A 57,056-nucleotide genomic window follows, 5' to 3' on the forward strand; every position below is an offset into this window, starting at 1 on the left:
ACACCCCCGCCCCGGGCCGCACGGTGAACCCCACCGCGCGGCCCGCGGCCGTTCCGGGCGACCATTGACGCAGGTCGAGCGGCCTTATAACTTCACTATACGGATTGTTGATTCCGGGAAGCGGAAACAGCGAGAGCGTGGAGGGTATGGTCATGGGTCAGCAGGAGAAGGTGGCAACGAGCCTCGCCGGTGCGGTCAGCGAGGAGATCAGTGCCTCCCTCACGGCGGTCGACGCGGAACTCGCCCGCCGCTACCCGGGCGATCCCGGCACCCGCCAGCCCGTGCACACCGTCTACGTACCGGGTGACGTCTTCGAGCCCGGCACCCTGCGCTCCTGGGGCGACCAGGCGCTGGCCGCCCTCGACGAACACGCCCCCGACGCCGCGTCGTTCGCCGCGGTCCTCGGCATCCCCGAGGAGTTGGCGGGCCCGGTCCACGACCGCGTACGCGCCAAGCTGGAGCGCGAGCCCGTCGAGGATCTGCGCATCGACTTCGAGGACGGCTACGGCCCCCGCCCGGGCGCCGAGGAGGACGAGGCCGCCGCCCGCGCCGCCCGGCTGGTCTCGGAGGCGTACGCGAACGGCACCGCGGCCCCCTACATGGGCATCCGGATGAAGTGCATGGAGGCCGGCGTCCGTGACCGGGGCATCCGCACCACGGACGTCTTCCTCAGCGGGCTGATGGCGGCCGGCGGTCTGCCCGAAGGGCTCGTGCTGACCCTCCCGAAGGTCACGTACCCTGAGCAGGTCACCGCCTTCGTCCAGCTCCTGGAGGCCTTCGAGAAGGCGCACGGCCTCGACGCCGGACGCATCGGCTTCGAGATCCAGATCGAGACCAGCCAGTCGATCCTCGCCGCCGACGGGACCGCTGCCGTGGCCCGCATGATCGACGCCGCGCGGGGCCGGGCGACCGGACTGCACTACGGCACCTTCGACTACAGCGCCTGCGTCGGGGTCAGCGCCGCCTACCAGGCCAGCGACCACCCGGCCGCCGACCACGCCAAGGCCGTCATGCAGGTCGCCGCCGCCGGCACCGGCGTACGCGTCTCCGACGGCTCGACCAACGTCCTGCCCGTCGGCCCGACCGACCAGGTCCACGAAGCCTGGCGGCTCCACTACGGCCTCACCCGCCGCGCTCTCGCCCGTGCGTACTACCAGGGCTGGGACATGCACCCCGGCCACCTGCCGACGCGCTACGCGGCCGTCTACGCCTTCTACCGGGAGGGCCTGGAGCCGGCCGCCGCCCGGCTCGCCGCCTATGTGGCCAAGGCCGGCGGCGACGTCATGGACGAGCCCGCCACCGCCAAGGCCCTCAGCGGCTACCTGCTGCGCGGCATCGACTGCGGCGCGCTGGACACCGCCGAGGTGGCCCGGCTGACCGGTCTGACCCGCGAAGACCTGGAGGCCTTCGCCTCGCCGCGCCGGGGCGACCTGACGGTCACGGCTCCGTAAGGGGGCGTCAGTAGCCCTCGCGCCCCGGCGGAACGGCCAGTCCCGCCGGGGTGTGCAGACCGGTGACGGGCACCGTCCGCTGGCCGCCGCGCACCGGCACCTCCACCACCCGGTCGTTGTTGAAGTCCGCGATGTACAGCGCGCCCGCCGGGCCGAAGGCCAGGCCGTACGGGGAGTTGAGCCCGGTCGCCGGGACGACCCGCTGCGGCCCGCCGTCCGCAGGCAGCCGCAGCACCCGGTCGTTGCCGCTGTCGGAGACGAACAGGTCCCCCCGTCGGTCGAAGGCGAGTCCGGTCGGCTGGGAGAGCCCGGTGAAGGGCACGGTCGTCTGCGGGCCGCCGTCCGCCGGGACCTTCACCACCCGGTCGTTGACGAAGTCGGCCACGTAGAGGTCGCCCGCGCCGTCCAGGGCGAGCCCGTTGGGGTGGAGCAGCCCGTCGGCGGGGACGGTGACCTGACCGCTGCCGTCGGCGGGGATCTTCACCACCCGGTCGTTGAAGCTGTCGGCGATGTAGAGGTCGCCGTCCGCGTTCAGTGCCAGCCCGATGGGGCGGGAGAGGCCGGTGGCCGGGACGACGGTCTGCGGGCCTCCGTCGCCGGGCACCACGACGACCCGGTTGTTGCCGGTGTCGGCGATGTACAGGTCGCCCGAGGGGTCGAGCGCCATTCCGGTCGGGCGGGCCAGACCGCTCGCCGCCACCGTGGCCGGGGCACCGCCGGGCGGCAGCCGCAGCACGACGTTGTCGGCGTAGTCGGAGATGTACAGGGGTGCTCCGCCGTGCGCCGGCGGGCGCCCCTCCGCCGTGCCGGGTGCGGCGGCGGCGATCGGGGCCGCGCACAACAGCAGCGCCGCCGCCATCGCCGCGGGCCGCCAACGGGGCCTCCTGCGGACCGGCTTCGGGGCATCCGCCCCCGGCCCGTCGGAATCCACGGACACCGACGGGGCTGTTACGGGATGGCTCATGAGGTACGCACCTGTTCTGGACGCCCTGCCCGCTGCCGTACCGGCCCGGGAAGGGAGAGGGAGGGGGAGGGGAGGTGGTTCCCCGCGGTGCCGAGGGCGGGCTGAACGGGGGGCGCCACGGAGGCGACGGCCCGGAGCCCGGGATCGTTCGCCCGGCCCCCAGGAGCGTGCCGTACGCGCCCGGGGCCGTCAGCGGCCGACGTTAGGAACCGTCCCCTCCGATCCTGTGGCACCACGCCCCCGACGGGCAGGGCGGCCACCCCAACGGCCCCTGGAGGCGCCGCCGGGGTTCGGTCGGCGCCGGCTCCGCCGGAGCCCCGGAGCCCTCACGGGGAGGGCTCAGGCGTCCCGGCGTGCGGCCGCCCCGCCGCGGGCGCGGTAGGCGCGCATCTTGTGCCGGGCGCCGCACACGTCCATGTCGCACCAGAGGCCGTTCGACGACGGCGCCCGGTCGTAGAAGACCCAGCGGCATTCCGGTGCCGCGCACGCCTTGAGGCGTGCGGCGTGACGCCCGGTCAGGCCGTGGACCAGGAGGGCTTCGAGCACCGGGCGCACCACCTCACCCACCGCACCGTCGGAGGCGGGCCGCAGCGTGAGCGTGCCGTCGGGGCGCACGGCCGGAGCGCCCGCGACCGAGGCGATGAGCCGATTCAGAGCGTCGACCGCCTCCGGTGAGGTCCGCTCGACCAGAAAGGCCCGCACGGTCTCCCGCGCCTCCGCGAGCGAGGCCAGCCCTCCCGGATCGACCGACGCCGGGAAGCCGTGCGCACCGAGCCATCGGGCCGCCGTCTCCGGCCGGGCGAGGTCGTCCTCGTCGTGGAGGTGGGTGGCCGTGTTGCAGAAGTCCTCGACCAGTTCGAGCTCCGCGGGCGCAGGGTTCCGTCGCATGATCACCACTTTATCAAGGTTACCGACAATGCGCCTTAGCTGGTAACGTCGATGGTCCGGCGGGTTCCGCCCCGCCCAACCGCGCATCAGGAGGCACACCATGAACGGGAAGCTGACCAGGACCTTCGAGACTCCGGACGGGGCGGTGCGCTGGGACGTGCTGGGGGAGGGGGAGCCGGTGGTCCTGCTGCACGGCACCCCGTTCTCCTCGCTCATCTGGCGCGACATCGCCCCGGCGCTCGCCCGCGATCACCGCGTCCACCTCTGGGACCTGCTCGGGTTCGGACAGTCGGAGCAGCGCGACGGGCAGGACGTCGGCCCGGCGGCGCAGGCGAAGGTGTTCACCCGGCTCCTGGAACACTGGGGGCTGGAGCGCCCGCGCGTGATCGCCCACGACATCGGCGGGGCCGTGGCCCTGCGGGCACTGCTCCTGCACGGTGCGCGGTACGCGGACCTCACCCTGGTGGACGCGGTGGCCTGCGGGGAGTGGGGCACCGGGTTCTTCCGGCTCGTCAGGGAGAACGCGCACCTCTTCGAGCAACTCCCCGACTACGCCCACGAGGCGCTGGTCGAGAGTCATCTGCGCCATGCCACGTACACCGGCTACCGCCCGGACGTCCTGTCCGCCCATGTCGATCCGTGGCGCGGCGAGCGCGGCCGGGCCGCGTACTACCGCCAGTACCGGCAGGCCGAACAGGCCGCGACCGATGAGTTCCAGCACCTGCTGGGGGACGTCCAGGTGCCGACCCGGATCATCTGGGGGCGCGAGGACCGCTTCCTGCCGGCGCCCTTCGCCGAGCGGTTGCACGCGCTGATCCCGCACTCCGAACTGCACTGGATCGAGGGCGCGGGCCACACGGTGCAGGAGGACGCCCCGGCGCAACTGCTGGCCCTGCTGACCCGGGACTTCCGCCCGGCCGACGCCGGGGTCGGAGCCTGACCGCACTCCGACGGGCGGCGCCCGGCGCACGGCCCCACGGTCTCGTGGCGCACGGCCCCACGGCCTCGTGCGGCGGCGGCCCCGGTCACCGGGGCCTGCCGCCCCGTGCCCTCGTGCGGGCCGCGCCCGACAGGCCTCAGGCGGGGGGCAGTTCGCCCGAGCCGCGGGGGATCAGCGTCGTCGGCAGTTCCACCCGTGCCGTGGCGTGGTCCGCCCCGTCGAGGCGGCGGAAGAGGTGTTCGGCGGCGGTCCTGCCGACCGCCGCCGCGTCCTGCGAGATCACGGTGATGCCGAGCAGGTCGGCCAGCTCGATGTCGTCGAACCCGACCAGCGCCACCGGCCGCTCCCGCTCCGCGATCACCCGGACCGCCGTCACCGTCACCCGGTTGTTGCCCGCGAACAGGGCGGTGACCGGCTCGGGTCCGGAGAGCATCTCCTCGGCGGCGGCCCGCACCCGCTCCGGCTCGGTGGAGCCGAGGGAGACCCAGCCGTCCTCGACGGTGATGCCCGCCTCCCGCAGGGCGGTGTGGTAGCCGCGCAGCCGCTCGGTGGCCGTGTGGATCCGCGGCTGGTCGCCGATGAACCCGATCCTGCGGTGACCGTGCGCGATGAGGTGCGCCACTCCCTCCCTGGCCCCGCCGAAGCTGTCGGAGAGCACCATGTCGACGTCCACGTGGCCCGCCGGGCGGTCCACGAAGACCGTGGCGATGCCCGCCTTGATCTCCGGCTCCAGATAGCGGTGGTCGTCGCCCGCCGGGATCACGATCAGACCGTCCACCCGGCGGGCGCACAGCGCCAGCACCAACTCCTGCTCCCGCTCCGGATCCTCGGCACTGGAACCGTTGATCAGCAGCGCGCCGTGCGCGCGGGCGACCTCCTCCACCGCGCGGCTCAGCGGACCGTAGAACGGGTCCGCCAGATCCTCCAGGACCAGTCCGATGGATGCCGTACGCCCCTTGCGCAGCACACGGGCGCTGTCGTTGCGGCGGAAACCGAGCGCGTCGATCGCCTCCTGCACGCGGCGCTCGGTGTCGGGCGTGACGCCGGGCTCGCTGTTCACCACCCGGGAGACCGTCTTCAGGCCGACTCCGGCGCGGGCCGCCACGTCCTTCATGGTCGGCCGGTTGCCGTAGCGGGTCTCGGAATGACGGGCGGTCCGGTCCACGTGCGCTGTCCTGTCGTCGGATTACGGGCGGGGCTGCGGTGCTCCGGCGCTGCCGAGCGAGGCCGGGCGGGGCGTCGCGGGGGTGATCGGAGGCTGTGGCGTCGAGCATAGGCCCTGGACAACGTTGTCAACAGAATGGAGACTGTGCAGACTGTGGACGGAACCCGCAGGTCCCGCCCCTTCACCGATCCGGAGAGCCCACACCGATGCATACCGACCTCGTCGCCGCGCTCGACATCGGCGGCACCAAGATCGCCGGAGCGCTGGTGGACGGCGACGGATCGCTGTCCGTACGGGCGCAGCGGCCGACGCCCGCCCGGGAGGGCGCCGAGGCGGTCATGGGCGCCGTGGACGAGGTGCTGGGCGAGCTGATGGCCTCGCCGCTGTGGGGTCGCGCCGGTTCCGTGGGCATCGGCAGCGCCGGTCCGGTGGATGCCGCCGCCGGTACGGTCAGCCCGGTCAACGTCCCCGGCTGGCGGGACTTCCCGCTGGTCGAGCGGGTGCACAAGACGGTGGGCGGGCTGTCGGTCGCGCTGGTCGGCGACGGGGTCGCGATGACGGCGGCCGAGCACTGGCTCGGTGCGGCCCGGGGCTACGACAACGCGCTGTGCCTCGTCGTGTCGACGGGCGTCGGTGGCGGCCTGGTCCTCGGCGGCACCCTGCGGCCCGGCCCCTCGGGCAACGCCGGCCACATCGGCCACATCAGCGTCGACCTGGACGGCGACCCGTGCCCCTGCGGTGCGCGCGGCTGCGTCGAAGGCATCGCCAGCGGTCCCAACATCGCCCGCCGCGCGCTGGAGAACGGCTGGCGGCCCGGCCCGGACGGCGACGCGACGGCCGCCGCGGTGGCCGTCGCCGCCCGCGCCGGGGACCCGGTCGCCATCGCCTCCTACGAGCGTGCCGCCCAGGCGCTGGCAGCGGGTATCGCCGCCACCGCCACCCTGGCGGACCTCGACATCGCGGTGGTGGGCGGAGGAGTGGCCGGGGCCGGCGACGTGCTCTTCGTGCCGCTGCGCCGCAGCCTGCGCGACTACGCCACGCTCTCCTACCTCCGGCGGCTGACCGTGGCGCCCGCCGTGATGGGCACCGACGCGGGTCTGGTCGGGGCAGCGGCGGCGGCCATCGCGCTCCGCTAGGACGGGTTTCGCAACACCCTCTCGACCCTGTCGTCGACAGCTTCCAGGGAGCGCCCGGTTCGTCAGGCCGGGCGCCCCCTGGGCCACGCTTCGCGCACCGGACGGCCGCATCCGGTCAACGCCGTCGCCGCCGCGGGGTTTCCGCGGCAGGGTGTTGCGGGCAAGCCACAGGGGGCTACGGAAGAGGGGGAACCGTGATCGTCTGGATCAACGGTGCGTTCAGTGCGGGCAAGACCAGCGCCGCGGGCGAACTGATCGATCTGATCCCGAACAGCACGCTGTACGACCCGGAGATCACCGGAGCGGGGCTGCGCAGTCTGCTGCCGCAGAAGAGGCTCGCCGAGGTCACCGACTTCCAGGACCTGCCGATCTGGCGGCGGCTCGTGGTGGACACCGCGGCGGCGCTGCTCGCCGAGACGCCCGGGGTGCTGGTGGTGCCGATGACTCTGCTGCGGCAGGAGTACCGCGACGAGATCTTCGGAGGGCTCGCCTCCCGGCGCATTCCCGTACGGCATGTGGCGCTCTCACCTGAGGAAACGATCCTGCGCAGCCGGATCGCGGGCCGCGAGGAGTTTCCCGGCGACGAGGAGCAGAGCGAGCGGGTGCGCCGGTGGGCGTACGAGCACATCGCGCCGTACCGCGACGCCCTCGGCTGGATCATCGAGGACGCGCATGTGATCGACAACAGCGCCCTCACACCCCGTGGGACCGCCGAGCGGATCGCGGACGCCGTGCGCACCGGGAACGCCGCGCCGTGCCCGATCGTCCAGAGCCCCGAGCCGACCGCCGAGACGGTGGCCGCCGGGGTGCTGCTCTTCGACGAGCTGGACCGGGTGCTGCTCGTCGACCCCACGTACAAACCGGGGTGGGAGTTCCCCGGCGGGGTCGTGGAGGCGGGCGAGGCTCCCGCGCAGGCCGGGATCCGTGAGGTCGCCGAGGAGATAGGCCTCCGCCTCGACCGGGTTCCCACCCTGCTGCTCGTCGACTGGGAGTCGCCCCGCCCGCCCGGCTACGGCGGGCTGCGCTTCCTCTTCGACGGCGGCCTGTTGCGTTCCGAGGACGCCGGCCGGCTGCTGCTGCCCGGATCCGAGCTGCGCGGGTGGCGCTTCGTCACCGAGGAGGAGGCGGCGGCAATGCTGCCGCCCACCCGGTACGAGCGGCTGCGCTGGGCCCTGCGGGCGCGCGAGCGGTCGACGGTGCTCAACCTGGAGGCGGGGGTGCCGGTGGGCTGAGCGGCGCCCTCACACCGCGTTCGCCGCCGCCTCCATCGCCGCCGCCGCGTTCTCGGTGAGCGGGTCGCCGTGACCGACGCAGACGGTACGGGGCGCGAGCGCGGCCAGCCGCCGGAACGTGGCCGCCGCCTCGGCGCGGTCCACGTTGAACACGCCGAGCATCACCCGCTCCACGGAGGCGACGGCGTCCCCGGTGAACAGCACGCCGTGGAGCGGCAGATGGATGGCGATGGAGCCCGCTGTGTGACCGGGGGCGTGGACCACCCGAGCGCCGTCCCCGAACGGCAGCACCTCGCCGCCGGTCACCTCGCGGTCGACCCGAGTGGGCGGGGCCTCGGGGACCGTCAGCCCGTGCTCCCACAGCGGCAGTTCCCAGTCCAGCAGGTCCGGCTCCGGTACGGGGCGCTCGCCCCGTACCAGCGGGGCGTCCCGTGCGTGGGCGATGATCTCGGCGCCGTACCGGTCCGCCAGCTCCTGCGCGGCCCCGTAGTGGTCGCGGTGGCCGTGGGTGATGACGATGCGCCGGATCCCGGCCGGGTCGGGGCCGAGCGTGCGGATCGCGTCCTCGATCGCGGCGGCCGAATCGATGTCACCCGCGTCGATCAGGGTCAGATCCGACCCGTCGCGCCAGAGATAGGCCTGACCGATCCGGAAGCGGAACATGTGCAGCCGGGGGAGTACTTCGACGAGATCCATGCGGCGAACGTACGCAGCGGCGGACGTCCGCCGCACGGATCTACGCTTCGGGCGACTTCGCCGAGGGCGTAGCGGGGCGCCCCGGGCCTCCCCGAAGGGCGGTCGCGGAAGGTCAGACCTTCTTCGACTCCGCGTAGTTCCGCAGGAACAGCGCCTCGGCGACCGACATTCGCTCCAGCTCCTCGGGCGACACGCTCTCGTTCACCGCGTGGATCTGGGCCTCGGGCTCGCTCAGCCCGATGAGCAGGATCTCCGCCTCCGGGTAGAGGCCCGCCAGCGTGTTGCACAGCGGGATGGAGCCGCCCATCCCGGAGGACTGCATCTCCTGGCCCGGGTAGGCGTCGCGCATCGCGTCCGCCATCGCCGTGTACGCCGGGCTGGTCATGTCCGCGCGGAACGGCTGGCCCTGGCCCACCTGTTCCACCCGCACCCGCGCGCCCCACGGGGCGCGGGACTCCAGGTGGGCGGTGAGCAGCTTCGTCGCCTCGGCGGCGTCCTGGCCCGGCGGCACCCGCAGGCTGATCTGCGCCCGCGCGCTCGCCTGCACGGACGGTGTCGCGCCGACGACCGGCGGGCAGTCGATGCCGATGACGGTGACGGCGGGACGGGCCCAGATCCGGTCCGCGACCGTGCCCGTGCCGATCAGCTCCACCCCGTCCAGCACCTTGGCGTCCTGCCGGAACTCCGCCTCCGGGTACTGGATCCCGTCCCAGTCGGCGTCGCCCGTCAGACCGTCGACCGTGGTCGTCCCGTCCTCGGCGCGCAGCGAGGCCAGCAGCTGGATCATCGCGGCCAGCGCGTCCGGGGCCGCGCCGCCGAACTGCCCCGAGTGGAGGTTCCCTTCGAGGGTGTCCAACTGCACGCGCAGCATCGTCATCCCGCGCAGCGTCGCCGTGACCGTCGGCAGCCCGACCCGGAAGTTCCCGGTGTCGCCGATGACGATGGTGTCGGCCGCGAGCAGCTCCGGGTGCGCCTCCGCGTACCGCTCCAGACCGCCGGTGCCCTGCTCCTCGGAGCCCTCGGCGATCACCTTCACCGAGACCGGTACGCCGCCGTTCGCCTTGAGGGCGCGCAGCGCGAGCAGGTGCATGATGAACCCGCCCTTGCAGTCGGCCGCGCCCCGGCCGAACCAGCGGCCGTCGCGCTCGGTGAGCTCGAACGGCGGGGAGATCCACGCCGACTCGTCCAGCGGCGGCTGCACGTCGTAGTGCGCGTAGAGCAGTACGGTCGGCGCGTCGGCCGGACCGGGCAGGAACCCGTAGACGGACTGCGTCCCGTCGGGGGTGTCCAGCAGGGCGACGTCCGTGAACTCCTCGGCGCGCAGCGCGTCGGCGACCCAGTTCGCCGCGCCCTCGCACTCGCTCCTCGGGAACACCGCCGGGTCCGCCACCGACTGGAACGCCACCAGCTCGGCCAGTTCCTCCCGGGCGCGGGGCAACAGCGAGGCGACGGTCTCGGGAATCGGACGGGCGGTCATGGGCACGCTCCTCATGGGTGCGACGTTATGGGTAGGGCGCGGTATGTACGCGTCCGTGTGCGACGCCGTCGGTGAGGCGACGCATGTACGACGAAATCATGGCCGATCCTCCCACAGGAGGGCTTGGCCGGAACGCGCCGTAGGATGCCGTGAGCAGCTTGGGGCCACTGGTCGGATCAGGAGCAGAAGCACATCGTGAGCAGCGAGAACGCAGACGCCGGACGTGAGCCGGAAGAGTCGTCCGTGTGGGATGTCGTCGTGGTCGGCGCCGGACCGGCCGGCGCATCGGCGGCGTACGCGGCAGCCGTGGCGGGCCGGAGAGTCCTGCTGCTGGAGAAAGCGGAACTGCCGCGCTACAAGACCTGCGGCGGGGGAATCATCGGATTCTCGCGGGACTCCCTGCCGCCGGGGTTCGAACTGCCCCTGAAGGACCGCATCCACGCGGTCACCTTCTCGCTCAACGGCAAGCTGTCGCGCACCCGTCGCTCCCGTCGCATGCTCTTCGGGCTCATCAACCGCCCGGAGTTCGACGCCGGTCTGGTCGAGGAGGCGCAGAAGGCCGGGGCCGACCTGCGCACCGGGGCATCGGTGGTGCGGGTCGAGCAGCACGGTCCCGCCGTGCCCGACCGGCGGACGGTCGCCGTGGTGCTGGCCGGTGGCGAGACGGTGCTCGCGCGGGCGGTCGTCGGCGCGGACGGCAGCGCGGGCCGGATAGGAGCCCATGTCGGGGTGAAGCTCGATCAGGTCGACCTCGGCCTGGAGGCGGAGATCCCGGTCCCGGCCACCGTCGCGGAGGACTGGGCGGGCCGGGTGCTCATCGACTGGGGCCCGATGCCGGGCAGTTACGGCTGGGTGTTCCCCAAGGGCGACACCCTCACCGTGGGCGTCATCTCGGCGCGCGGCGACGGCGCGGGCACCAAGCGGTATCTGGAGGACTTCATCGCCCGCCTCGGCCTCGCCGGGTTCGAGCCGGCCGTCTCCTCGGGCCACCTCACCCGCTGCCGCAGCGACGACTCGCCGCTCTCCCGCGGCCGGGTCGTGGTCTGCGGGGACGCGGCCGGGCTGCTGGAGCCGTGGACCCGCGAGGGCATCTCCTTCGCGCTGCGCTCGGGCCGGCTCGCGGGGGAGTGGGCGGTCAGGATCGCCGAGTCCCACGACGCGGTGGACGCCCGTCGTCAGGCCCTCAACTACGCCTTCGCCATCAAGGCCGGTCTCGGCGTGGAGATGGGTGTCGGCCGGCGCATGCTCAAGCTGTTCGAACGCCGCCCGGGGGTGCTGCACGCGGTGCTGACCGGCTTCCGCCCGGCATGGAAGGCGTTCGCCGGGATCACCCGGGGGACGACGTCGCTGGCCGAGCTGGTCCGTACGCATCCGCTGGCGCAGCGGGCGCTGTCCGCGATGGACCGCTGAGGACCCCTCACGACCGTGCCTTTCGGGGTGCCGTTCCGCCCGGCCGGGGCGGCGGCGCCCCGACGTCGTACGCGGGTCAGCCCTCGACCGTGATGCGGAAGACCGGGTGGTCCGGGCAGGCCGCCAGCAGTTCGGCGTCGGTGGACTTCGCCGTGATCCCCTGGAAGTACTGGTTGACCTCCCAGCCCCACCGCTCCAGGTAGGCCCGGATGATCCGGGCCTTCTGCGCGTCGTCGGCGATCTCCACGGCGGTGAAGCGGCTGACCTTGCGCCCCAGCCTCAGCTCTCCGCCGCCCGCGACGCGCATGTTGCGCACCCACTGCGAGTGGCCCCGGGCCGAGACGATGTACCGCTCGCCCTCGAAGGCGTGCGTGTTGACCGGGATGCGCTGGAGCTGCCCGCTCCTGCGCCCGCGCACCGACAGCTCGGCGGAGCCCATCAGGCTGATTCCGTGCCGGGCCAGCCATCCGACGATCTTGTTGAGGCGGGCGGCGGAGGCGCTCGCCCGGAGGTAGTACGACTGCTGCGACATGGTGACTCCCGCACTATTGAGAGAGCGGTGCTCTCGCTTGAGATCAGTGTGCACGGACCGAGGCGTCAAAGCAAGAGCACTGCTCTCGTTATTGGTCGGTGCTCCCCATGCGTGGCAGACTGATCGCATGAGCACCATCCGAGGGGCCAGGGAACGCGCCCGCATCGAAGTGACCGCGGCCATCAAGGACGAGGCCAGGAAGCAGCTCGCGGAGGAGGGCGCTGCGAAGCTCTCGCTGCGGGCCGTGGCCCGGGAGCTGGGCATGGTCTCCTCCGCGCTCTACCGCTACTTCCCCAGTCGCGACGACCTGCTCACCGCGCTGATCGTCGACGCGTTCGACGCGATCGGCGCGGTCGCGGAACGGGCGGCGGGGGAGCGGGCGGGGGTGCTCCCGCCCGCCGAACGCTGGATCGCGGTGGCCTGTGCCGTACGGGAGTGGGGGCTCGCCCACCCCCATGAGTACGCCCTCATCTACGGTTCGCCCGTACCCGGCTACATCGCCCCGATGGACACGGTGGGGCCCGCGTCCCGGGTGGGCCTGGTCTTCATCGACATCGTCCGTGCCGCGTTCCGGGCCGAGGACCTCGCCGTGCCCGCCCTCGCCCCGGAGCTGGTTTCCGACGCGGAGCGGATGGCCGCCGAGTTCGCCCCGGGCGTGCCTCCGGCCGCCGTGGCGGCCCTGGTCGCCGCCTGGGCCCAGCTGTTCGGCCTGATCTCCTTCGAGCTGTTCGGCCAGTTCAACCGGGTCGTCGAGGCGCGCGAGCCGCTGTTCCGGCAGGCCGCCGGTGAGCTGGCCCGCTCGGTGGGCCTGCGCGCGGTCGAGCCGTAGGGCCGCCCTTCCCCGGCGCCGTACTCCCCACGGAGTACGGGTGATCACCACGCACGGCGGACGCCTCCGTGCCCGTCCGCCGTCTAGCGTGGCCGCCATGGACGAACAGCAACCGCCGCTCCGGGGCGGCGGTCACCCCTGCGGTTTCCCGGGCCCCCGACATCCCGGACGGCCGGGCCGGCGGGGTGGCCCGCCGGCGTGGCTGTCCGGCGCGCGTTCGCGGACCGCCGCCGGGCTGCCCTGGGTGTCGACGGCCGTCCTCCTGGTGTTCGTCATGGTCGGCTCGGGATTCGCCGAGCACGGGCAGGACCGCCGGCCCCTGGACCCGGCCGCGCGGCTGCTGCTGTTCGTCGCGGTCGGCGTGCTGCTCTTCCGTCATCGCCGCCCCGTGATCGCCGTGGCCACCACCTGCGCGGTGACCCTGGTCTATCTCGCGGCGGGCTATCCGTACGGCCCGGTGTTCGTCGCCGTCGCCGTCGGCTGCTTCAGCGCGATCGTCGCCGGGCACCGGAAGGCCGCCTGGTGGTCGCTGGGCGGGCTGTGGGCCGGGCATGTCCTGGTCTCCCACTGGCTGTACCGATGGCTGCCGCCGGACGGCGACCGGGCCGCGCCCTGGACGCAGGAGGGCTTCATCACCGCGTGGGTCGTGGCCGTCGTGGCCGCCGCCGAACTGCTGCGGGTGCGCCGCGAGCAGTGGGCGGCCGCCCGTGCGGAGCGCGAGGCGGCGGAGCGGCGACGGGCCGATGAGGAACGGCTGCGCATGGCCCGCGAACTCCACGACGTGCTGGCCCACAGCATCTCCGTCATCAACGTGCAGGCCGGGGTCGGACTCGCGCTGCTCGACTCCGACCCGGAACAGGCCCGGTCCGCCCTCACCACGATCAAGGGGGCCAGCAAGGAGGCGCTCGACGAGGTACGTCAGGTGCTCGCCAACCTCCGTACACCGGGCGACGCCCCCACGTCCCCGGCCCCCGGCCTCGACCGGCTGCCCGAACTGGTCGAACAGGCGGGGTCCGCCGGGCTCACCGTCACCGTGGAGAGCGAGGGCGATCCGGCCGCCGTCCCGCCCGGCGCCGGTCTCGCCGCCTTCCGCATCGTCCAGGAGGCCCTGACCAACGTCGTCCGGCACTCCGGCTCCCGTACCGCCGAGGTGCGCATCGGCTACGGCTCCGGGCGGGTCCGGCTCCGTATCGACGACGCGGGACCGGCCACCGGCGGCGACGCGGGCGGCGGCGGCAACGGACTGGTCGGCATGCGGGAGCGGGCCGCCGCCCTCGGTGGCACGATCGAGGCGGGACCCCGCCCGGACGGCGGCTTCCGGGTCCTGGCGGAACTGCCGTTCACCGCACCGGACCGCGACCGACCCCGCCGGAACCCGCCGGAGCCCCCCGAGGAGACACCGTGATCCGCGTGACGCTCGCCGACGACCAACTGCTGGTACGGGCGGGCTTCCGCGCCCTGCTGGACGCGCAGCCGGACATCGAGGTCGCCGGGGAGGCCGCCGACGGCGAGGAGGCGGTCCGCCTGGTGCGCGAACTGCGCCCCGACATCGTGCTGATGGACATCCGCATGCCCCGCCTGGACGGACTGGCCGCCACCCGGCGGATCACCGGCGACCCGGACCTGGACGAGGTGAAGGTGGTCATGCTCACCACTTTCGAACTCGACGAGTACGTCTTCGAGGCCCTCCGCAACGGAGCCTCGGGCTTCCTGGTCAAGGACACCGAGCCGGAGGAACTGCTGCGCGCGGTACGGGCGGTGGTCGGCGGGGACGCGCTGCTCTCACCGGGCGTGACGCGCCGGCTGATCGCGGAGTTCGCGGCCCGCTCCAAGGAACCGACGGCCGCCGCCTCGCTCGCCCGGCTCACCGAACGGGAGCGGGAGGTGATGGCACTGGTCGGCATCGGTCTGTCGAACGAGGAGATCGCCCGCAGACTGGTCGTCAGCCCGCTCACCGCGAAGACCCACGTCAGCCGCACGATGGTCAAGCTCGGGGCCCGCGACCGGGCCCAGCTCGTCGTCCTCGCCTATGAATCGGGGCTGGTGCGCCCCGGCTGGCTCGGCTGAGCCGGGGCGCACCGGACCGCCAGGGGCCGTCGGTGCTCACCCGGTGACGGCGGAGTTGTCCGTCCAGATCCGGGCCACCGAGCGGTCGCCGCGCAGGGTGACGGCCGTGAGCGGCAGCCGGTTCCAGAGGGTGAGATAGAGACCCTCGGCCGTACCGCTCAGCTCGCAGTCGACGTCGTCGCCCGGCTCGGTCCCGGCCTCCGACCGCACGGTCCGGGGCGGATCCTGGGAGATCCGGACCGTCCAGGTCGCCTCCGTGTCCAGGGCCCGTACCCGCAGCACCCGGGGCTTCTTCGAGCGCACCTTGCTCTTGGGCCGGGCGTGGAACCCGATGAGGAGTTCGTCGATGCCGTCGACCGCCCGGTCCGCGGACACCGGGGTCGGCGGAGTGCCGAGCGCGGACTCGGCGTCCACGCGGTGCACGGTCGTCTCGTGGAGCTGGCGGCGGGACCAGAACGCCAGGGGCGAGGGGGCCGGCATGAAGGTCCAGCAGTCCAGGTCGGCGGGGGCTTCCTCCAGGGTCCCCACCAGATGGCGGTGTCCCTCGCTGAACCAGTCGAGGAGTTCGGCGCCGTCCAGGGCGGGTTCGGTACCGGCCGGCTGGTAGGTGGTGTGACCCTCGGCGACGAGCGCCGCCGCCCATCGGTGCACCATGCCGGTGTGGCGCAGCAGATGGCGTATCTGCCAGCCGGGGCAGGTCGGGACCGACGCCCCCGTTCCGGCCCGCTCGGCGGCGGCCGCGAGCAGCCGCCCTTCCTCGGACAACGACGCGATGTGCTCGGCGATCTGCATGGCGGCGATTGTGCCAGGCGCGCGCGACCCGCCCCGGGCGTCAGACGCCCTGCGGATGCGTGGATCCGGCCGATCCGACCCGGCGCACCAGGCGGACGAACCAGCCCAGGGCCAGCGACTGGACGAGGACCGAGACCACCAGACCGAGCACCAGGAACCATGCGGGCCCGCCCGCCTCGGCGCCCGCCAGGGAACCGCCGACGAAGAACAGGAAGATGGTCGGGGCCGCGAGGAGGAACAGCCAGACGCCGGAGAACGAGGCGTCCTCGTGGGCGACGAACAGGGTGTCCACGGCGACGAAGAGCGTCGCCGCGAGCACCAGCCCGAGGTAGATCAGGGAAGCGGGGTTGCGGAAGGTCAGCCGGACCAGGGTGTTCAGGTGCGGATGGCCGGTCAGGCGCTTCATGGTGGGCTCCCCTGCTTCTTGCTCGGATTCGTGCTCGGTCGAGGCTTCCATCGTGCGCCGGGGGAGCGGGACCCGCCTGAGTACGGCTACTCAATCGACCAGGTGTGCGGGTGATCAGGTGTGCGCATCCGATGTGGCGTTGCGGGCCCCGTAGCCCAGGGCGGCCGCCGCGGCGGCCAGCAGGGCGACCGTCGTCAGGGCCAGCGGCAGGGAGAACCAGTCGGCCAGGAAGCCGATCGCGGGCGGGCCGAGCAGCATCCCGCCGTAGCCGAGCGTCGACGCCGCGGCGACCCCGCTCGGTCCCGCGAGTTCGCCCGCGCGCCCCACCGCGACCGGGAAGATGTTGGCGAGCCCCAGGCCGGTGACCGCGAACCCGGCCAGCGCCAGCCAGGTGGTCGGCGCCAGCGAGCCCAGCAGCATCCCGGCCGAGGCCGTCACGCCGCCGAGGACGAGGGTGCGGGTCTGGCCGAGCCGCTCCAGGAGCATGGTCCCGGTCAGCCGCCCCGCCGTCATCGTCAGGGCGAACAGCGCGTATCCGGCGGCGGCGAGCCCGGGGTGTGCGCCCAGGTCCTGTTCCAGGTGCAGTGCGCCCCAGTCGGCGAGGGCCCCTTCCCCGTACGCCGTGCACAGGGCGATCACGCCGAAGAGCACGACGACACGGCGGGCCCGGGGCGACATCCGCTGCTTCGGCGCTCGCCGGTCGACGGCGCGCGGAGCGGCGGGGGCCGGGCGGTGCCGCAGCAGGGAGGGCCCGGCGAAGGCGGTGACGAGCAGTCCGGTCCCGGCCAGCAGGAAGAGGTGGGTGGACGCGGAGAGGCCCCCCGCGACCAGCCCGCCGAGCCCGGCGCCGACCATGCCGCCCAGGCTGAACGCCGCGTGGAAGCTCGGCATCACGGGTCGGCGCAGTTCGGCGACCAGGTCGACGGCGGCGCTGTTCATCGCCACGTTCATCCCGCCGTACGCCGCTCCGAACACCAGCAGCACGAGGCCGAGGGAGAGCGCCGAGTGGGTCTGGGCGGGCAGGGCGATGCTCAGGGGGAGCAGGACGCCGCAGACCGCGGTGACGGCATGGCTGCCGTAACGGCGGCAGAGCCGGCCGGTGAGCATCATGGTGATGACCGCACCGGCGGAGACGCCGAGCAGGGCGAGGCCGAGGGTGGAGGCAGAGGCTCCGGTCTGCTGCTTGATGGCCGGGATACGGACCACCCAGCCGGCGAAGAGGAACCCGTCGAGGGCGAAGAACACGGTCAGCGCGGTACGGAGGCGGGCCGACGAGGGTGGGGCGGTGTCTCCGCCAGGTCCCCCCGGTAGGGCCGTCCGCAGTTTGTTTAGTTGCGGCACAAACTCAGCATAGGGGCGCTCCGGCGACGGACGCAACATCGCTGCACGCCGTACGTTCCGGGGGCTCGGCCGTGGCCGGAACGGGATCCCCGGACAGGCCCTGGGCGTCCGGGACGTCTCCGGATCATGGGAGACTCGCCCCCATGAACGGCAAGGCGACCACCACCCGGACGAAGTTGGAGAGGGGCCGCAGTGCGCTCGGGCCCGCACTGGAACTGGTCCACACCGGACGCGCCCCCACCCGGGCCGTGCTCACCTCCGAACTCGGCGTCACCCGCGCCACCGCCGGGGCGGTCGCCGCGGAACTGGAGGCGCTCGGGCTGATCCGGGTCGACTCCAGCCCCGGGTCGGCGGCCGGATCCCAGGGCCGCCCCTCGCACCGGCTGTCCGTCCTGGAGACCGGCCCCGTCGTTCTCGCCGCCCAGGTGCACGCCGACGGCTTCCGGGCCGCGCTCGTCGGGCTCGGCGGCCGGATCGTCGCCACCTCGCCGGGCTGCGTCGCGGTGATGGCCGACCCCGCGCAGGTGCTCGGCGAGGTGGTGGAGGCCGGGGCGGGACTGCTGCGCGAGAGCGGACTGCGCTGCGTCGGGGCCGGGCTCGCGGTGCCCTCCGCGGTCGCCGAGCCGGAGGGCACGGCCCTCAATCCGCTGCACATCGCCTGGCCCGCGGGCTCCCCGGTCCGGGACATCTTCGCCGCCTGCGTACGGGAAGCGGGCATCACCGGACCCGCGTTCACCGGCAACGACGTCAACCTCACCGCGCTGGCCGAGCACCGGCACGGCGCGGGCCGCGGCGCCCAGCACCTCCTCTGCGTGGCCACCGGCCACCGGGGCGTCGGTGGGGCGCTGGTGCTCGACGGCCGCCTGCACAGCGGGAGTTCGGGACTCGCACTGGAGGTGGGCCATCTCACCGTGGCCCCCGAGGGGCGGCCCTGCCACTGCGGCGGGCGCGGCTGCCTCGACGTGGAGACCGACCCGCTGGCCTTCCTCACCACCGCCCGACGCGAACCGGGTCCCGAGGAGTCCCTCCTCAAGCAGGCCGGAAATCTGCTCCGTACGGAGTACGGCGACCCCGCCGTGCGTCACGCCGCCGAGGCGCTGATCGACCGCCTGGGCCTGGGGCTCGCCGGGCTGGTCAACATCCTCAACCCGGACCGGATCATTCTCGGCGGGCTCCACCGCGACCTGCTGGAGGCGGACCCGGAGCGGCTGCGCGCCGTCGTCGCCGACCGGAGCCTGTGGGGGCGCAGCGGCAGCGTGCCGATCCTGCCGTGCACCCTGGCCCACAACAGCCTGGTGGGCGCCGCCGAACTGGCCTGGCAGCCGGTCCTCGACGACCCCCTCGCCGCCCTGGCCTGAGCACCGCGCGGGCTCGCCCGCCGCACCCGCGGATCGGAAGAAGTGGCGGAGGACTCCCGCTGCTCCCACCGGAGTACGCGCACGGCCGCCGGGTGTACGACGCCCGGAGCGCCTCGTCCGGGCAGGCTCGGAAGCGACCGGAACGGCACCCGCCATCCGTGAACGAGGGAGCTGACCGAGATGAACACCCTGGCGCACTCCGGCGGACCCGGCCCCTGGGTCCTGCTCTTCCCGCTCGTCTGGGCGGCGGTCGTCATCGGGATCGTCACCCTGCTGCGCCGCACCGTGTGGCGCGGGCGCCGAGGCCCGTGGGGAGCGGCCCGCACTCCGGGGGCCGTTCCCGCCGAGTCCTCACCGATCGCGCTGCTCGGCCGTCGCTTCGCCGCGGGGGAGATCGACGAGGAGGAGTACTGGCGCCGACTGTCCGTGCTGGACGAGCAGTTCGGCCGGGCCGCGGGCAGCGGCAAGGCGTGACCCCGGGGCGGAACGCGGTGGCGGCCGGGCGGCGCGAAGCCGCTCCGCCGCACTCCGTTCCGGCCCGGCCCCCGCCCGCCCGGTCAGCCGACGACGGCCGACCGGGCGGGCACGGCCACGATGTCGTCGGGGGTGATGGTCACGGCCCCGAACGGCCCGTCGGTCATCGACCCGTAGACCGCGAGCGGTGGCAGGGTCGAGGCGCCGGTGGCCGCCGGCAGCGTGAACCAGACGGCCTTCCCGTCCGAGCCGATGGGCCGCACGCCCCAGCTCTCGCTGACGGCCGCGATCAGGGCCAGGCCCCGGCCCGACGTGGCGAACGAGTCCGCCTCGTTGACCGTGGGCAGGCGCGGGTCGTGGTCGTGGACCGAGACTGTCAGCCGGTCGAGCAGCAGCTCGATGTCGACGGTGCATGACTTGTCCGGCTGTGCGTGCCGGTGAACGTTGGTGAGAAGCTCGGTGACGCCCAGGGCCGCCTGGTCGATCAGAGGATCGAGATGCCAGTAGCGCAGTTGCGCCGAAATGATTCTGCGGACCTGACCGATCCGCGACGGCAGGGCTTGGAGCTCCACCGTGCAGTGCCTGCTTGGCTCGCTGATCACGGCTGCGACTCCCCGAAATAGGTCCGGAAGAAGAGAAGAGAAACGAACGGAGCCCGGCGGGCGACTGACTGCCGAATCCGCTCTGCTCTTGTCGTGTCTGCTCGTGTCGCGCGATCCGGATCCGTGGAGCGGATCGCTCTGTCACCGAGGGTGCACCTTCAGTGACATGGATCCAGCGTGGCCCAGGGGATACGGCTCCGCAACTCGCGGCGGAGCCCGGCGGCCCGGGAACCGGACCGCCCCGTCCGTACCGACCGGTCAGTCCCGGCGGCCTCGCGCACTGCGCAGCGTCTCCAGGAAACGCCGCAACGGAGCCGCCCCGTCGCGTCTGCGGCTGCGCTGCCCCATCGTCAACCGGTAGCGCACCCCGTTCACCCGGGCGATGACGGAATCCGCCGCGATGAACCACCACTTGCGTGCACTGACCGAGCCCACCGGGGCGCTGTCGATCTCCCGCCCGTTGCTCGTGAGCAGGGACAGCCGGCCGTCCTTCACCACCACCTGACCAGCCCTGGTCAGCGACCTGGTGAACCGCTCGATCCTGACCCCCGACGCACTGAACTCGACGTCCGCCACAGCGGATTCGCCCCCCTTCGACACCACTCCTGCTGTGCAGTGTGCCCGGACACGGGCCGGATCGCCAGAGGGCCCGGAAGCACGGCGGGCGCTCACCCGCACCGCCCGTCACGGCCGCCCCCGCGGGCGGCGGTCAAAGGCAGCGCTATGGACCATCAAAGTGACCGTTTGCGCAGGTGGGGTGCATATCGTGGAGCCGCGAGCACCGGACCGACGACCAACAGGAGCAGGCCCATGGACACCAGTGAGCACGCAGCCGGGCACGGGGCCAGGGCGACCGTGGACGTCGACCGCAGCGACCCCGAGTACCGGGCCTGGCTGAAGGAGGCCGTCCGCAAGGTCCAGGCCGACGCGAACCGCTCCGCCGACACCCACCTGCTGCGCTTCCCGCTGCCCGAGGCGTGGGGCATCGACCTCTACCTCAAGGACGAGTCGACGCACCCCACCGGCAGCCTCAAGCACCGCCTCGCCCGCTCGCTCTTCCTGTACGGGCTCTGCAACGGCTGGATCCGGCCCGACAAGCCGGTCATCGAGGCGTCCAGCGGCTCGACCGCCGTGTCGGAGGCGTACTTCGCCAAACTGATCGGCGTCCCGTTCATCGCCGTGATGCCGCGCACCACCAGCCCGGAGAAGGGCCGCCTCATCGAGTTCCACGGCGGGCGGTGCCACTTCGTGGACGACTCGCGCACCATGTACGAACAGTCCGCCGCCCTCGCGGCCGAGACCGGCGGGCACTACATGGACCAGTTCACCTACGCGGAGCGCGCCACCGACTGGCGCGGCAACAACAACATCGCGGAGTCGATCTACCAGCAGCTGCGCCTGGAGCGCTATCCGGAGCCCGCCTGGATCGTCGCCACCGCCGGGACCGGCGGCACCTCGGCGACCATCGCCCGCTACGTCCACTACCTCCAGCACGACACCCGCATCTGTGTGCCCGACCCGGAGAACTCCTGTTTCTTCGACGGCTGGACCCACAACGACCCGCAGGCCACCAGCGACCGAGGCTCGCGCATCGAGGGCATCGGCCGCCCGCGCATGGAGCCCAGCTTCGTGCCCGGCGCCATCGACCGCATGATGAAGGTGCCCGACGCCGCCAGCGTCGCCGCCGTCCGCGCGCTGGAGCGCGCCATCGGCCGCAAGGCGGGCGGGTCCACGGGCACCGGGCTGTGGAGCGCGTTCAAGCTGATCGCCGAGATGGTGGAGCGGGGCGAGCAGGGCAGCGTCGTCACGCTGCTGTGCGACCCGGGCGACCGCTACCTGGACAAGTACTACTCGGACTCGTGGCTGGAGGAACAGGGCCTGGACATCGCCCCGTACACCGCCGCCATCGACGACTTCCTCACCACCGGAACCTGGCCCTGCTGAGGCCGGGATCCGGCGCGTCGCTCAGGGCGCCGTCGTCGCCAGCCGCGCGTCCAGGCGGCGCACGGCGTCCCGGAAGGACCGGCCCACCCCCGCCCGCGCGAGGCTCAGCACCAGGCGGAAGGGCCCCGTCCCGTCGGCGGCGAAGGTCCACTGCACCCGGGTGCCGGACCCCTCGGGAGTGAGCCGCCACTCCTCCAACAGGGCACGGAGACCAGGAGCGTTGGACTCGTCGGCCCGGTAGGCGTAGCAGGTGTCCGGCTCGGCGGCCACGATCGTCTCGCGGAACCGGACCCCGCCCCGCAGCCGCACCTCCCGGCCCGCGCCGTCCTCGGTGGGCGTGGCCAGGGTGACGGCGGTGAACCACGACGGCCAGGACGGCACATCGTCGGCGAGCGCGCGGTACACCACGTCCGGCGGAGCGGACACCTCGGCGGCGAACACCAGACGAATCGGCGCGGAATCGACGAACTCCCGTCCCACGGTACGGAGTAGGCGTGCCATCGCGTGCACCTCCCGGCGGTCTGCGGTGTGTGGAGCCGGGCACACGATAGTGCTCGGACCGTCAGTTGTCTGTACCACTGTCGGCCATCGACGCACGCCGTTTCTCCTCGGCCGCCGCCGCCTCGGAGATGTTGCGCGCCATCCCGCCGAACACCACCGAGTGGAAGGGCCACACGCTCCACCAGTAGGCGTGGCCGAACAGCCCGCGCGGATGGAACAGGGCACGCTGCCCGTACACCGTCCGGCCCCGCTCGTCGCTCCGCACCGACAGCTCCAGCCAGGCCAGGCCGGGGACCCGCATCTCGGCCCGCAGTCGCAGCAGTTCGCCCGGCACGATCTCCTCCACCCGCCAGAAGTCCAGCGAGTCGCCCACCCGGAGATGCTGGGCGTCCCGCCGGCCGCGCCGCAGCCCCACCCCGCCGACGAGCCGGTCGAGCCAGCCGCGAACCGCCCAGGCCAGCGGGAAGGAGTACCAGCCGTTCTCCCCGCCGATGCCCTCGATCACCCGCCACAGCGCGTCCGGCCCGACCGGCACGGTCAGCTCCCGCTCGTCGCGGTAGAGGCTGCCGCCCGCCCAGTCGGGGTCGGTCGGCAGCGGGTCGCTCGGCGCACCGGGCACCGAGGCGTTGGACCAGCGGGTGTCGACCCGCGCCTCCTGGATCCGCTTCAGGGCCAGGCGCAACGCCCGGTCGAAGCCGATGGAGCCGTCCGGCGGATCGGGGACGTACTCCTTGATGTCGTGCTCCCGGCACACCACCTCGTGGCGCAGCGATTCCGTGAGCGGCCGGGCGATGGAGCTGGGCACCGGGGTGACCAGACCGACCCAGCGGCTGGAGAGCGTCGGGGTGAGCACCGGCACCGGCAGGATCAGCCGTGGCCGCAGCCCCGCCACCCGGGCGTAGCGCTGCATCATGTCCCGGTACGTCATGACGTCCGGGCCGCCGATGTCGAAGGCCCGGTTCACGTCCTCGGGCAGCTTCGCGCTCCCCACCAGATACCGGACGACGTCCCGTACGGCCACCGGCTGGATCCGGGTCCGCACCCAGCTCGGGGTGATCATCAGCGGCAGCCGCTCGGTGAGATACCGCAGCATCTCGAACGAGGCGGACCCCGAGCCGATCACGATCGCCGCGCGCAGCACCGCCGTCGGCACCCCGGAGTCCAGCAGGATGTGCCCCACCTCGGCCCGCGACCGCAGATGCGGCGACAGGTTCCTCTCCGGGACCCCGGCCGGGGTCAGCCCGCCCAGATACACGATCCGGCGCACCCCGGCCGCCCGCGCCCGCTCGCCGAAGGTCCGGGCCGCCCTGCGGTCGGTCTCCTCGAAGTCCGAGCCGGAACCGAGCGCGTGCACCAGGTAGTACGCGACGTCGACGTCCCGCATCGCCTCCGCCAGGGACGCGGCGTCGGTGACATCACCGCGCACCACCTCGACCCGGTCCGCCCACGGGTAGTCGCGCAGCTTCTGCGGCGTTCTGGCCAGAGCGCGCACCCGGTACCCCGCATCGAGCAGGGCGGGCACCAGCCGGCCGCCGATGTAGCCGGTCGCCCCGGTCACCAGACAGCGCGGATGCGAGCTGCCGGGCCTGTCCGGGCCGTCGGGGAGAGTCAGGTCGTCGGAGCCGCCGTCAGAGGTGTCGCCAAGATCCGTCACCTTTCCGAGTCTGGCACCGGACGGCCGGTGCGACCGGTCGAGGGGCTCCGTACGGCGGCACCGACGCCATCGGTACGGTGACGTCGCCCGGGGCCGTGCCGGCTCAGCGCACCGCCGCCAGCGTTCCGCCCCCGCGCAGCGACGCCGTCAGCTCCACGGCGGCGTCACGAGGCGCCCGTACCGCGAACGTCGGACCGCCCGCCGCTTCCCGTACCGCCCCGGTCGCCTCGATCCGGGTCACCGCACGGCTCCCCGCCGCCAGGACGTACCACCGGCCGGACGCCGCCTTCCAGCGGGTGCCCGCCAGGACGTGCTGCCCGAACCTGCTGCAGAGGGCCGTGTCGTCGCGGTCGGCGACCACCGCGGCCGGGTCCGTGGGCGAGCCGGCGGGTTCGAGGAAGTGCACCAGCACCCGGCCGGGACCCCGCCAGGTGTCGGCCCGGGTGCACAGCCAGCCGGCCGACGCACCGTCCTCGGGCAGCTTCTGCTCGGCGAAGGCCCAGTTGTTGACCGCCCGCACGCCGGAACCCGACAGGGTCCGCAGGGAACACGCCGTACGCGCCCAGGCGAGCAGTGCCTCACCGCCCGTCGCCTCGCGCGGCTGCCGGGCCGGTGCGCCCCGGCCGGGCTTCGGGGTGTACGTCAGATGCGCGGGGGCCAGGTCTCCCAGATCCGTCACCAGGAAGGCGTGCTTCTCCACGATCCGCCCGGAGGAACGTAGCTGAAGCACCGGCCAGGAGTCGCACGCGCCGTTCGCGGCCGGCCGGGGCGCCGGAGCGGTCACCCCGTCCGGGCCCACCGCCAGCGGACGGGCCGGGGTGCCGGGCGCGAGCAGATCCCGGGTGGTGGACTCCTCGATCCAGGGGGCGAGCAGGAACCGCGCGCTGTCGCCCGTGCGGCTGACGACGACGGCCGCGCCCGTCGTCACGTCCGCGTCGTCGGTCCGGGCGAAGTCGAGCGCCGCCCCGCCGGAGCCGGACAACGGCTCCGCGTACCGCACCACCCGGTCCCCGCTGTCGTGGAACAGCACCACGGCCGCCCCGTCCACCACACCCGCGAACAGCAGCCGGGGCGGCTCGACGGGCGGCGCCGCGACCGTGCCCGGCGTGGTGGTGACCCGGACCGAATCCGGCGGCCCCGACCAGGCCCGCAGCGCCCGGCCCAGCAGCTCGCCGTCGCCCGTGCGCCCGCCCCGGGCGGGCCAGGCGGTGAAGTCGACGCGCGAGGTGTCCGCCCACCGCTCCGCCGAAGTCCGCAGCAGCCCTGCCGGATCGAGCGCCGGGACCGCGACGCCTGCCGGGTTCCGGTCGTCGCCCGTGGGCCGCGCCCCCTCGTCGACGGCGACCGCCAGGCCTCCCGCCACCACGCACAGCGCCGCGGCCACCGCCACCGCCCGCACCCGGTGCCTGCGCCGCAGCAGGTCGCTCGGGCGGGTCTGGACCGTGCACGGGTCGAACTCGCCGGACCTGAGCATCGCCTGCGCCCCGGCCCGGTCCGGCCTCCCCAGCCGGGCCGCCCGGCGCACCGCGCCCGCCGGATCCGACACCCCCGCCCCGGCCAGCAGATCCCGCGCCCCGGACTCGTCGAGCCCCTCCAGCAACTGCAGGGCGAACGCCGCCCGGACCGCCCCGGGCACCGTGGACAGGGCCCGGTCCAGGGTCAGTTCATCGACGCCGCCCGCCCGGGGGAAGAGCCGCAGCCCCCACACCACCGGCACGGCCGGACGCAGCGCGGCCGGAGCCGGAAGCCTGCCGGGCCACCAGCGGGGCCGCCGCTCGTGGGCCAGCGCCCCCCGCAGCACCCGCAGCCGCATCCACCCGTACGCCGCGCCCGAGGGGCCCAGGTCCGACCCGGCGCCCTCCGGTGCGGGCTCCGCGTCCACCGGAGCGCCGGACCGGCGGGACTGCGCGGGAACGCGTGGGCTCCCGGCGGCGGGCAGGGCCCGCTGGACCACGGCGTGCGCGGCCAGGACCCGGCGGTGCCGTCCGAGCGCCGGCGGCAGGACTACGTAGGCGAGCCGCACCAGACGGGGATAGTGCTCCACGAGGGCGGCCTCGGCCTGCTGCACGCCCGTGCGGCCGGGGTGTACGTCGGTCCGCTGCTGCGGTTGATGGATCGGCATGAAATGGGTGCCTTCCGGGGCCGTGGCGGGGATGTCATACCGACAAACGAGTCAATCGTGTGACGGTCACATCACCCGTGCACCTCACCCCTGGGGGCGGTCCGGGCACCTCACCCGCGCACATCGCCGGGGGAGGCGAGCAGGGCGTCCAGGACCTTGCCGAACATCCGCCGTCCGGTGGAGGCGAGCAGCGGATCGCCCCACCGGGGCACCAGCCGCACCCGCAGTTCCTCGACCCAGACGACATGGGAACCGGAATCCGTGGGAAGCACGTCGATCGAGGCCCTGCCCAGCACCACCGCCCCCCGCTTCTCCAGTCGGCAGACCCCGGCCCGGCCCCCGGCGGGCGGCGTCCACCGCACCACTTCCATCGGATCGTCGAACGCCAGCGGACCCAGCCCCGTACGCGCCACGAACACCGTCCCGAGCTGCGAGGGAAGCCCGGTCGGGACCGAGATCGCGGTCAACGGCACCTGCGCGGCGTGCCGTTCCCAGTCGGTCACCCGGCGCCAGGCCTCGGCTGCGGGGAGAGGGGAGAAACGCTCGATCCGGAAGACGGCCACACCTCGATCCTATGGGGTGCCCGGCGGACCCGCCGTGCCGAACGGAACCCGAAGGGCCCGGCCCGGAGCCTGCCGGGCGACCGACAGGCTCTCAGCCCTCGGCCGGCGAAGCCTCGTCGGGTGCGTCGCCCGCCACCAGCAGACCCGGCAGATGCTCCCCGATCTCCGCGCGCGTCCGAGGAGCCAGGCCCGCGTCCGTGACGAACGTGTCGACCTCCTCCAGCGTGGCGAAGGAACTCAGGCCCACCGTGCCCCACTTGGTGTGATCGGCCACGACCACGATCCGGCGAGCCGCCCGGACGAAACGGCGGTTGGTCTCCGCCTCAGCGAGATTGGGCGTCGAGAGCCCGGCCTCGGCCGAGATCCCGTGCACGCCGAGGAACAGCACATCGAAGTGCAGGGAGTCGATGGCCCGGTCCGCGACCGGCCCGACCAGCGAGTCCGAGGGCGTGCGCACCCCGCCCGTCAGCACCACCGTCGCCGCCCCGGGCCGCGCGCCGCGCCCCCCGGCCGGACGCTGAGCGTCGTGGAACACGTCGGCCACCCGCACCGAGTTGGTCACCACCGTCAGATCCGGCACGTCCAGCAGATGCCGGGCCAGCGCGAAGGTCGTCGTCCCGCCCGAGAGGGCGATCGCGCTGCCGGGCACCGCCAGCGCCGCAGCCGCCCGCGCGATGTCCTCCTTGGCACTCAGCTCCAGCGCCGACTTCGCCTCGAACCCCGGCTCGTGCGTACTCGCCTCGACGACCGGGACCGCACCACCGTGGACCTTCTCGATCACGCCCTGGCGGGCCAGCGCGTCCAGATCCCGGCGGATCGTCATGTCGGAGACGTTCAGCTTGCGGGTCAGCTCGTTGACCCGGACCCCGCCACGCCTGCGCACCTCGTCGAGGATCAGCGCACGTCGCTGCTCCGCGAGCAGGTTCTGATTCTCGCTCAACGCCGGGTCCGGTCCTTCCCTCTGCCGTACGGTCCGCAGCGGTCTGCGCGACACGCTCATCCTGCCACGCAGGCATGCCCGGCGTATCACCTGGGGAGATTCCGTGAGACCACTTCACGCAGCCGCCCCGCGCCCGGAATCCTTGGGACTTCGCGACCGGCGGGTCACCATGCCCGGAACCCACGGCGTCCCGGCCCGCACCATCCGCTCCTGCGCACGTCTCCGTCGGCCGCGAGGCCGACGCGCCCGAGAGAGAGTCCCCCTTGGCTCCCGCCGCCCCGCACCCGCCCCAGCCCCAGCCCCCGCCTTCCTCCCCGTCTCCGCAGCACACCGGGACCGCACTGGAACTGCTCGTCCACGGAGTCGGCGGCGCCACCCCGCAGGAGATGCTGGGCGACCCGCGTACCGTCCGGGTCACCGGGGACGAGACAGCGGCCGTGTACCGGCGCACCGAGGACGCCCACGGCGAGAAGCACCCCGAGCGCTACCGGGACGAGCCCGTCGCCGAGGCGTACTGCTGGTCCGGCCTCACCTCCGGCAACGGCTCCCGCGCCCTGTGGCTGCTGCTCCTGCCGTTCATGGTGGTCAACCTCGCCCACTGGATGCGCCCCACCGCCACCGGCCGCACCCGCGCGGTCCGGCTGTACGGCGTGCTGGTGCGGCTCGTCGCCCTCAGCCTCACCGTGCTGCTCACCGCGGCCGCCTGCGAAGTCGCCCTGGACCTGCTGGCCTGGCAGTGCGCGGGCACCGAGAGCTGCGCCGAACGCCGGTCCTGGCTCGGCTTCCTGTCGGCCCATCAGGGCGGTTGGTGGTCACAGCCCGGCCGCCGTCTCGCCCTGGCTGCCGTCGTGCCCGCGGCCCTGGTGGGGCTCCTGTGGTACCTGTCCAACCGGACCTGGAGCGCGTACGAGTCCCAACGCCCCCTGGACGAAGGGGACATCGACGCCCACGGGCCCGAAGGAGCGCACGAGGCCCACGGGCCCGACGCGCCCGGCCCGGACACCGACGGGGCCCCGCGCCCGCCCGTCCCGGTCCGCCCCGCGCTCGGCAGGCCCGGCTTCTGGTTCGGCCGCCGGATCGTCGCCCGGCTCCGCGCCGCCCACACGGCGGCCGGGTTCCTGACCGTCGCCGCGGCCGTCGCCGGCGCCGCCGCGCGACACGACCGGAGCACGGACGGCCCGGTGCCCCAGATCTTCGGCGCGGCCGTCGAGGGCGGCATCGCCCTGTGCACGCTCGTCGTCATCTGGGTCGTCTGCCGCCGGGGCCGCAGCGAACGGACCCGCGACACCCGGCTGGACGCCGCCCTCATCACCTATCTGCCCGGCTCCGCGCTCGCCCTGCTCGCCCTCGCCGTCGTGCACGCCTCCTGGTCGCGCCCGGACTGGCAGTCCTCGGGCAGCCTGCCCGGCGAGACCGCCTTCCGTCTCCTCGCCCTCGGCCAGGGACTCCTCGTCGTCGCCCTCGCCCTGGTCGCCCGGGACCTCTACCGGCGCACCCCCGAACCGCGCACCATCCTGCACGGACTCGGCGGCCCCGCGGTCGCGATGCTCGCCTGCGCCCTCGGCGGCGTGATGACCGGCGGGGTGGCCCAGCGCGTCGCCGACTGGCTCGACGGACCCGGCAGCCCGGGCATGGGCCACGGCACCGACATCGCCGGGCCGCCGGTCCTGCTCAGCTGGCAGGCCTCCGTCATCCCGGTGCTCCTGCTGCTCCTGCTCGTCCCGGTCCTGGTGCTGATCGTCCGCACCACCCGCACCGCCCGCCGGCTGGGCCCGGTCATCGAGGAGGAGTACGCCCCCGAACCGCCCGACGAGGGCCGTACCCGCCGCATCGCCCGGATCCGCGCGACCGCCGCCCTCACCGACTCGGCGCCCTGGATCGTCGGCGTGGTCTCCGGGGCCACCCTGCTGCTCGGGGCGGGCGCGGTCGCCGGCTCCTGGCACAGCGACGAGGTGCCGGGCCGGGCCGCCGACGGGAGCTGGCCGCTCGTCGAATCGTTCGCCGAGGCCGCGCAGTCGACCGGCTCCTGGCTGATCGGCTTCGGCTTCGTCCTGTTCGTCGCCGGCGGCCGCCGCGCCTACAAGGACGCCTCGGCCCGCCGCACCATCGGCATCCTCTGGGACGTGGGAACCTTCTGGCCGCGCGCCGCCCACCCCTTCGCGCCCCCGTGCTACGCCGAGCGCGCCGTCCCCGACCTCGCCTCCCGGATGTCCGCCTGGACGGCGACCACGCCCCGCGGCCGGCTCGTCATCTCGGGCCACTCGCAGGGCAGCGTGCTCGCCGCGTCCGCCGTCTGGCAACTGCCCGACGCGACCCGCCGCCGGGTCGCGCTGCTCACCTACGGCTCCCCCCTGGAGCGGCTGTACGGGCGGTGGTTCCCTGCCTACTTCGGCCCCGAGCCGCTGCTCGGACTGCACCGCTCGGTGCACTGCTGGCGCAATCTGTGGCGGGCCACCGACCCGATCGGCGGCCCCGTCCGCATCTGCGCCGACCCCGACCCGGGCGTCGACCGGGGCCCCTTGAAGGACCCGCTGGCCTACGGACGGACCACGAGGCTCCCGCTCCCCGAACCGATCCTCGGGCACTCCGACTACCAGGCCGACCCGGCCTTCGCCGAGGAGCGGGCCGCCCTCCTCGACGAACTGGGACCGCTGGTGCCCCGGCAGACCGGAGGCGGTCGGCAGCAGCCGGAGGGAGCCGTTCAGAGGGGCAGCTCGGGGAGGTCCTCCGGGTAGAGCAGGGTCAGGTCGTCCGTGCTCGTCTCGGCGAGCTGGGCGACCCGGCCCGCGTGCCGCTCCACCATCGACTCGAAGGTCTGGCGGGCGGTGCGGCCGTTGCCGAAGGCGGGGCCCTTGGGGAGCGCCGTGAAGTACTTCAGGAGCGCCTCCCCGGTGCCCTCCGCCAGGCTGTACTCATGCTCCTCGGCCTGCTGCTCGACGATCCGCAGCAGCTCCTCGGGAAGATAGTCGCTGAAGGTGATGGTCCGGGAGAACCGCGAGGCCACCCCGGGGTTGACGGTGAGGAACCGCTCCATCTCGTGGGTGTAGCCCGCGACGATCACGACCACCGCGTCCCGGTGGTCCTCCATCAGCTTCACCAGCGTGTCGATGGCCTCCCGCCCGAAGTCCCGGCCGGAGTCCTCGGGGGACAGGGCGTACGCCTCGTCGACGAACAGCACCCCACCGCGCGCCCGGTCGAACGCCTCCTGGGTCCGGATCGCCGTCGAGCCGATGTGCTCCCCGACCAGGTCCACCCGGGACACCTCGACCAGATGACCGCGCTCCAGCACCCCGAGCGAGGCCAGGATCTCCCCGTACAGCCGGGCGACCGTGGTCTTGCCCGTACCGGGGGAGCCGGTGAAGACGAGGTGCCGGCGGACGGACGCGGCCTTGAGCCCGGCCTCCTGACGGCGGCGGCCCACCTCGATCATGTCGGTGAGCGCGCGCACCTCGCGCTTGACGCTGTCCAGGCCCACCAGTGCGTCCAGTTCGCCGAGGACCGCCGAGGAGTCCCGGGCCGGCTCCGCCGGGGCGACCGGCTCCGGAGCGGGCTCGACCGCGCGCTGCCCGGGCAGCGCGCCCAGCAGACCGGGCGTCGACCGGGTCTCCGTCAGCACCGCGGGCGACGGGGCCGCCGCCGTACGCAGACCGCTCTCGTCGCTCGTGCAGTCCGTGGCCACCGGCCCGGTCGCTGCGCCGTTGTCGCCCTCGGGGAATTCGTAACCGCCCCGGGCGCACCGCTCGGTACGGCAGCGGGTCAGTGTGGTGCGGCAGCCGTCCATGATGTGGAAGCCGTAGCCCTCGCTGCCCGTCACCCGGCAGCTGTCGAAGGTGCCCCGGCCCTCGGCCGAGACGTAGAACCCCGCCTCGGCCGGAGAGGTGACCGTGCAGCGCTCGATGGTGGGGTCCGCGCCCTTGGTGACGATGACCCCGGTCTGCGCCGCGTCGATGGTGCAGTTGTTCAGCGTGCCGCCGCTGCCGTGGTCGCGGAACCAGGCGCCCGTGGACGCCTCCCGGATCCGGCAGTCGTCCAGCTGGGCGGTCGCCCCGTCGCTCACGGAGACGGCGGTGTTGCGGATCTGGGAGAGGTCGCTGTCCACCACGTCGGCGCGCGACCCCCGGTCGAGGACGAACAGCGCGTCGGGCACGTCGTGCACCCGGCAGGCGTCCAGTATCACCGTCGCGCCGTCGCTGACCCAGACCGCCGGATAGTCGCCCGTGCTGTCGTGGATCTCGCACTGGTTGGCGTCGACCCGGGTCCCCGGATCCCAGACCGAGAGCCCGTTGCGGCCGAAACGGCGGACCGTGGAGCGGGTCAGCGTGAGCACCGAACGCGACCGCAGGTCGACGGCGTTCTCCGGGATGTCGTGGATGTCGCAGTCGGCGAGGGTGAGCACCGCGTCGGTGTCCAGCGTGACACCGTCCGCCGAGGTGCGGTGCACGGTGCAGTCGGTCAGGTGGGCCGAGCCCCGGGCGGTGACCTGGATGCCGCTGCCCTTGATCTCGTACACCTCGCAGCCGAACGCCTCCAGACCGCTGCCCTCGCCGGTGACGCCGATGCCCGCCCCGGACGCGTGGTGGATCCGGCAACGGTCCAGTCGAGGGTGCCCGCCGTCGCGGACCGAGACCCCGGACTGGCCGGCCGAGACGACCTCGCACTCCTCGAACACGCCGCCCGCACCGTCCAGCACGGCGATGCCGACCCCGGCCGGGTTGTCGACCGTGCAGCGCCGCACGGTGGGCCGGGCCGCGCCGCGCACCTCGATGCCCGCGGCGGACCGCGTCACGATCCGCAGATCCGTCAGCTCCGCCGTGCCGTCCTCGACCAGCAGGGCCGGGGCCGCCGAGTCCTGGCCCTCGACATGGAGGTCCTGGATGACCGCGGAGGCGCGCACGGTCAGCGGTACGCCGTCGACCGGGGCGATCCGCACGGAACCGACCGAACCCTCGGGGCCGCGCAGCGTCACCGCGCGGTGGACGACGAGATTCTCCCGATAGGTCCCGGGCGCGACGGTGAGGACGTCGCCGTCGGCTGCCGCCTCCAGGGCCGCGGAGAGGGAGGCGTACTCGCCCGTGCGGCGGCGCCATCGCGATGTGCCGGTGTGCGTCACCTGGACCGTGCCCTGTGCCATGGCGTTGCTGTGCCCCCACCTCGTGCTGTGCGATGCCTCGGGTCCGTCGCCGGGGAGGCGGACGGGGTCGGACCACCGTAGCGCGCGTGAGGGGCGGGAGTTGACGAGTCCGCCCCGCCGAGCGATGTCGCCCGCCGCCGCCCCCGGTCGCGGGAGACCGTGGTCAGCCGCCCGTTCCGGCCCTGCCCCAGTCCGGGCCCGCCTCCGCCCACTCCCGGTCCAGCCGTGCGTAGCGCCGCCGCGCCATGCGTCCCACCACCAGCCGGCGGCCCGCCTCGACGCACGCGGCGGCGAGCAGGAACGTGCCGATGCCGCCCAGCACCGCGTGGGTCCGGGCGGTGCTCCCGTCCATCGGCGGCGATACGGGGTGGCCCGCCGCGTCCGTCCAGATCCGCACCGGGGACCCCGGGGGGCCCGGCCGCGACGCGGTGGCCACCTCTCCGGTGCGCGGACCGCCGTCCGGGGCCTCCCAGGACGCCACGACCCAGGTGCGCGCGGCCCGTTCGACGCCGCCCTCGGGATCACCGGCGAACCGTTCCCGCCCCGCCGGACCCACCACGACCGCGTCGACGGGGTGGCGCTCCTCGTGCTGGGCCCGCACCGACCGCTGGAGGGCGGCGTCGGCGACCGCACCGCCCGCCCAGCCCGCGGCCGGGGCGACGACCACGAGCAGCAGCAGCGCCCCGAGGGCCACCCAGGCCTCGCGGCGGTCGGTGGCACGGCGCAGCGGATTGCCCCGCCCGCGCAGCAGTGCCCACAGCACCCACACGCCCGTGCCCCCCTCGCTCCTTCTGCCGGCCGGTCTAACGGTCGAGGATCCGGACGGGGTCCCCGACCCTGATCACTCCCGTCCCCTCGGGGATCAGATTCTGGCCGAAGACCAACTGTTTGCCGAACCGGCGGTGGCGGGCCGGCGTGAGCAGCGGCTCCCTGCCCCGCTCGGCGGTGTGCTGGTCGGTCGTCGTGATCACGCAGCGGCCGCAGGGCTTGGCCACCGTGAAGGCGACCTCGCCGATGGCGATCCGCCGCCAGCCGTCCTCCGCCCAGGCCTCGGTCCCCCCGATCACCACGTTGGGCCGGAAACGGTCCATCGGCAGCGGGCCCTCCTCGGGCCGGTCGCCCGAGGCGATCAGGGCAGCGGCTCGGCCGCGATCCGCGCCAGGGACGGCTGCTGACGCTGTGTGACGGCCCTGGCCGCCTTGTCGACCAGCATCCAGCGGCGGTCGCCGTCGAGTCCCCATGGCTCGACGGCGACCGTGTCGCAGGCGCGGGCGGCAAGCGACTTGACCGGATAGACGTGGGCGGAACGGAGCACGGGAACGCTCATGCGTCCATCCTGCCAGCACCCCCTGACCCCGTACGCGCGGTCTTCGGGGCATCAACGGCACCCGTATTGCCCCGGATGCGGCTGATGCCCGGTGCGTCCCCCGGCGCACCGCGTCGTACGGAGTCGTGGTCAGTACCCCCGGCTCTGGTACGGGCGGTTGTACGGGTCCTCGTACGGCGACTGCGCCGGCGCGGGCCGGGGCGAGGCCGGGCGCATCGACTCGTACCCGGTGGCGGGCGCGGGGCGCGGCGGCTGGGGCTGCTGCGGATAACCGCGGACCGCCGAGGGCTGCTGCGGGATGTACGGCGCGGGCGCGTGCTGCAGCTGGGCGGGCTGCATCGGCGCGTGCTGCGCCGGAGCCTGCTGGTACTGCGGCATCGGCTGCTGCTGCGGGTAGCCGTAGCCGGTCTGCTGCGACGGGGCCGCGGGCAGGGCGGGCAGCGCCGACGGCAGGGCCGGCAGATAGCTGTTGCCGGTGTCATAGGCAGCAGGCACCCGGATGGGGGCGATCTGAGGGGTTCCCCGCTCCGCGACCAAGGAGTCGTAGATCGGAGTGTCGGGGAACGACGCGGCGTAGTAGCCGCCGCCGAAGGTGGAGCGGGGGGACGTCATGCCACCTAAGTTAAGCCCACGATGTGCTGTATGGGGAGCCCCAATCTTTGGGTTATCCGTTTTACGCTGTTTCTGTGCGCCCGGCCTGCCGAAACATCGTTAAAGCTTTCGTTAACAGCAGGGATCTTTCCGCTGGTGGGCGACGGCTTCGGCCCGCGCTCCCGGTGCCGAAGGGGAACCGGCGTCGACGCATCCGGGAGGCAAGCGAATAGCGTTTGGCCAAAGCGCGTTGCGCGCGGTTCGGCGTCGCGGAGATCGTCCGCCGACCCGAAAGGCCCTGCCTTCCCTCGGCCCTCGTAGGGTTTTTCGGCACCGCCCTCACCCGCCCGGTCCGGCGGGACCGCTCGTGCCCGGTGCGCGGCGCGGGGACCGGCCGGCCACCGGCAGGACCAACAGGGCGGCCAGCCCGCCCATCAGGGCCAGCGCCGGGTAGCCGTCCCGCGCGACTACCGGGCCCGACGCCAGGCTGCCGACCGCTCCGGCGGTCGCGAGGCCCACGTCCACCAGTCCCTGGGTCGTGGCGCGCCGGTCCGGGGGCAGGGCGTCCGTGACGATCGCGGTGCCGCTGATCAGCCCGAAGTTCCAGCCCAGGCCGAGGAGTACGAGAGCGGCGCCGAGCGCGGGCGCCGAGCCCGCGGGCGACAGGGCCGCCAGTGCCCCGGCCGCCAGCAGCAGAGGTCCGGACGCGCAGGCGACCCGTCGCCCGCCGATCCGGTCGACGAGCAGACCGGTGAGCGGGGACGGCAGGAACATCGCCCCGACGTGCAGGGAGATCACGAGCCCCGCCGCCCGGGCGCCATGACCGTGCGCCAGCATGTGCACCGGCGTCATCGTCATGATCCCGATCATCACGACCTGGGTCAGGATCATCACGGTGGTGCCGACGGCGACGTCGTGACGCCCGGCGGACGCCGTGGCCCCGGCGCGGGGCCCGTTCGTACCCGCGTCCTCCTCCTCGCCGCTGTCCGCGCCCTCGTCCGGGGCGCCCGCCGCCCGGGCGGTCAGCGCCTGGGCGAGCCGGAGCGGATCGGGCCGCAGCAGGCAGGCGAGGACGACCGAGGTGGCGGTGAACGCCGCGGCCGCCAGCAGGAAGGGCCCGGCGAGACGCGGCACGCCCCAGGCGTGTGCGACCTCGCCGGCCGGCGTCACCAGCATGGGCCCGGTCACCGCACCCAGAGTGGTGGCGAACAGCACCGCGCTCACGGCCCGTCCGCGCCGGGCGGGGGACGCCAGGTCCGCGCCGGCGTAGCGCGCCATGAGGCCGGTCGCCGTACCCATCCCGTACACCACGAGGGCCGGGAGGAGCAGCGCCACGCTTCCGGTGGCGGCGGCCACCACCACACCGACGCTGCCGAGCGCTCCGGTCGCGTAGCCCAGGGCCAGTCCGGGGCGACGGCCCCAGCGGGTGCAGAGCCGGCCGATGCCGAGCGCGCCCAGTGCGGCCCCCGCGGTGAACAGCGCGCTCGGCACTCCCGCGAGGCCGGTGGAGCCGAGCATCTCCTCGGCGAGCAGGGCCCCGACGGTTATCCCCGCCGTGAGACCGGCGCCGCTCATTGTCTGGGCCAGCACCAGCACGGCCAGGATGCGCCGCTGTTCCGGAATCTCACCCGTGGCAACCGGATGTCTGCTGCGAGTCGGCAAGGGAGAGTTTCCGATCGTCATGCGGGCGGAGAGAGTTCTGCTCAGGCAACGGCCATCGGTTTCAGATCCGCTATGTCCGCGAGAGAAATGTCCATCTGCTCATGGAGGAACCGCACCATGGTCCAGTGCGGCAGCGCGCCGGCGTCGAACGGCCCGAATTCCCGGCAGTACAGGGGAATCCAGCGCAATGCCTCCTCCAGTGCCTGTTCGCGTCCCGGCTCCTCCTGGTAGTCCTCGTAGGCGATGCTGCGGTGGTTGATGAAGAACCGCCCGGGGAGCCGTTCTTCGCACAGTGCGCGGTATTCCCGGGTCTGCAGAATGAGGTAGTGCCATATCTCGTCGATGTCCTGTTCGACCGGCAGGAAAAGCCCACTCAGCCGGTCACGGTACCGGGAGACGAGATAGAGGTACCGCAGGCATTCGGTGACCTGACGCTCCACGAAGTCCGGGGGTGTGTCCGGCGCTTTGTCGCAGAAATGCCGCATCACCTCGGTGTGCAGCGCGTCCCCGAGGAGGTGTTTCAGGTCGTCGGCGGAGAGTGTCTGTCCGCTGGTCATGGCACTCCGTTCTCTGAGGGGGAGATGGCGGTGAGTCAGGTGCTGTCGGTCGTGAGCCAGGCGTACTTGCCGGAGCGGCCGATGGGGATATGGGTGCGGTGCTCGATTCGGCAGTGTCGTCCGGTCAGTTCGCCGACGCCCTGTCGCAACGCGGCCGCCTCCGTGGCCCCGAGAGGTTCGTCGGTGAACGTCGTGTACAGCAGGGTGGCGTCGGCGCCGCCGTGGAGGCGGAGTTGGTGCAGGAAGATCCGGGGGGAAGCGTCAGCGATATGCCGGTCGAGGTCGCCCTGGGCGACCGGGCCGTTCGGTGTGCTCAGCAATTCCTTCTGACGGCCGCAGAATTGGGTGATCGCCGCGGGGTCGGGCGAGCCGTCCAGGGTGCGCACACAATCGCCCGACCGGTAGCGGACGAGCGGCATGTAGGGATTGCGCACACTGGTGACGATGAGCTGGTGGATCGTGCTTCCGGGGGCCACCGGCAGGAGCTCGACGCTCATCCCGGCCAGGTGCGGCCAGTACCGGCCCTCCCGGTCGCTGTAGTAGAGGTAACCCAGCTCCGTACTGCCGAACAGGTCGATGACAGGGCAGGCGAAGCGCCGGTGCAGGAACCGCCGTACGTTCACCGGGGTGTACTCGTAGGCGGTGATGATGCTGGCCGGCGCGGGGAACGCGTCCAGCAGCCCCCATGCCTCCGCCTTCCGCGCCAGGTGCGCCAAGTGGTAGCCGGAGCAGTCGAGGTGGTACCGGCCCTGGGGGTGTGTGCTCCGTGCCAGGTCGATCTCGCGGAGCATCCGCAGTACGTCCTTGCGGACCCACTGCGCCGGATCCAGCCGCAGGTTGAGGTAGCAGGTGCGCTCGTCGAGCCAGCGGTCGGCCAGGATGGGTATTCCCCTGTGCTCCACGCCGCGTCGGGCGGCGTTGACCCGCGCCACGTGTTCCGTCGCGAGCACCGTGGTGAGGGAGACCCGGCGGCAGCCCGACTCCCAGGTCTCGCCGATGTCGGGGTGGTTCCGCCACAACTCGTAGTAGGAGCGGAGCAGGAAGTACGGAGGCCGGATGATCTGCATCCGGGCGTGGTTGGTGCCCGTGGACAGGACGAACTCCGCCTCGCCGGTTTGGAGCGCCGCCGCCAGCCGCGGCGTCATCCAGTTGTCGGGGAACCCACGGGCGATCTCCGGCTTGTCGAGCACGGGGAAGTGCCCCTTCGCCAGGGACTCCTGATAGATCGGTATGTCGCGAATATGCTCGATGACATCGCTGGTCGGCTGGCCCTTCATTAATTCCTTCTCATGTTTCGCATAGTTGAAGAAATCTGGGCTGGGGCGGAGTCGTATCGGGGACGCCCGAGAGCATGGTGCGGTGGGGGAGAAACTTCTCACAGAGCTGATCCCGGGCGTCCCTGGCCGATCAGGAGATACAGCCGGCCTTCGGTGCGGCGCTGATGCACCCGTTCTTCGGTGCGGCGCTGATGCATCCGCTCTTCGCGGCCGACTGGGCCGAGTTGGCGGCGAGCCAATTCTGCCAGACGTTGTCCTGGGCCATCTTCTTGATCAGGTGTTCCATGAGGTCCTCCGGTGATAGTGCGGAAGGTACTCCCTGAGGCGGGCCGACGGTGAATGGATTTCTCCTCGACCTGCCCGCTGAATGTAAAAGCGTGGTTGAGCAACTGTCAATGAATGGCAATGTCGAACCATGGGGAAGCGGCCCCATTCAGGACCGGTTTGGCGTGATTCCGCTCTGTGGGTGTCGCGTCGGCGCCGGTTCGGGTCGCGGCCCGCGCACCCGGCCGCATCATCCGCAGAGCCCCTGATGGAAGCGGGTCGCCCGGCTTTGCTCGGAGGGTGCCGACGCGGTGACGGACGCGGCGACGGCCACCGAAGATGAGAATGTTTTCCTCATGTCCGTCCCCGGGACCCCGCAAGGGCAGACTGGTCCGATGCTGTGGCGTGGGGTGGGGTCGGTACTGGCAGGATGTGGAGCAGGGACACTGGTGTTACTGGTCGTATGGATATGGCCCGGGCAGAATGTGCCGCCCTCCATGGGGCCCGTGGTCGTCGTGCCCTTCCTGTACGGCCCGACTCCTTCGGCCACCGCCCCGCCCGGCCCCGGCCGCCCCGCCGTGTCACCGGCACCGCCCCCCGCTTCGCCCGCCCCGTCCGGCACCTGCTCGGGCGGCCGTGCCGTGCCGCCCCCGCCGCCGCCCGAGTCCGACGAAGGGAACTCCCACTCCCGCAACGTCCCCGCAGGCGGCGGAGCCGAGGGAATGCCAGGGGCCACCGGTGACGACGAGAAGGCCTCACGGGTGCCCAGGGGGGACGTGGGCGACGAAGCGGACGAGCCCGACGACGAGGACGGGGACGGGGACGGGGAAGCGTCGCACGGCAGCAATCGGGGGGATGCGGACGACGAGTGGGACGACTGATGCTCAGGCGCTCCACCAGCGCCCGGTCCCGGATCGTCGGCTGGATGCTCATGCTTCTCAGCGCGGCCCTGGCCGTGCCCACCTTCGGGATCACGATCGTCTGGCAGGCGGAGCTGGACCGGCAGGTCGACGCGCAACTCCTGTCCGAGGCCGACAAGCTACGCGCGTTCGCCCGCACCTCGCGCGACCCGTACACCGGTGAGCGCTTCACCACGGGCGCCTCGCTGCTGACGGCGTTCATGGCGGTCCACCGGCCCGAGCACAACGCCGCCTTCTTCAGCGTCGTGAACGGACGGGCCGACCGGCGCAGCCCCGGCCCGGTCCCGGCCCGCCTGGACCGGGACCAGGAGGTCGTGGACCTGATGGCGCGGACGGCCGACACCCGCATCCGGACGCTGGACTCCCCGGCCGGCAAGGTCCGCTACGGTGTCGTCCCGGTCCAGATGGCGGGCGACCACACCGACACCCGGCTCGTCCTGGTGACCTTCCGGGACCGGGAACTGCGGCAGGAACGCCACATGGCGCGGCTGCTGCTGGCCTCGGGAAGCTTCGCCCTGGTGGTCGCGGGACTGGCGAGCTGGCTGGTCGCGGGCCGGGTGCTGGCTCCGATCCGGCTGGTCAGGCAGACGGCCGAGCGGATCAGCGAGACGGACCTGACCCAGCGGCTGCCGGTGCGGGGCAACGACGACGTGGCGGAACTCGCCGAGACGTTCAACCACATGCTCGACCGGCTGTCGGGCGCCTTCACCGCGCAACGCCAGTTCCTGGACGAGGTGGCGCACGAACTGCGGACCCCCATCACGGTCCTGCGCGGGCATCTGGAGCTGATGGACGAGGACCCCGACAGCCGGCGCGGCCAGACCCGGGCCCTGCTCTTCGACGAACTCGACCGGATGCGGCGGATCGTGGATGACCTGCTGCTCCTGGCCCGGGCCGAACGCCCCGACTTCCTCAGCCCCGGCCGGGCCGGTCTGACCGACCTGGTGGTCGACACGGCGGCCAAGGCCCAGGCCCTGGGGCGCAGGCACTGGACGGTGGCGGAGGTCGCCGACGTCAGCGTGGAACTGGACGAGCAGCGGGTCACCCAGGCGCTGATGCAGCTCGCGGCCAACGCGGTCAGCCACACCGGGGAAGGGGACGTCATCGAGATCGGGTCACGCCTGTGGCGCGGCCGGGTGCTGCTGTGGGTGGCGGACACCGGGCCCGGGGTGGCCCCGGAGGACCGCGAACGGATCTTCCAGTGCTTCTATCAGGGCGGCACCGCGGTGCCCGGCCGGGCCGCCCCCGGCATCGGGCTCGGCCTCGCGCTGGTCCGCGAGATCGCCCAGGCGCACGACGGTGTCGCCCGCGTCGAGGAGGCCCCCGGGGGCGGCGCGCGATTCGTCATCGACCTTCCCGCACTGCACCCCACGACGGAAGGAACCCATGATGAGCAGGATCCTGATAGCCGAGGACGAGGCAAGAATCGCTGCCTTCGTCGAAAAAGGCCTGCGCCGTAGCGGGTACGTCACCCGGGTCGTCGCCGACGGCGTCTCCGCCTACGAGCACGCCCGCGGCCGGGACTTCGACCTCCTGATACTCGACCTCGGGCTGCCCGGCGACGACGGGCTGACGGTGCTGCGCAAGTTACGGAAGGCGCGCATCGCCCTGCCCGTCGTCATCCTCACCGCGCGGGACAGCGTGAGCGACATCGTGGCCGGACTGGAGAGCGGCGCCGACGACTACATGGTCAAACCCTTCGCCTTCGACGAGTTGCTGGCCCGCGTACGGCTGCGCCTGCGCCGCGAGGAGCCGCCGGAGAACTTTCTGCTGCGGGTGGGCGATCTGCTCCTCGACCTCCGCACCCGCCGGGCCCAGGTCGGCGAGCGCGTCTCCGACCTGTCCGCCCGTGAGTTCGCCCTCGCCGAGATCCTCATGCGCAACCCCGACCGGGTGCTGTCCCGGGAGCAACTGCTGAGCCAGGTATGGGGGTTCGACTACGATCCCGGCTCGAACATCGTCGACGTCTACATTCGCTATCTGCGACGCAAGATCGGCGCCGACCGGGTCCAGACCGTACGGGGCGTCGGCTACCGGCTCCGGGCCTGACCACCGGGGCGGGCGGCCTTCGTCCGGCGGACGCACACCGCCGGACGCACACCGCCGAACGCGATGAGAACAGTCTCACCGCTGTCTCACCGCCACCTCATCGCCCGCCCCGAGACTCCTCCTTACGGGTCATCGGTGACGCGGGACCCGTGAGCGGCGCAGACGGTCGCCGCGGCCCCGCCCGGGAACAGGGCGCCGCCGCCACACCGGACCAGCAGACACGGAGGCGAACCCCCCGCCTGCCCTGCGGCGCGAACACCCGCACCTGATCCCCCGTGGCACCCGGGTCGCCCGTGTGCCACGAAGGCCCGGTTGTGGGCGGGGTGAGAGCCCGCCCCGCGTGAAGAGCCACACGCCACTTCCGTATGGAGGACACTCCTGTGCGACGACTCATCGACCACGCCCGCACCTTCCCTTCCCGCTGTGGCGGAGCAGGCCGTGAACTCAAGGAATTCGAGGCCGGCCAGCGGCCCTCCACGATGTTCATCACCTGCTCCGACTCCCGGGTGGTGCCCACCCTGCTGACCGACTCCGGCCCCGGCGAACTCTTCGAGATGCGCACGGCCGGAAACATCGTCCCGCCCTACGATCCGGACGCGCCCACCAGCGAGATGGCGACGATCGAGTACGCCGTCAGCGTGCTGGAGGTGTCCGACATCATCCTCTGCGGGCACTCCCACTGCGGCGCCGTCGGAGCCCTGGCCCGGGGCGAGGATCTGCGGGCCCTGCCGGCGGTACGCGGCTGGCTCGGCAGATGCGCCCCGACGGGCGCTCTTCAGGACCTCGACGAGTTCGGCCCCGATTGCGAACAGCCCGTACAGCGCCATGTGGTGGCGCAACTGGACGCCCTGCGCGACTACCCGTGCGTGAGCCGGGCCGTGGGCGAGGGCCGACTCGGTCTGCACGCCTGGTACTACGAGGTCCACACCGGCGCCGTACAGGCCCACCGGCCCACCACCGGAACCTTCTCCTCCCTGTGACAGCGACCCACCGGTGAGTACGCGGGCCGCCCCCGCCGCCACCTGCTGTCTCCCCCCACTCCCCTAGGAGCTGAAGCTCTCATGTCGTCTCCACGACTCCGGTTACGCCCGGACGCCCTGTCCCGCGACTTCCTCGCCTCGATCGTGGTGTTCCTCGTCGCCGTGCCCCTGTGCGTCGGTATCGCTGTCGCCTCCGGTGTCCCCGCCGAACTGGGGCTGGTCACCGGCATCGTCGGCGGGTTGATCGCCGGCGCGATGCCGGGCAGCTCGCTCCAGGTCAGCGGCCCGGCCGCCGGGCTCACCGTCCTGGTGTACGAGGCCGTCACCACCCACGGCATCGCGGCGCTCGGCGTCCTCGTCCTGGCCACGGGGCTCCTCCAGGTCGGGCTCGGCCTCATCGGCTTCGGCCGGTGGTTCCGCGCCATATCGACCGCCGTCGTCCACGGCATGCTCGCCGGTATCGGACTCGTCCTGATCGGCAGCCAGTTGTACGCCATGGTCGGGGTCGGCGCCCCGGGGAACGGTCTCGACAACCTGGCCGGCCTGCCGGAGCTGTTCACCCAGATCACGGGAGCCGCGGCGATCTCCTCCACCGCTATCGGCGTCGGCACCATCGTCGTTCTGATCCTCTGGAAGCGGCTTCCCGGACGCCTGCCCCAGATGCTCCCCGGGCCGCTGGTGGCCGTGGGGCTCGCCACCGCGGCGGTGGCGGTGTTCGACCTGCCCGTCGCTCCTATCAAGGTCCAGGGGCTGATCGACTCACTGCGGCTGACAGGCCTGGACGACTTCGCTCTCCTGGCGGACGTCGGCCTGCTGGGCGTCATCCTCGCCTTCACGCTCATCGCCTCGGCCGAATCCCTCTTCAGCGCCGCCGCCGTGGACCGGATGCACGACGGCCCGCGCACGCACTACAACAAGGAACTCATCGCCCAGGGGACGGGCAACACCATCTGCGGCCTCGTCGGCGCGCTGCCCATGACCGCCGTCATCGTGCGCAGTGCTGCCAACGTGCAGGCAGGTGCGTGCACCAAGGCCTCCCGGATCATGCACGGAGCGTGGCTGCTGCTGTTCGCGGCCCTGTTCCCCGCCGTACTCGGTCTGATCCCCGTGGCCGCCCTCGCCGGTATCCTGGTCCACGCCGGTGCGAAGCTCATCCCCGTCGCGACCTTCCGGCCGCTCTGGCGTGAACACCGGGGCGAGGCCGTGGTCCTGGTGGTGACCGCGCTGGCGATCGTCTTCACGGACATGTTCATGGGCGTGCTGCTCGGCATCGGGCTGGCCGTCATCAAGACGGCCTGGGAGACCTCCGCCGTCCGCCTCGACATCGACGAGCAGGACGACCGCACCACGGTCTCCCTCAGCGGCAGCGCCACCTTCCTGCGCCTGCCGCTGATCCTCGACACCCTGGAGTCCCTGCCGAAGGACCGGCCGGTGGAGCTCGACCTCTCGCGGCTGCGCCACGTGGACCACGCCTGCCGCACCGCCCTGGAGGCGTGGAGCACGCACAGCGGCGCCGTCCAGGGCTCCGTACCGGCGACGGACGGCACACCGCGCGAGGCCGCCCTCGCGGGAGTCGCTCCGGACGGTGAAGGCCCTCCGCGGACCGAGAGGACCTAGGTCGCGTCCGCAAAGTCTCGTCTGGCCCGCGGGCCCCGCCCGGAGGGCGGACGACGATACTTTGCGGACACTCCCTAGCGGAGACCGCCGGGACCGCTTCCGCCACGGTCCCGGCGCCCGGAGGCTTTCCCGCCACAGGCCGTTAGGTTGTGGGGGAAAGCCTGCGGGCAGCCGGATTCGTGATGGGGGCGAGCATGACCATGCAAAAGGGAACCAACGTAGCGGTGCCGGCCGGCGCCGTGCGCGTCGAAGTGGGCCGGCACGCCGCACCGGGCGCCCCGGACGTCGACGCCTCCGCCCTCCTGCTGGTGGCGGGCAAGGTCCGCAGCGACGCGGACTTCGTCTTCTACAACCAGCCGGCCCACGCCTCCGGCGCGGTCCGGCACGAGGGCAAGCGGACCGCTCCCGACCGCGTCACCGACACCCTCGTCGTCGACTTCGGCAAGGTCGAGCCCGCGATCGACCGCATCGTCGTCGCGGCCTCGGCGGACGGCGGGACCTTCGGCCGGGTGAGCGGACTGTACGTGCGGGTCACCGACGCGGCGAGCGGCGCGGAGCTGGCCCGCTTCGACAGCACGGACGCCACGGTCGAGACCGCCTTCATCCTCGGCGAGCTGTATCTGCGGCAGGGCGCCTGGAAGTTCCGCGCGGTCGGACAGGGGTACAGCACCGGCCTCGAAGGCCTGGCGACGGACTTCGGCATCTCCGTGGACGAACCGCAGCAGACCCCGCCCGCCCCGCCCGTCCCGCAGGCCCCGGCGGCCCCTGTCACCCCGCCGCAGCCCCGTCCCGCTGCTCAGGCCCCTGCCCCTGCCCCCGCCCCGGTCGCTCCGGTCGCCACGCCCGCCGCGCCCGCGCCCGCCGCCCCCGCGGCCCCGCCCGCCGCGGCACCCGTACGGCTGACCAAGGTCACGCTGACGAAGAGCGCCCCGTCCGTCTCGCTCGCCAAACAGGGCGGCACCTCCGGCGCACTGCGCGTCAACCTCAACTGGGAAGTGCGCAAACAGTTCAAGGGCTGGGGAGCGAAGCTCGGCCGGGCCGTCGCCATGCACGCCGATCTCGATCTCGACCTCTGCGCACTGTACGAGCTCGCCGACGGCCGGAAGGGAGTCGTGCAGTCGCTCGGGAACGCGTTCGGCTCACTGACCAGGCCGCCCTTCATCCATCTCGACGGCGACGACCGCACCGGCGCGCTCTCCAGTGGCGAGAACATGAGCATCAACCTGGACCACAAGGACCTGCTGCGGCGCGTACTGATCTTCGTCACCATCTACGAAGGCGCCCGGAGCTTCGCCGATCTCCACGCCACGGTCACGCTCCAGCCGCAGAACGGCGCGGCCATCGACTTCTCCCTCGACGAGTGCACCGTGCCCTCCACCGTCTGCGCCCTGGCCCTGATCACCAACAACGGCGGCGACCTCACCGTGCAGCGCGAGGCCCGCTACCTCGTCCCGGACCGGGGTGTGAGCCCGCAGCGCACCATCGACGCCGCCTACGGCTGGGGCATGAACTGGACGCCCGGCCGCAAGTGACCCGCCCCCGGGGGGTGTCCCGCCATGCCCGCCCGTACCGGCCGCCCGTCTTCCGGCGGCGTCACCGGTCGGGCGCGGCCTCCGGGCGCGTGTACGTACGGCCCTTCCAGGCGGCTCCCCGCCCCCGGTAGTGCTGCACCGCCGAGTCCACGGTCATCAGCAGGTACAGCACGGCCGTCAGCGGCAGCAGCGGGCCCAGCCACAGCGACTGGCGGTAGTACGCCAGCATCGGCAGATACGTCGCCGTCATCACCGCCCACGCCGCGCCGCCCGCCCAGGCCGCCGCCCCGTCACCCGTCAGCAGCCCCGCCACCAGCGTCGCGGGCGGCGCCACGTAGACGAGCAGCAGCCCCGGGACCGTCCCCGCCAGCAGCAGCGGACTGTGCCGCAACTGCGCGTACGCACTCCGCGCGACCATCCGCCACAGATCCGCGAGCCGCGGATACGGCCGCACGCTGTCCACCCGTTCCGCGAGCCCCAGCCAGATCCGGCCGCCGCTGCGCCGCACCTCCCGCGCCAGCGACACGTCGTCGATCACCGCCTGCCGGATCGAGTCCGGGATCCGCGCCCGCTCGGCGGCCTCGGTGCGCAGCAGGACGCAGCCCCCCGCCGCGGCCGCCGTCCGCGACCGGGCCCGGTTCACCCGGCGGAACGGGTAGAGCTGCCCGAAGAAGTACACGAACGCGGGCACCACCAGCCGCTCCCAGACGCTCTCCACCCGCAGCCGCGCCATCTGCGACACCAGGTCGAAGCCGGCCGGCCCCCCGGAGCCGGCCGCGGCCACCAGATCGCGCAGACTGTCCGGCTCGTGCGCGATGTCCGCGTCGGTCAGCAGCAGGAAGTCCGGCTTGTCCCGCCGGGCCACCGCGATCCCGTGCCGCAGGGCCCAGAGCTTGCCCGTCCAGCCCTGCTCCGGCTCCCCGGGCGTCACCACGGTCAGCGGGAACCCGCCGTACCGGGCGGCCAGGTCCCGGGCCAGCTGCCCGGTGCCGTCGCTGCTGCAGTCGTCGACGAGGATGATCCGGGCGTCCCCCGGATAGTCCTGGACCAGCAGCGACGGCAGGCTCACCGGCAGCATCTCCGCCTCGTCGCGGGCCGGCACCACCACCGCCACCGACGGCCAGCGCGCCGGGTCGGTGCGCCGGGGGAGCCGCTGGTCCGTCCGCCAGTAGAAGCCCTGCCCCAGCAGCAGCCACACCCACGCGATCAGTGAACCCACGGCGATCCAGGCAACGGCGCTCATCCGCCGAAGTCTGCCCCACTGAGCCCGGTCCGCAAGGGCTGTCGGCTAGGGTGACCGGGTGAAGATCGCGCTCATGGACTCCGGAATCGGCCTGCTGGCGGCAGCGGCCGCAGTGCGCCGCCTGCGGCCCGACGCCGAACTCGTCCTCTCCTCGGACCCCGACTCCATGCCCTGGGGGCCCCGCACACCCGAGGACATCACCGCGCTCGCCCTGGACGTCGCCCGCGCAGCCGCCGCCCACCGGCCGGACGCGCTGATCGTCGCCTGCAACACCGCCTCCGTCCACGCCCTGCCGGCGCTCCGCGCCGAACTGGAGCCCGCACTCCCGGTCATCGGCACGGTCCCCGCGATCAAGCCGGCCGCGGCGGGCGGCGGCTCCGTCGCCATCTGGGCCACCCCGGCCACCACCGGCAGCCCCTACCAGCGCGAGCTGATCGGTGACTTCGGCGGGTCCGCCGAGGTCACCGAGGTCCCGTGCCCCGGGCTCGCCGACGCCTTGGAGCACGGCGACGAGGCAGGGATCGACCGGGCCGTCGCGGCGGCCGCCGCCCTCACCCCGCCCGACGTCCGGGCCGTCGTCCTCGGCTGCACCCACTACGAGCTGGTCGCGACCCGGATCCGCGAAGCCGTGCAGCGGCCCGGCCGCCCGCGGCTCGCCCTGCACGGGTCCGCCGGAGCGGTCGCCGCCCAGGCGCTGCGCCGGATCGGGGCGGACCCCGCCCCGACGGCCGAGCCCTCCGGCACGCTCACCGTGCTCCGGGCCGGCCGCCCCGCCACCCTCCCGGAAGCCGCCCTGACCTACGCCGAGGGCCGGATGCTGGCCGGCGCGGCGCCCGTCCTCTGACCCGGCCCGCCGGGAGCGCCCGGCGGATCGGGACCAGGTAGCCCGATCGGCCCCCGCAGCCCCGGCCGGGAGGCCGGAACGCGGCTACGCTGCTGAATATGACGGACCTCCCCGAGAGTGCGAGGCACGGGTCGAGCCAGGCGCCGCCCACGGAGTGGAACGGCCGCGCCACCAACCGGATCCAGTGGCTGCTGGCCCTCGCGGGCGCGGGCTGTGTGGCCCTCGGCATCGAGCTCGCCGTCGACGGCGCCTGGACCTCGGGCATCGCTCCGCTGCTCATGTCGGTGATCGGCTGCCTCGCCGCCGGCCTGCTGATCCTCTTCGGGACGCTCGCCTTCGTCCACGTGGCGGTCAAGGTCGACGGGGACAGCCTGGAAGTGCGCTGCGGCCACGCCGGCCTGCCGCGCCGCCGGATCCTGCTCAGCCATGTGACGGGCGCGGATTTCGTGCCCCGGATCAATCCCCGCCAGTGGGGCGGCTGGGGCTACCGCTGGCGTCCCGAGCAGGGCACCGCCGTCGTCGTCCGCAAGGGCGAGGGCATGGTCCTGCGCCTCGGCGACGGCCGCACCTTCACCGTCACGGTCGACGACGCCGAGACGGCCGTACGGTTCATCCGGCAACGCCTGCACCTGCCGGCCACCGGCAAACGGCCGGGCGACTGACCGGTCCGCCGGCCCCCGGTAACGGCCGGGCGACCGGCCGGACCGCCGGCCCGCGGCGAACGTCCCGGCGACCGGCCGGGCCGCCCGCCGCCCGTGAGCCGCCCGCCTCCCCGCCCCGCGCAGGTCAACGCCGCCGCTCACAGCCGTCCACCGTAGACTCCGCCGGGTGAGCGCCACCATGACTCCCGTCGACGACCCGCCGCCCGCCACCGCCTCCCCGGCCGCCGGACTGCTGCCGAGGCTCCTCCGCCCGGCCGCCGCCGTGCTGTCCGGACTGCTGCTCTACGCGAGCTTCCCGCCCCGGACCCTGTGGTGGCTCGTGCTGCCCGGATTCGCGCTGCTGGGATGGGTGCTGCACGGGCGCAGGCTCCGGGCCGCCTTCGGCCTCGGCCTCCTGTCGGGCCTCGGTTTCATGCTTCCGCTGCTGCACTGGACCGGTGAGGACGTCGGCCCGGTGCCGTGGCTGGCCCTGGCCGCCGCGGAGGCGCTCTTCATCGCCGTGGGGTGCCTCGGCATCGCCGCGGTGTCCCGGCTCGCGTACTGGCCCGTGTGGGCGGCCGCGGTCTGGACGCTGGACGAGGCGGTCCGCGCCCGGATCCCGTTCGGCGGCTTCCCCTGGGGCAAGATCGCCTTCGGCCAGTCCGAGAGCGCTTTCCTGCCGCTCGCCGCGCTCGGCGGCACCCCGCTGCTCTCCTTCGCCGTCGTGCTGTGCGGATTCGGGCTCTACGAGGCCGTGCGCCGGTCCGTCGAATACCGCAGGACCGGAAAGGTCCCGCGCGCGGCCGTCGTCGGCGCCGCCGTGAGCGTCCTCGTACCGGTCGCCGGGGCCCTCGCCGCGCTGCCCCTGGTCGACGACTCGGCGGAGAACGGCACGGCCACCGTCGCCGCGATCCAGGGCAACGTGCCGCGCCTGGGCCTCGACTTCAACTCCCAGCGCCGCGCCGTCCTCGACAACCACGCCCGGCGCACCACGCAGCTGGCCGAGGACGTGAAGGCGGGCAAGGAGAAGCAGCCCGACTTCGTGCTGTGGCCGGAGAACTCCTCCGACCTCGACCCCTACCTCAACGCGGACGCCCGCCAGGTCATCGACGACGCCGTCAAGGCGATCGGCGCCCCCACGGTCGTCGGCTCGGTGGTCGAGAAGGGCTCCGACAGCCTCCGCAACACCCTGATCGAGTGGGACCCCGACCGGGGCCCCGTCGACACCTACGACAAGCGGCACATCCAGCCGTTCGGCGAGTACATGCCGATGCGCACCGTCGCCCGCTTCTTCAGCGAGGACGTCGACCGGGTGCAGCGCGAGTTCGTCCCCGGCACCGAGGTCGGCGTCTTCGACCTCGCGGGGACGAAGGTGGGGCTCGTGACCTGTTACGAGGCGGCCTTCGACGACGCCGTACGCGACACCGTCAAGCACGGCGGCCAGATGATCGCCGTGCCGAGCAACAACGCGACGTTCGGCCGCAGCGAGATGACCTATCAGCAGCTGGCCATGTCCCAGGTGCGGGCCGTCGAGCACGGGCGGGCCGTCGTCGTTCCCGTCACCAGCGGGGTCAGCGCGGTGATCCGCCCGGACGGCACGATCGTCGAGAAGAGCGGGATGTTCACCCCCGACGCCCTGGTCGACGAGGTCCCGCTGCGCTCCTCGCTCACCCCCGCCACCCGGATGGGTCCGCTGCCCGAGGGCGTCATCGCGCTGCTGGCCCTGGCGGGCCTGGGCTGGGTGAGCGTCTCGGCGTTCCGGGCACGCCGGAGCGGGGGCACCGAGCGGTAGCACCTGATCCGGCCACGTAGGCTCGGATCCATGGCTACTCCCGACTTCATCCGTGACATCCGCGCCACCGCCGGGCATCAGCTGCTCCTGCTGCCCGGGGTGACGGCCGTCGTCCTCGACGACGAGGGCCGCGTACTGCTCGGCCGGCGCGCGGACACCGGGAAGTGGGCGGTCATCGGCGGGATCTCCGAACCGGGTGAGGAGCCGGCGGCGACGGCGGAGCGCGAGGTGCTGGAGGAGACCGGCGTCCACTGCGTGGCCGAGCGGGTGGTGCTCACGCAGGCGCTGAAACCCGTGCAGTACGACAACGGCGACATCTGCCAGTACCTCGACATCACCTTCCGCTGCCGGGCGACCGGCGGCGAGGCGGCGGTCAACGACGACGAGTCGCTGGAGGTGGGCTGGTTCCCGCTGGACGGACTCCCGCCGCTCGGCGAGTTCGCCCTGTTCCGGATCAAGCAGGCCCTCACCGAGGGCCCCGCCTGGTTCCAGCCCACCCCGCGCACTCCGTGACCCTCTAGCCCACCGTGAAGGACCCCGTCGCCCCGGTGAACGGCGTGATCTTCCCGAGCAGGTTCTTCGCGTCCCCGTGGTGCACGATCCGGTACGTGCCGGGCGCGGTGTCCGCCGCGATGTCCCAGGTGATCGTGGCCTTCGAGGTGCCGGTCAGACCGTTCAGCCGCGTCCAGCGGTAGGTGGTCTCCCAGTCGCCGTCGTCCAGTACCCGCTGCCACGTGCCGTTCTCCAGCCGCTGCACCTCCAGGAAGGTGGAGCCCCGGCGGACGTTGTTCTTCGGGTGTCCGGTGGCGAACTCGACGGTCGCGGCGGAGCCTCGCGCGTACGAGGTCTCCGGGGCCTTCAGGACGCCGCCGAACGCCTTTCCGGCGGGCGGGTTGTCGTACACGACCCCCGTCTGGAAGGTGAACTGCCGGCCCGACTCGTCCGGCGGCGTCGCGCCCCGCTCCAGGGCGGTGCCCTCACGCAGGGAATCCGCGATCCGGGCGTACTCCTGCTGGTACGCGGGCAGGGTGTAGCGGCCGTACAGGGTGGAGCCGCCCTCGTAGTTCTGGGTGTCGTACTCCTCCGGCGTCGTCACGTACTGGCTGTAGGCGTTGGCGTACCCCTGGAGCAGGACGCGGTCCAGCGGGACGCCCAACCGCTCGGCCACCGTGCGGCGTACGCGGAGGCCGGAGGTGATCGTGAACTCCCCCGGGGCGGCCACCAGGTGCAGCTCGCCGATCTTCATGATCTGCAGGGGGAGGCGCTTCGGGGTGACCGGGTGGACGTTGCTCAGCAGGCCCGTGGGGATCAGGCTCGCCTTCGGGTACTGGCAGGTGGCGAGCCAGGACGGGGTGTCGATGCGCAGCGCGTCGATGATGCCCGCGACCGGGGTGCGCGTGCCCTCCTCGAAGCCGGGGATCGCCGGACCGTCCTCGACGCTGCCCGCGAGCGTGGAAGCGCCCACGACGGCGGGGCAGGTGCGGTGCTCCTCGCCGTCCGGGGTGAACTCCGGGCGTACGGTCACGTTCTCCATGTCGACGTAGGCGAGCCGGGAGTCGACGCCTCCGGAGACGGGCCGCGTGTCGTCGTAGATCTCGCGGGCCTTGTCGAGCTGGCGCTCGCCGATGATCCGCGTGTTCTCGAACTCGTCCTCGGTGGGCCCGGACCCCGGCTTCAGGTTGAGGTTCGGCGACATGTCGCCGGCGTTGGTGTTGGGGAAGACCGCGACGAACCCGGGGGCGTCGTCGAGGTAGCGCACGCCCTCGTGGTCGTGCTCCCAGGCGTAGGCGGCGTAGCCCTTGTTGTCGGGGCTGATGAGCGTGTTCTTGTTGGTGATCGAGGTGTTGTGGGTGGCGAACCAGCTGATCGCGCCCGCGTCCTTGTCGCCCTGCTTGAAGCGCAGCACGGTCATCGCCGGGTCGATCGCGTCGGGGAAGGCCGCCCGGTCGGAGGCCGGATTACGGTCGAACGCCTCCCGGGAGCGGTTGACGCTGGCGTTGGTCAGGGTGCCCGTGCCGAGGCTCATCGTGCCGGGCTTCAGGTCCTCGTGCGCCTCGGCCACGGACTCGGTGATGCCGTCGACGATCGCCCGGTAGGTCTCCTTCTGGAAGCCGAGGACGGAGAGGTTGTAGGCGACGTTGTGGGAGTATCCGCCGGGCCCCGAGTGGGTGTGGGTGGCCGAGAGCAGGACGTTGTCCTCGCCGTACAGGCTGCCGTAACGCTCCTTCAACTGCGCCATGACGCCCTGCCGGACGGACTGGAAGATCATCGCCAGGTCGGCGTTGACGTACACCACGCGCTTGCCGCTGGCCCGGTCGACGACGACGAAGGCGCGCGACCGCTGCCGCTGGTGGATGCCCGAGGTCTTCTGGTCGAAGCTGGAGTAGCCCATCATCCCCGTCTCGGCCGCCTCGCCCGTGACATCGGCGATGCCGCGCCCGACGAGATGGCCCGTCTCCTCGGCGGTGTCCGACGCGGCTGCGGGGGAGGGGGCGCCGAGGGTGACCGCTCCGAGGGCGGCGGCGAGCAGGGCGACGGGGAGCCGGCGCCGGGAGCGGCGGACGGTGGGGGGTGGCATGGAACCTCCTGGGGCGGGAGACGGGATGCCGGGGCCCGGTCGGCGGCTCACCGACGTGGGGGCCGGGGCAGTGCCCCGACCGTAGAGCAGTGTGACCTGCGTCGCATAGATGTCTACCGGCCAGTAGGGCTCTCGCGCCGGTGCCGCGCCCGCATCCGCCTCGTTGACAGGTGCATGCCGCATTGTTCTACTGAGTGGCGGATCAATTGGCCAGTACGGGAGGAGGATATTCATGCAGGCAGTTGAGGAAAAGGTCCAGAGCGGAACGGACCGGAACGCCGATGAGGTATTCGATCTGGTGATCGGCGATCTGGAACAGGAAATTCCGCCGCTCGCCTCTCCGACGAACTCGGGCAGCGGCACCGCCTGTGGTACCTGCGCGGGCGTCTACTGCTGTTGATGCGTGGCGGGTGGCGCCGGCCTGGTCCGGCGCCACCCGGTCGCGCCGTCCGTCCATCGGTGACGAGTCGGAGGCTGCTGTGCCGGATTCCCCCCTGGACCCCCGGGCGCTCTGGGAGATGCGCGCCCCGGGTGAAGCCTCCGGAACGGGCGCTGACCGGGACGTGACTGCCCAACTGCCTCCAGTGGCACGGCGGATGGTCGACGCCGTCCGCAAGGGCGAGGCCGGTGGAATGTTCCCGCCCGTGGTCGCGGCAGGCCCCGAGGGGACCGTCGCGGTCGACCGGCTGCTCGGCGGCGAGAGTGACGCGCGGATGATCGAACACGCCCTCCGCGACCGGCGGTTCGCGCCGCTGCTGGAGCTGTGGGAACAGCTCGACGGCTGGTGCGCCCATTCCCGGCAGCGCTACTCGTCCGTTATTTCTCCCGAAATACTCGACATCACGAACGCCGACCTATTCGGGCCCGTGGTATCCGAGGCATTCGTCGCCTGTGCTGCCGGCAGGCCGCACTACGCCCGCGACCGGGTGGCCGAGTGGGCGGTGCGCTGCGAGGAATTCCTGACGCTCTTCCTTGACCGGTTGCTGAGGGACATGGACGCCTGCTGGCCCGGCGAACCGGCGTTCCGGGGGCCGGTCGTCGGACTCTGGACCCATGGCGAGGAGACCCACAACGGACGCCAGCGCGTCCTGCGCCTCGACTGCGCGGGCGGCGGCCGCATCGCCTACAAGCCCCGTCCGGCCTCCGGCGAGTTGCTGTTCACCAAGGCTCCAGGAGCCGGTGGGACCACTTCCCCCGCCTCGCTGTTCGACCTGCTCAACCGGGCGCCCGCCGCGTCCGGCGGGATCCGGCTGCCCGTGCTGTCCTGCTGGCCCGGGGCCGAGCCCGGCTACCTCTGGCAGGAGTGGATCGAACCGCCCGCCCAGTGGGGGCCGATCCGCACCTCCGGGCCGTGGGAACTGACCGGCACCCGGCTGACCCCGGCGGAGTCGGGACGGTTCTGGCACCGCACCGGCTCGCTGACCGCCGCCACGTTCGCCTTCGGGATCACCGACCTGATCGGCGGCAACGTGGTCACCGGAAGCAGACCCGGCGACCCGGAACTGCTGCTCCACCCGATCGACCTGGAGATCTACTTCTGCCGGGTCCCGCGCCTCTACGACACCGGCCTCCTGCACGACGCGACCGCCGCGATCGACCAGCACCACGTCGGCCTGGAACGCACCGCCCGCTGGTGCAGCGCCGAGGGCCCGCCGGTGGTCTGGAGCGCTCGGCCGACGGGCGCGCTGAGCCTGCACCGCCGCCGGGTCTCCTTCGCCCGGGACGAGACCAGGAACGTCGTCGCCGACACCGACGGGCGGACCGGCTACGGGCCCTACCTCCCGGCCATGATGCGCGGCATGTTCGACGCCTGGACCCTGATGTGCCGGCAACGGCCCGACATCCGGGACTTCCTGGCGGCCGCCACCGCCGGCCACTACGTCAGGGTCCTGCGGCAGCCCACGTTCCGGTACTTCGACGCGCTCGTACCCCGCTGGCTGTCCGGGGGCGGGGCCGCACCCCGCCCCGCCGAACCCGACGTCCACTTCGACCGGCCCGAGACGGATCAGCTGCGGCGCATGGACGTGCCCTACTTCGTCCGCTCGCTGGAGGGCGGCCCGGTGCTCAGCGTCGAGCCCCCGCCCGGGCCGTTCGGCACGTCCCCGGTCGCGGCCCGGCCGGAACCCGAGGGCGGCTGGCCCCCGCTCCCCCCGCTGCTGGAGGGCGAGAATCTCACCCTCGCCGGCCTCGGGGTGGCCCTGCGGGACGCCGCCGAGCACGTCTTCGACGATGTGACCGACCACGTCGTCACCGACGCCTCGCTCGGCGTGCGGCTGCATCTTCAGAGCCCCTCCGAGGGTCGGGTCTCCTTCGACTGGCCGGAGGCCGGACGGCGGATCACCTACCTCTGGGACCGGAAGAAGGTGCGGTTGAGCGTCGACCCGATCGACGCGCCCGAGGCCCCCGTCGAGCCCGCGCCCGCCGGGGAGATCCGGCGCAGGCTGCTGCGGCTGGACCGGCTCGACGGCACGATCCGGATGCCCTGGGCCGACGGCGGCATGCGCGACGAGAGCGCGGAACACCGCCTGCGGGAGCTGACCGATGCCGGAATCGCCTGGCTCACCACGGTCGTGACCGACCACGGATGGCCGGGACACGCGCTTGTCGGCGCGGAGGCGGCAGCCGCCGCGAGCCGCCTCGTACAACACGCCAGAGGACACCTCGACTTCCGACGCCACTGCCTGGAGCTGATGCGGGACGCGGCGGAGCGCCGGGATCTTCCGTGGCGTGAAGTCGCCTATCTCACCGACGAGTTGTGCGTCGACGAAGGGCGACCGCAGGTCTACGGGACCAAGTTCGAGCCCGTCGCGGGCGAGCTGGTGCCCTGGCCGGTCGAGGAGCCGGAGCAGGTGGACCGGCGGCGCGCCGCGCTGGGCATGGAACCCCTGGCCGATCACACGGACCGGATCCGGCGGCGCTTCCCCCTCGGGGGCACCGGGCGGACCCCGGCCGGAAGGGAAGCGACATGAGCACCCTCGCCCCCGAGACACGGCGGACGCCGTCCGACGGCGTCGACTGGGAGATGTTCGGTCAGCGGTACTGGGACCGGCGGCCCGTCCGGCTGCACGCCCGGCCCCCGTTCGGCCTCGACGCGGTCCACCCCCTGAACGTCGCCTCGTGCGCACCTTTCCGCGCCGGCACCCGTTTCTGGGTGATGCCCGACGTCCGGTTCCTCGTCGGGGACGGCTGGCTGCGCGCCCCCGGCGCTCTCCTGCCGGACGCCACCGATCCGAGCATGGAGGCCTACCTCGACCGGCTCGACGCCGACAGTGGGCGCCAAGGCTACCTGCTGACCGTGCGTCAGCCGCTCCTCCTGGACCACGCGCTGTGGTCCGCCGTACGGGACACGGTCAGCGGGCTGTGGCGGCAGGTCGGCTGGCCCAACCTCCCCGTCGTCGCCGAGGTGCTGACCGGCGACCGGTTCACCCAGCACGTCGGGGCGACCGAGGCCCCGACCCACGCGGCCCTGACCTGGGTGCTGCGCGGCCGGATGGACGTACGGCTGTGGGATGAGCGTGGCGGGCCGCCGCCCGCGGACATCGCCGACCCGGGCCGTGCGGTGCCCGGGGTGCGCACCCTGAGCGCCGGGGCCGGGGAGCTGCTGTACTGGCCCGGCGACCAACGGCACGTGGACACCTACCGGGACCGCTGCGTCGCCCTGCGCCTGCGGATCCCCGTCGACCGGACCCTGCCGTTCACCGCCCTGCGGGATCTGCTCGCCGACCTGGTGCACGCCGGGCAGGGCAACGACGAGACCGTGCCGTACTTCCCGTTCGGCCCCGGAACCGGCATCGACGACCCGGACGGGGTGCTGCCCCGCCTGACCGGCCTCGGCGACGACCTGCGCACGGTCGTGGACGGCGAACAGCTCCGCAGGACCCTGCGGATCCGGTGGGCCGCGCTGCGCTCCGCCGCAGGCCTCGAACCGATCCCGGTGCCTCGCGAGAGCGTCCCCATCACCCGGTCCACCCGCTTCCGCCGCACCGGCGAGATCGTCCGGATGCCCGACGGGCCCGCGCACGAGGTCTGGGCGGTGGAGGGGAACGTCTTCACCCTGCCGCGAGCGGCGGGCGACCGGGTGTACGCCGCACTCGGCGACGGAGAGGAGACCGGAGCCGACGAGGTCTGCCGCGCGCTGGCCGCGGGCGACGACGACCGGAACGCGGCGACGGTGCTCGCACTGCTCGACAAGCTGTACCGGCTGCGGGGCATCGACCTGGCCGAGGAGGGGACACCATGACGCTGACCGTCGAGAAGTCCTTCGACTGGGACACCTTCACCGAGCGGTTCTGGGACCGGCGGCCCGTGCTCTACAAGGCCGTCGACGCCGTGCCGTTCGCCGAGTCCGAGGTGTTCCGGGCCGCCGTGCTCGGCAGCCGCCCGCCCCACCCGCTCGCCGTACCGGGCAACCTCCAGTTCCTCGTACGGCGCAGGCAGCAGACCCGGCCCCACGATTATCTGCCCGAACCGTCCGACGGATCGTTCGACGGCTACGAACAGCGCATGGCCGACCGGCTGGGCGAACAGCGCTACGCCCTCGTCGTCCACCGCTTCCACTCCTTCTCCC

51 protein-coding genes and 1 pseudogene (1 of these 52 running past the window's edge) are annotated in these 57,056 nt (G+C 73.1%); 26 read left to right on the plus strand and 26 right to left on the minus strand.

Annotated elements, in window-relative coordinates; genetic code table 11:
- Positions 1-152 precede the first annotated feature (152 nt).
- Positions 153-1,451, plus strand: coding sequence for a DUF6986 family protein (locus IE272_RS31620; RefSeq protein ID WP_190009201.1), 1,299 nt, complete (start codon positions 153-155; stop codon positions 1,449-1,451).
- Positions 1,452-1,458: 7 nt separating this feature from the next.
- Here IE272_RS31620 and IE272_RS31625 read toward each other — a convergent pair whose 3' ends face one another.
- Both IE272_RS31625 and IE272_RS31630 read right to left on the minus strand, forming a co-directional pair.
- Positions 1,459-2,415 carry an NHL repeat-containing protein gene (locus IE272_RS31625; protein ID WP_229897864.1) on the minus strand — a complete coding sequence of 319 codons (957 nt, stop codon included), beginning with the start codon at positions 2,413-2,415 and terminating at the stop codon, positions 1,459-1,461.
- A 339-nt stretch (positions 2,416-2,754) separates the two neighbouring features.
- Positions 2,755-3,303, minus strand: a complete 549-nt coding sequence (locus IE272_RS31630; protein WP_190009203.1) for a CGNR zinc finger domain-containing protein — start codon at positions 3,301-3,303, stop codon at positions 2,755-2,757.
- Positions 3,304-3,403: 100 nt separating this feature from the next.
- On the opposite strand from IE272_RS31630, the gene IE272_RS31635 reads away from it, so the two are divergent.
- Positions 3,404-4,243 carry an alpha/beta fold hydrolase gene (locus IE272_RS31635; protein WP_190009204.1) on the plus strand — a complete coding sequence of 280 codons (840 nt, stop codon included), beginning with the start codon at positions 3,404-3,406 and terminating at the stop codon, positions 4,241-4,243.
- A gap of 136 nt (positions 4,244-4,379) precedes the next feature.
- On the opposite strand, the gene IE272_RS31640 is transcribed toward IE272_RS31635, so the two are convergent.
- Entirely contained in the window at positions 4,380-5,408 is a 1,029-nt protein-coding gene (locus tag IE272_RS31640) for a LacI family DNA-binding transcriptional regulator (RefSeq protein WP_098892843.1), read from the minus strand.
- A 206-nt stretch (positions 5,409-5,614) separates the two neighbouring features.
- Between IE272_RS31640 and IE272_RS31645 the strand changes: the two genes are divergently transcribed.
- Together IE272_RS31645 and IE272_RS31650 are read left to right on the plus strand one after the other, a co-directional pair.
- Positions 5,615-6,544: an ROK family protein gene (locus IE272_RS31645; RefSeq protein WP_069756573.1), complete on the plus strand. Its 930-nt coding sequence runs from the start codon at positions 5,615-5,617 to the stop codon at positions 6,542-6,544.
- Positions 6,545-6,738: 194 nt separating this feature from the next.
- Positions 6,739-7,776, plus strand: coding sequence for an NUDIX domain-containing protein (locus tag IE272_RS31650; RefSeq protein WP_190009206.1), 1,038 nt, complete (start codon positions 6,739-6,741; stop codon positions 7,774-7,776).
- A gap of 9 nt (positions 7,777-7,785) precedes the next feature.
- Here the strand turns inward: IE272_RS31650 and IE272_RS31655 are convergent, their stop codons facing one another.
- Positions 7,786-8,472 carry an MBL fold metallo-hydrolase gene (locus tag IE272_RS31655; RefSeq protein WP_190009208.1) on the minus strand — a complete coding sequence of 229 codons (687 nt, stop codon included), beginning with the start codon at positions 8,470-8,472 and terminating at the stop codon, positions 7,786-7,788.
- Positions 8,473-8,584: 112 nt separating this feature from the next.
- Positions 8,585-9,949 (minus strand): dipeptidase, encoded by a 1,365-nt coding sequence (locus IE272_RS31660; RefSeq protein WP_190009209.1) that lies wholly within the window; start codon positions 9,947-9,949, stop codon positions 8,585-8,587.
- Positions 9,950-10,144: 195 nt separating this feature from the next.
- Here IE272_RS31660 and IE272_RS31665 point away from each other — a divergent pair, with 195 nt between their 5' ends.
- A complete protein-coding gene (locus IE272_RS31665) occupies positions 10,145-11,359 on the plus strand; it encodes a geranylgeranyl reductase family protein (RefSeq protein ID WP_007459550.1) in 1,215 nt (404 codons plus the stop codon).
- Between the two features lie 76 nt (positions 11,360-11,435).
- On the opposite strand, the gene IE272_RS31670 is transcribed toward IE272_RS31665, so the two are convergent.
- Positions 11,436-11,891: a nitroreductase family deazaflavin-dependent oxidoreductase gene (locus IE272_RS31670; RefSeq protein ID WP_057661219.1), complete on the minus strand. Its 456-nt coding sequence runs from the start codon at positions 11,889-11,891 to the stop codon at positions 11,436-11,438.
- 127 nt (positions 11,892-12,018) lie between these two features.
- Between IE272_RS31670 and IE272_RS31675 the strand changes: the two genes are divergently transcribed.
- From IE272_RS31675 to IE272_RS31685, 3 genes are all read left to right on the plus strand, one after another.
- Entirely contained in the window at positions 12,019-12,720 is a 702-nt protein-coding gene (locus IE272_RS31675; protein ID WP_050357414.1) for a TetR/AcrR family transcriptional regulator, read from the plus strand.
- A gap of 97 nt (positions 12,721-12,817) precedes the next feature.
- Positions 12,818-14,125 carry a sensor histidine kinase gene (locus tag IE272_RS31680; protein ID WP_057668096.1) on the plus strand — a complete coding sequence of 436 codons (1,308 nt, stop codon included), beginning with the start codon at positions 12,818-12,820 and terminating at the stop codon, positions 14,123-14,125.
- Positions 14,122-14,787: a response regulator gene (locus IE272_RS31685; protein ID WP_050357413.1), complete on the plus strand. Its 666-nt coding sequence runs from the start codon at positions 14,122-14,124 to the stop codon at positions 14,785-14,787. The genes IE272_RS31680 and IE272_RS31685 overlap by 4 nt, the downstream gene beginning before the upstream one ends.
- A 36-nt stretch (positions 14,788-14,823) precedes the next feature.
- On the opposite strand, the gene IE272_RS31690 is transcribed toward IE272_RS31685, so the two are convergent.
- The 3 genes from IE272_RS31690 to IE272_RS31700 all read right to left on the minus strand — a co-directional run bounded on the left by IE272_RS31690 (position 14,824) and on the right by IE272_RS31700 (position 17,230).
- Complete coding sequence (locus tag IE272_RS31690; RefSeq protein ID WP_050357412.1) at positions 14,824-15,579, minus strand: maleylpyruvate isomerase family mycothiol-dependent enzyme; 756 nt, start codon at positions 15,577-15,579, stop codon at positions 14,824-14,826.
- Positions 15,580-15,619: 40 nt separating this feature from the next.
- Positions 15,620-15,985, minus strand: coding sequence for an SCO4225 family membrane protein (locus IE272_RS31695; protein WP_047175278.1), 366 nt, complete (start codon positions 15,983-15,985; stop codon positions 15,620-15,622).
- 114 nt (positions 15,986-16,099) lie between these two features.
- On the minus strand, positions 16,100-17,230 hold the full coding sequence (locus IE272_RS31700) for an MFS transporter (RefSeq protein WP_057661217.1): 1,131 nt from the start codon (positions 17,228-17,230) through the stop codon (positions 16,100-16,102).
- Positions 17,231-17,469: 239 nt separating this feature from the next.
- On the opposite strand from IE272_RS31700, the gene IE272_RS31705 reads away from it, so the two are divergent.
- A complete protein-coding gene (locus IE272_RS31705) occupies positions 17,470-18,684 on the plus strand; it encodes an ROK family protein (protein WP_050357410.1) in 1,215 nt (404 codons plus the stop codon).
- Positions 18,685-18,864: 180 nt separating this feature from the next.
- Positions 18,865-19,158: an SHOCT domain-containing protein gene (locus tag IE272_RS31710; RefSeq protein WP_050357409.1), complete on the plus strand. Its 294-nt coding sequence runs from the start codon at positions 18,865-18,867 to the stop codon at positions 19,156-19,158.
- Positions 19,159-19,241: 83 nt separating this feature from the next.
- Here IE272_RS31710 and IE272_RS31715 read toward each other — a convergent pair whose 3' ends face one another.
- Both IE272_RS31715 and IE272_RS31720 read right to left on the minus strand, forming a co-directional pair.
- Entirely contained in the window at positions 19,242-19,760 is a 519-nt protein-coding gene (locus IE272_RS31715) for an ATP-binding protein (RefSeq protein WP_073805659.1), read from the minus strand.
- Positions 19,761-20,018: 258 nt separating this feature from the next.
- Positions 20,019-20,360, minus strand: coding sequence for a hypothetical protein (locus tag IE272_RS31720; RefSeq protein WP_050362709.1), 342 nt, complete (start codon positions 20,358-20,360; stop codon positions 20,019-20,021).
- Positions 20,361-20,570: 210 nt separating this feature from the next.
- Between IE272_RS31720 and cds1 the strand changes: the two genes are divergently transcribed.
- Positions 20,571-21,704, plus strand: a complete 1,134-nt coding sequence (cds1, locus tag IE272_RS31725; RefSeq protein ID WP_050362708.1) for an L-cysteine desulfhydrase Cds1 — start codon at positions 20,571-20,573, stop codon at positions 21,702-21,704.
- 21 nt (positions 21,705-21,725) lie between these two features.
- Here cds1 and IE272_RS31730 read toward each other — a convergent pair whose 3' ends face one another.
- The 5 genes from IE272_RS31730 to IE272_RS31750 form a co-directional block, all read right to left on the minus strand.
- Positions 21,726-22,205 carry an SRPBCC family protein gene (locus IE272_RS31730; protein WP_050362707.1) on the minus strand — a complete coding sequence of 160 codons (480 nt, stop codon included), beginning with the start codon at positions 22,203-22,205 and terminating at the stop codon, positions 21,726-21,728.
- A gap of 61 nt (positions 22,206-22,266) precedes the next feature.
- A complete protein-coding gene (locus IE272_RS31735) occupies positions 22,267-23,817 on the minus strand; it encodes an SDR family oxidoreductase (RefSeq protein ID WP_050362717.1) in 1,551 nt (516 codons plus the stop codon).
- A gap of 145 nt (positions 23,818-23,962) precedes the next feature.
- A complete protein-coding gene (locus tag IE272_RS31740) occupies positions 23,963-25,981 on the minus strand; it encodes a hypothetical protein (RefSeq protein WP_190009211.1) in 2,019 nt (672 codons plus the stop codon).
- Positions 25,982-26,091: 110 nt separating this feature from the next.
- Entirely contained in the window at positions 26,092-26,544 is a 453-nt protein-coding gene (locus IE272_RS31745; RefSeq protein WP_050362705.1) for an SRPBCC family protein, read from the minus strand.
- Positions 26,545-26,635: 91 nt separating this feature from the next.
- A complete protein-coding gene (locus IE272_RS31750) occupies positions 26,636-27,484 on the minus strand; it encodes a DeoR/GlpR family DNA-binding transcription regulator (RefSeq protein WP_190009213.1) in 849 nt (282 codons plus the stop codon).
- Between the two features lie 263 nt (positions 27,485-27,747).
- On the opposite strand from IE272_RS31750, the gene IE272_RS31755 reads away from it, so the two are divergent.
- A complete protein-coding gene (locus IE272_RS31755; RefSeq protein ID WP_190009215.1) occupies positions 27,748-30,219 on the plus strand; it encodes a hypothetical protein in 2,472 nt (823 codons plus the stop codon).
- On the opposite strand, the gene IE272_RS31760 is transcribed toward IE272_RS31755, so the two are convergent.
- The 8 genes and pseudogenes from IE272_RS31760 to IE272_RS31795 all read right to left on the minus strand — a co-directional run bounded on the left by IE272_RS31760 (position 30,186) and on the right by IE272_RS31795 (position 38,315).
- Positions 30,186-32,615, minus strand: a complete 2,430-nt coding sequence (locus IE272_RS31760) for a right-handed parallel beta-helix repeat-containing protein (protein WP_050362702.1) — start codon at positions 32,613-32,615, stop codon at positions 30,186-30,188. The two genes, IE272_RS31755 and IE272_RS31760, sit on opposite strands and share 34 nt — an antisense overlap.
- A 163-nt stretch (positions 32,616-32,778) precedes the next feature.
- Positions 32,779-33,384, minus strand: coding sequence for an Rv1733c family protein (locus tag IE272_RS31765; protein ID WP_073960369.1), 606 nt, complete (start codon positions 33,382-33,384; stop codon positions 32,779-32,781).
- A gap of 34 nt (positions 33,385-33,418) precedes the next feature.
- Positions 33,419-33,942 (minus strand): annotated as a pseudogene (locus tag IE272_RS31770) (MOSC domain-containing protein).
- A gap of 129 nt (positions 33,943-34,071) precedes the next feature.
- Positions 34,072-34,554 carry a DUF6643 family protein gene (locus IE272_RS31775; protein ID WP_050362700.1) on the minus strand — a complete coding sequence of 161 codons (483 nt, stop codon included), beginning with the start codon at positions 34,552-34,554 and terminating at the stop codon, positions 34,072-34,074.
- 318 nt (positions 34,555-34,872) lie between these two features.
- Positions 34,873-36,129 carry an MFS transporter gene (locus tag IE272_RS31780; protein WP_190009303.1) on the minus strand — a complete coding sequence of 419 codons (1,257 nt, stop codon included), beginning with the start codon at positions 36,127-36,129 and terminating at the stop codon, positions 34,873-34,875.
- Between the two features lie 107 nt (positions 36,130-36,236).
- Positions 36,237-36,752 carry a glycine-rich domain-containing protein gene (locus IE272_RS31785; RefSeq protein WP_190009218.1) on the minus strand — a complete coding sequence of 172 codons (516 nt, stop codon included), beginning with the start codon at positions 36,750-36,752 and terminating at the stop codon, positions 36,237-36,239.
- Between the two features lie 35 nt (positions 36,753-36,787).
- Positions 36,788-38,029: a phenylacetate--CoA ligase family protein gene (locus IE272_RS31790; RefSeq protein WP_190009220.1), complete on the minus strand. Its 1,242-nt coding sequence runs from the start codon at positions 38,027-38,029 to the stop codon at positions 36,788-36,790.
- 130 nt (positions 38,030-38,159) lie between these two features.
- Positions 38,160-38,315: a hypothetical protein gene (locus tag IE272_RS31795; RefSeq protein WP_169808525.1), complete on the minus strand. Its 156-nt coding sequence runs from the start codon at positions 38,313-38,315 to the stop codon at positions 38,160-38,162.
- 475 nt (positions 38,316-38,790) lie between these two features.
- Here IE272_RS31795 and IE272_RS31800 point away from each other — a divergent pair, with 475 nt between their 5' ends.
- The 6 genes from IE272_RS31800 to IE272_RS31825 all read left to right on the plus strand — a co-directional run bounded on the left by IE272_RS31800 (position 38,791) and on the right by IE272_RS31825 (position 45,391).
- The gene (locus IE272_RS31800) at positions 38,791-39,174 is read left to right on the plus strand and encodes a hypothetical protein (RefSeq protein ID WP_159103653.1); all 384 of its coding nucleotides are present in this window, start codon (positions 38,791-38,793) and stop codon (positions 39,172-39,174) included.
- The gene (locus IE272_RS31805) at positions 39,174-40,673 is read left to right on the plus strand and encodes a sensor histidine kinase (protein ID WP_057661202.1); all 1,500 of its coding nucleotides are present in this window, start codon (positions 39,174-39,176) and stop codon (positions 40,671-40,673) included. Before IE272_RS31800 ends, IE272_RS31805 begins: the two co-directional genes overlap by 1 nt.
- The gene (locus IE272_RS31810; protein WP_050362695.1) at positions 40,603-41,262 is read left to right on the plus strand and encodes a response regulator transcription factor; all 660 of its coding nucleotides are present in this window, start codon (positions 40,603-40,605) and stop codon (positions 41,260-41,262) included. Before IE272_RS31805 ends, IE272_RS31810 begins: the two co-directional genes overlap by 71 nt.
- A gap of 380 nt (positions 41,263-41,642) precedes the next feature.
- On the plus strand, positions 41,643-42,242 hold the full coding sequence (locus IE272_RS31815; RefSeq protein WP_050362694.1) for a carbonic anhydrase: 600 nt from the start codon (positions 41,643-41,645) through the stop codon (positions 42,240-42,242).
- Positions 42,243-42,323: 81 nt separating this feature from the next.
- Positions 42,324-43,859: a SulP family inorganic anion transporter gene (locus IE272_RS31820; protein WP_056700139.1), complete on the plus strand. Its 1,536-nt coding sequence runs from the start codon at positions 42,324-42,326 to the stop codon at positions 43,857-43,859.
- Between the two features lie 182 nt (positions 43,860-44,041).
- Positions 44,042-45,391 (plus strand): TerD family protein, encoded by a 1,350-nt coding sequence (locus IE272_RS31825; RefSeq protein WP_190009222.1) that lies wholly within the window; start codon positions 44,042-44,044, stop codon positions 45,389-45,391.
- A 61-nt stretch (positions 45,392-45,452) separates the two neighbouring features.
- Here IE272_RS31825 and IE272_RS31830 read toward each other — a convergent pair whose 3' ends face one another.
- Entirely contained in the window at positions 45,453-46,634 is a 1,182-nt protein-coding gene (locus IE272_RS31830; protein WP_056700147.1) for a glycosyltransferase, read from the minus strand.
- 58 nt (positions 46,635-46,692) lie between these two features.
- Between IE272_RS31830 and IE272_RS31835 the strand changes: the two genes are divergently transcribed.
- From IE272_RS31835 to IE272_RS31850, 4 genes are all read left to right on the plus strand, one after another.
- Complete coding sequence (locus IE272_RS31835) at positions 46,693-47,478, plus strand: glutamate racemase (protein WP_050362690.1); 786 nt, start codon at positions 46,693-46,695, stop codon at positions 47,476-47,478.
- Positions 47,479-47,576: 98 nt separating this feature from the next.
- Complete coding sequence (locus IE272_RS31840; protein ID WP_050362689.1) at positions 47,577-48,140, plus strand: hypothetical protein; 564 nt, start codon at positions 47,577-47,579, stop codon at positions 48,138-48,140.
- A 178-nt stretch (positions 48,141-48,318) separates the two neighbouring features.
- Positions 48,319-49,911, plus strand: a complete 1,593-nt coding sequence (gene lnt / locus IE272_RS31845) for an apolipoprotein N-acyltransferase (RefSeq protein ID WP_050362688.1) — start codon at positions 48,319-48,321, stop codon at positions 49,909-49,911.
- Between the two features lie 30 nt (positions 49,912-49,941).
- On the plus strand, positions 49,942-50,424 hold the full coding sequence (locus tag IE272_RS31850; RefSeq protein ID WP_050362687.1) for an NUDIX hydrolase: 483 nt from the start codon (positions 49,942-49,944) through the stop codon (positions 50,422-50,424).
- Between the two features lie 4 nt (positions 50,425-50,428).
- Here IE272_RS31850 and IE272_RS31855 read toward each other — a convergent pair whose 3' ends face one another.
- The gene (locus IE272_RS31855) at positions 50,429-52,489 is read right to left on the minus strand and encodes a neutral/alkaline ceramidase (protein ID WP_190009224.1); all 2,061 of its coding nucleotides are present in this window, start codon (positions 52,487-52,489) and stop codon (positions 50,429-50,431) included.
- 232 nt (positions 52,490-52,721) lie between these two features.
- Here IE272_RS31855 and IE272_RS31860 point away from each other — a divergent pair, with 232 nt between their 5' ends.
- The 4 genes from IE272_RS31860 to IE272_RS31875 all read left to right on the plus strand — a co-directional run.
- The gene (locus tag IE272_RS31860; protein WP_007449166.1) at positions 52,722-52,889 is read left to right on the plus strand and encodes a hypothetical protein; all 168 of its coding nucleotides are present in this window, start codon (positions 52,722-52,724) and stop codon (positions 52,887-52,889) included.
- Between the two features lie 196 nt (positions 52,890-53,085).
- The gene (locus tag IE272_RS31865) at positions 53,086-55,458 is read left to right on the plus strand and encodes a DUF6624 domain-containing protein (RefSeq protein ID WP_229897867.1); all 2,373 of its coding nucleotides are present in this window, start codon (positions 53,086-53,088) and stop codon (positions 55,456-55,458) included.
- A complete protein-coding gene (locus tag IE272_RS31870) occupies positions 55,455-56,729 on the plus strand; it encodes a hypothetical protein (RefSeq protein WP_050362684.1) in 1,275 nt (424 codons plus the stop codon). The genes IE272_RS31865 and IE272_RS31870 overlap by 4 nt, the downstream gene beginning before the upstream one ends.
- Positions 56,726-57,056, plus strand: partial view of a JmjC domain-containing protein gene (locus tag IE272_RS31875; RefSeq protein WP_098893342.1) — the start only. It continues 881 nt past the right edge of the window; only the first 331 of its 1,212 coding nucleotides appear in the window; it begins with the start codon at positions 56,726-56,728; its stop codon lies off the right edge, out of view. Before IE272_RS31870 ends, IE272_RS31875 begins: the two co-directional genes overlap by 4 nt.

The organism is Streptomyces anulatus (assembly GCF_014650675.1).
In the GTDB taxonomy this organism is placed as follows: domain Bacteria; phylum Actinomycetota; class Actinomycetes; order Streptomycetales; family Streptomycetaceae; genus Streptomyces; species Streptomyces anulatus.

Bases quoted from the DNA above. Each gene is read 5' to 3' on its own strand.
- IE272_RS31775 (WP_050362700.1), bottom strand. From the start codon at position 34,554: ATGACGTCCCCCCGCTCCACCTTCGGCGGCGGCTACTACGCCGCGTCG.
- IE272_RS31830 (WP_056700147.1), bottom strand. From the start codon at position 46,634: ATGAGCGCCGTTGCCTGGATCGCCGTGGGTTCACTGATCGCGTGGGTG.
- IE272_RS31695 (WP_047175278.1), bottom strand. From the start codon at position 15,985: ATGAAGCGCCTGACCGGCCATCCGCACCTGAACACCCTGGTCCGGCTG.
- IE272_RS31740 (WP_190009211.1), bottom strand. From the start codon at position 25,981: ATGCCGATCCATCAACCGCAGCAGCGGACCGACGTACACCCCGGCCGC.
- IE272_RS31805 (WP_057661202.1), top strand. From the start codon at position 39,174: ATGCTCAGGCGCTCCACCAGCGCCCGGTCCCGGATCGTCGGCTGGATG.
- IE272_RS31820 (WP_056700139.1), top strand. From the start codon at position 42,324: ATGTCGTCTCCACGACTCCGGTTACGCCCGGACGCCCTGTCCCGCGAC.
- IE272_RS31810 (WP_050362695.1), top strand. From the start codon at position 40,603: ATGAGCAGGATCCTGATAGCCGAGGACGAGGCAAGAATCGCTGCCTTC.
- IE272_RS31790 (WP_190009220.1), bottom strand. From the start codon at position 38,029: ATGAAGGGCCAGCCGACCAGCGATGTCATCGAGCATATTCGCGACATA.
- IE272_RS31655 (WP_190009208.1), bottom strand. From the start codon at position 8,472: ATGGATCTCGTCGAAGTACTCCCCCGGCTGCACATGTTCCGCTTCCGG.
- IE272_RS31645 (WP_069756573.1), top strand. From the start codon at position 5,615: ATGCATACCGACCTCGTCGCCGCGCTCGACATCGGCGGCACCAAGATC.
- IE272_RS31690 (WP_050357412.1), bottom strand. From the start codon at position 15,579: ATGCAGATCGCCGAGCACATCGCGTCGTTGTCCGAGGAAGGGCGGCTG.
- IE272_RS31710 (WP_050357409.1), top strand. From the start codon at position 18,865: ATGAACACCCTGGCGCACTCCGGCGGACCCGGCCCCTGGGTCCTGCTC.
- IE272_RS31625 (WP_229897864.1), bottom strand. From the start codon at position 2,415: ATGAGCCATCCCGTAACAGCCCCGTCGGTGTCCGTGGATTCCGACGGG.
- IE272_RS31760 (WP_050362702.1), bottom strand. From the start codon at position 32,615: ATGGCACAGGGCACGGTCCAGGTGACGCACACCGGCACATCGCGATGG.
- IE272_RS31860 (WP_007449166.1), top strand. From the start codon at position 52,722: ATGCAGGCAGTTGAGGAAAAGGTCCAGAGCGGAACGGACCGGAACGCC.
- IE272_RS31825 (WP_190009222.1), top strand. From the start codon at position 44,042: ATGGGGGCGAGCATGACCATGCAAAAGGGAACCAACGTAGCGGTGCCG.
- IE272_RS31785 (WP_190009218.1), bottom strand. From the start codon at position 36,752: ATGACCAGCGGACAGACACTCTCCGCCGACGACCTGAAACACCTCCTC.
- IE272_RS31620 (WP_190009201.1), top strand. From the start codon at position 153: ATGGGTCAGCAGGAGAAGGTGGCAACGAGCCTCGCCGGTGCGGTCAGC.
- IE272_RS31630 (WP_190009203.1), bottom strand. From the start codon at position 3,303: ATGCGACGGAACCCTGCGCCCGCGGAGCTCGAACTGGTCGAGGACTTC.
- IE272_RS31670 (WP_057661219.1), bottom strand. From the start codon at position 11,891: ATGTCGCAGCAGTCGTACTACCTCCGGGCGAGCGCCTCCGCCGCCCGC.
- IE272_RS31675 (WP_050357414.1), top strand. From the start codon at position 12,019: ATGAGCACCATCCGAGGGGCCAGGGAACGCGCCCGCATCGAAGTGACC.
- IE272_RS31840 (WP_050362689.1), top strand. From the start codon at position 47,577: ATGACGGACCTCCCCGAGAGTGCGAGGCACGGGTCGAGCCAGGCGCCG.
- IE272_RS31660 (WP_190009209.1), bottom strand. From the start codon at position 9,949: ATGACCGCCCGTCCGATTCCCGAGACCGTCGCCTCGCTGTTGCCCCGC.
- lnt (WP_050362688.1), top strand. From the start codon at position 48,319: ATGACTCCCGTCGACGACCCGCCGCCCGCCACCGCCTCCCCGGCCGCC.
- IE272_RS31865 (WP_229897867.1), top strand. From the start codon at position 53,086: ATGGTCGACGCCGTCCGCAAGGGCGAGGCCGGTGGAATGTTCCCGCCC.
- IE272_RS31850 (WP_050362687.1), top strand. From the start codon at position 49,942: ATGGCTACTCCCGACTTCATCCGTGACATCCGCGCCACCGCCGGGCAT.
- IE272_RS31730 (WP_050362707.1), bottom strand. From the start codon at position 22,205: ATGGCACGCCTACTCCGTACCGTGGGACGGGAGTTCGTCGATTCCGCG.
- IE272_RS31795 (WP_169808525.1), bottom strand. From the start codon at position 38,315: ATGGAACACCTGATCAAGAAGATGGCCCAGGACAACGTCTGGCAGAAT.
- IE272_RS31870 (WP_050362684.1), top strand. From the start codon at position 55,455: ATGAGCACCCTCGCCCCCGAGACACGGCGGACGCCGTCCGACGGCGTC.
- IE272_RS31705 (WP_050357410.1), top strand. From the start codon at position 17,470: ATGAACGGCAAGGCGACCACCACCCGGACGAAGTTGGAGAGGGGCCGC.
- IE272_RS31800 (WP_159103653.1), top strand. From the start codon at position 38,791: ATGGGGCCCGTGGTCGTCGTGCCCTTCCTGTACGGCCCGACTCCTTCG.
- IE272_RS31635 (WP_190009204.1), top strand. From the start codon at position 3,404: ATGAACGGGAAGCTGACCAGGACCTTCGAGACTCCGGACGGGGCGGTG.
- cds1 (WP_050362708.1), top strand. From the start codon at position 20,571: ATGGACACCAGTGAGCACGCAGCCGGGCACGGGGCCAGGGCGACCGTG.
- IE272_RS31680 (WP_057668096.1), top strand. From the start codon at position 12,818: ATGGACGAACAGCAACCGCCGCTCCGGGGCGGCGGTCACCCCTGCGGT.
- IE272_RS31855 (WP_190009224.1), bottom strand. From the start codon at position 52,489: ATGCCACCCCCCACCGTCCGCCGCTCCCGGCGCCGGCTCCCCGTCGCC.